Origin of the sequence: Haloarcula halobia, from assembly GCF_029338255.1 — an archaeon.
Taxonomy (GTDB): Archaea; Halobacteriota; Halobacteria; order Halobacteriales; family Haloarculaceae; genus Haloarcula; species Haloarcula halobia.
On record NZ_CP119787.1, the window covers coordinates 2,255,284 to 2,311,191 of the forward strand.

Genomic DNA, 55,908 nt, shown 5'->3' on the forward strand with positions numbered 1-55,908 from the left:
TAGAGGGCGTCGTCCTGGAGTTCGAACCGCCAGATGCGGTGGGCGGCGACGGCGTGGACAGTCCCCAGGACGACGAGGACGAACCAGCCGGTGGCGACCAGCGTGGGCGGGACGGTGGCGAAAAACCGGTCGACGGCGAGAGCGATTCCGGCCAGCACCGTCGCCTGTATCACCCGCCGGCCCACCCAGAGAAACCTGACGCGGGGATGTAACGACTCCATACAACTCCCGTGTACCGAGAGCCGGATTAATTGTTTGGACCGCGGACGCCGATTTCGTCGGTCCCCGGGTGCTCAGTCCGTGGTCGCAGCCGTCTCGCCGGACCGGTCGTCGTCTATCTCGGCCAGGACGCGGCGGTGGAACTCCGCGAGGACCGCCGACTCGTCGTCGGCGAGCACGACGTCGCTGGCCATCAGCGTCGCGAGGCCGAAGGCCCTGGGCGACGGCGACTCGACGCGGGTCGAGACCACCTCGAGCGCGCCGCGGTCGATGTCCGTGACGACGGCCTCGATGCCGTCGACGTGGAGCTTGTCCTCCAGTATCTCCCGGTAGGTCTCCTCGACGACGGCGAACTCGCCGAGGTCCTGGGCGAACCCGAGCAGCATCTCCGAGGAGACCTGCTGTTCGCTGGCGGACTTCTCGTAGCCCTTGTAGCGCTTGAGTATCATCAGCGACCGGGTGGCGTTGATCCGGAAGTACCGCTGGAGCAGGTCCGTCCCCTCGAGGCTGGCTCTGAGGTCTTCGCGCACGTCGGCCGGGTCGATGGTCTCGACGAGCCCCGCGACGTCGACTTTCCGGTTCAGCGGCATCGAGAGGGTAAAGCCGTGGTCCGCGACCGCCACCTGCACGTTGGCGGTGGCGCGCTGGGCGACGTAGTAGGCCACCAGCCGCGAGAACCCGTCGTTGAACCGGCGGCCGTACGTCGAGTGGACGTAGTAGTGGCGCTCGTACTCGTCGTGGTCCAGTGCCTCCTCGACGACAAGGCGGTCCGGCGTCGAGACGCTCTGCGGACCGGCGTAGGCCACCTGTTCGCGGAACATCCGGGCGATGGCGCGCACCGTGTTCTCGTCGACGGGGAAGGTCCGGAGCCAGTTGCGCACCTCGGACATCCCGCCCGCCTCCAGCTTCTCGAGCAGCGTCGCCTGGAAGCCGAGCATCTGGCGACCCATGTCGTAGGACAGCGGGAGGCGCTCGGAGAACCACGAGGGCACCGTCGGCCGGGCACTGGTCGGGTCGACGTGCACCTTCGACCCGCGGCGGTAGCGGTACTCGAAGCGGTCCCCACCCAGGACGAACACGTCGCCCTGCTCCAGCGTGTCGAGGTACTGTTCGTCGAGCTGGCCCACCCAGCGGCTGTCGCTGCGCGTGTAGACGTCACAGGTAAAGGAGTCCGGAATCGTGCCCACGTTGGTCATGTAGATGACCCGGGCGAGGCGCCCCCGCTTCCCGACCAGCGGTTCGCCGACGGCGTACTCGTCGTAGTGGTACTCGCCGTCCGGCGAGTCGTTGGTGTCCCGCCAGATCTTCGCGTAGACGTTCTTGTCCTCCAGGCCGGCGTAGTCGGCCGTGAGATAGCGACACAGCTGTTCCCAGTCCGCGTCGGTGTAGTTCCGGTACGGGTAGGCCCGCTCGAGGATGGCCCGGACCTCCCGCTCGGGGCGGACCTTGTTGATGGCCATGCCGTAGACCTGCTGGGCGGCGACGTCCTGTGCGTTCTCCGGGACGAACACCCGGTCGACGAACCCCGACTCGGCCTTCTGGAGCATGACAGCACACTCGATTAGTTCGTCCCGGTCGAGCGCGACGACCCGGCCCTCGACCGTCTCGCCCAGCTGGTGGCCTGCCCGGCCGATGCGCTGGAGGAGCGCAGCGACGGACTTCGGGGACCCGACCTGGACGACCAGGTCGATGTGGGGCATGTCGATGCCGAGTTCCAGACTCGTCGAGGTGGTCACCACGTCGAGGTCGCCGGCCTTCAGCGCCGCCTCGACCTCGTGGCGCTTGTCCTTCGAGAGCGACCCGTGGTGACACCCCGAGTTCGTCTCGTCGTAGTCGTCGAACTGCTCGCGGAGGTTCTGGAGGACGCGTTCGGCCCCCGAGCGCGTGTTGGTGAACACGAGCGTGTTCGTGTGGGACTGGATCTGGTCGTGCAGCTGCTGATAGAACCGGCCCGTGACGACGTCTCGGGATGTGTCGATGAGGTCGTCGGTCGGACAGGTCAGCTCGACGTCGAAGTCCCGGGTGAACCGCGTGTCGACGAGCTCGTAGTCGCGGGGCGGCCCGCCCGGCTCCGTGCGACCGACGAGGAACTCCGCGACGTCTTCGAGCGGTTCGACCGTCGCCGAGCAGCCGATTCGCGTCGGCGAAGTCTCGGCCATCGCCTCCAGACGTTCGAGCGACACCGAGAGGTGGGTCCCGCGCTTGTTCTCGGCGAGGCTGTGTATCTCGTCGACGATGACGTACTCCACCGTCTCGAGTTTCCGCTTGAACTTCGGGGAGTTGAGCAGTATCGCCAGCGTCTCGGGGGTCGTGTTGAGGATGTGGGGCGTCGTCTCGAGCATGGCCTGGCGCTCGCTGTCGCTGGTGTCGCCGTGGCGGATGGCGTGGCGGATGTCGACGTCCTCGCCCCGCTCGGCCAGGCGGTCGGTGATGTCGCCAAGCGGCACCTCCAGGTTCCGGTGGATGTCGTTGGCCAGGGACTTCAGCGGCGAGACATAGAGGCAGTAGACGGAGTTCTCCAGGGCGTCCTCGCGGGCCTTCGCGAACAGCTCGTTGATGATGCCGGTAAAGGACGCGAGCGTCTTGCCCGACCCCGTCGGCGCACAGATGAGCGCGTTCTCCCCCTCGTGGATGAGCGGGATGGCGTCCTTCTGTGGCGGGGTAAAGAAGCCGCCGTTGCCGGGGACGAACTCACCGAACTGCTCGATCCACCACTCCTGGACGACGGGCGCCAGCAGGTCGAGCACCGGCTCGTCGTCGATATCGACGGTAGCGGGGTCGAACGCCAGGTCCAGCTCCGCCAGGTGGGCTCGTCCTCCCATCTCGCACTCTGGTGCGGACGTGGGGCCGTGCAGGGAAGTGGGTTGCGACCGTGGAGTGACTTCTCCCACGACTAAAGTCGTGGGCTTCCCTCACTGAGGGTTAGGCCCACGCCGTCTGGGGAGTTCGCAGGTTCCATCTCACCGTTGGTTCCCTTGAGTACGACCTGCGTTTCGGGCTGAGCCACAACAGCCCCCACCGTCGATAGCGGACTCTGAATGTTCTTACCGACGGCTCGTTTGCCGATGTTCGTCGCGCCATTCTTGTCGCCGTTGTCGTCCAGCCCACAGTCGTGGCACTCGACACGCCCCTGCACTTTCCGCGATGTGTTCTGCGACCCACACCGCCAGCATGTCACAGACGTGTCGTACTCGTTTACAGGGAGGCACTCTCTCCCGTCAAGATGGGCTTTGTACGTGAGGATGTTCGCCATCTTCGCGTATGGCATCTTGTGGGTCTTGTCGTTCACGTACCGACCCTTGTCGTTGTCGAAGCGCAACCCGGTCATATCACCGAACACGATGACGGCGTTGCGCTCCCGAGCGCGAGCGACGAGTTCGTTCGCCACTTGGTGCAGTTCGTGTTCGACCGTTCTGGATTCCTTGTCTCCGAGGCGTTCGATGACCTGCGCTCCCGAACGCACCTTCGCCTTCCCGATGCTCTTGCGGAGTTGCTTGTAGTGTTCGCGGACGCGCCGGACTTCTGCGCCGTGGAACTGCGTGTCGCGGTCTGAGAGGAACGTGCTGACGGCTATCCACTTCGCACCCATATCGACGGCGAGAACGTCATCGTATTCGTCTGCGACGGCCACAGACCGCTTGCAGACGAGGTGGACGTACCACTCGCCGTCCCGGTGGACGAGTTCCGAATCGCGGATGTACTCGTCTTCGAGGAGGTTCGTGTCCTTCTCGGGGACGCGGACGGGAACCCAGATGCTATCCCCGCGTTCCTTCTCAGGGTTGTAGACGGGGAGTTTGAACCACCACGACGAGAGAACCGTGTCCTCGTCGTGTTCGATGGTGATACAGTCGTTGCGGAGGACGACAGGCTGTTCGGTGTCCTCTCGCGGGTTCTTCTTCGAGCGGACTTTGCCCGCCTGTTGCTTAGTGGCGGAGTAGAGGTTCGCGTTGCCGTCACCGTGAACGGCATCTTGGAACGCGCCGTACTCGCGTTCGATGAGTCGGGCTTTCCACTCGGTGAGCGAGTGGAGTTTAACCCGTACCGTAGTGGTGACTTCTCGATGCATCGTTATCGTCCGGTCTGTGCTTCGATGTACTCCTCGATGGTCTGACTCGACACCTCTCCTGCTGAGGAGACGAAGTACGAACGCGTCCACAGCGATGGGAGGCCGAAGTCGAACTCCTCGCGGAGGTTCCGTGAGGTGTAGCCCTTGACCTGTTGAATGATTTTGTTCGGGGCGAGTTTCGGGTTGCCCGTAATGAACAGGTGAACGTGGTCGGGCTGGATTGCCAGTCGGAGGATGTCGAGGTCGAGTTCGTCGACTTTCTCCGTGATGAGTTGTTCGAGGCGGTCGGCAACCTCGTCCGTCAGCACCGGTTTGCGGTACTTCGGACACCACACGAAGTGGTAGTGGAGGTTGTGAACCGACGTTCGTTCTTGACTATACCCCCGTGGCATACCGTTAGATGGACACCAATCTATATTAGGTATTTTGATTTCATCAACCCTTGGCCGGCTATCGTGGATGGTTTGTGTCGTGTGTAGTCGGATTCATCCCACGACTGAAGTCGTGGGCTTTCTCCTCGATTCTGTGTAAACGTGGGCCCCCCGGGAACCGTGAAATTTCCATCGCAGTCTCCACGAGATATATACCGCTGGGGGTCACTGATTCCGATATGTCCCTGCTACCCTCGCGCGGTCCCGAGGCGAGCACCTCCCAGGACGGCGAACTGGAGATCGTCGGCGTCGACGAGGACGTCTCCGCCGTCATCGAAGCGCTCTCCTCCGAGACGGCCCGCGAGATACTCAACGCGGTATACGACGACCCGGGAACGCCCTCCGAACTGGCCGACCGGCTCGGGATGTCAATCCAGAAGGTCTCCTACCACCTCGAGAAACTCGAAGAGGAGGAGCTCATCGCCGTCGCCGGCACCCGCTACTCCGAGAAGGGCCAGGAGATGAAGGTGTACCAGCCGCCCGACGACCCGCTCGTGCTGTTCGTCGGGACCCGTGATCGAAAGCGGTCGCTCCGCGCGCTCGCGAAGCGACTCGTGCCCGTCGTCGGCCTCCTCACGGCCGCCAGTGTCGCCGTCCAGGTCATCACCGAGGGTGTCCCCTTCGTCGGGCAGTCCGCGAGCGGCGACGGCGGTGAGGCCCCAAGTGGGGGCGGCGACGCCGGCGCAGACCCCGCGCTCTCGACGACTGCCGAGACCACAGCCGAACCCACGGCGACGGCGACGCCCAGCGGCGACGACGGCGGGGTCAGCATCGCCGAGGCGACGGAGACGCCGACGCCCACGGAGGCCCCGACCGAGACCCCAGTGCCCGAACCGACGACGACGCCCACGGACGTCGCCACCGAACTCGCGGAGGTGTCCGGCGCCGCCGGCGGGTTCGACGTCCCGCCGGGCCTCGTCTTCTTCCTCGGCGGCCTGCTGGTCGTCGCCGTCGTCGCCGCCGTCTGGGTGTACGACGTCTGACGGTCGCTCAAACGCCGATTTTACCGTAAGGTGGCCTTTTGATACTCCCCTCCCTACGTCTATCTGCGCCGTCGACGGGGTCGGGAACCGCCGCCCTGGTTCCCCGCTCCCCGACGATGGCCGCACCTGCCCGAGCCATCGCCGTTCTCTCCGGAACGGCCCCTTTCCCCCCACTCCGCTGGCGCCCCCACGCTGGTCCCTGGCATCCCAGTGTCACCCTCCACCGACACAAACGCCTATTCCCGTCCGGTCGTTCTCTCCCGCTATGCGACTCACGTTCCTCGGGACCGGCAGTGCTATGCCGACCGGGACGCGCGCACAGACCGGCTACCTCGTCGAATCCGGCGAGCGATCGCTCCTCGTCGACTGCGGGAGCGGCGTCCTCTCGGCGCTGGCCCGGACCGACGTCGGCTACGAGGGTGTCGACACGGTCCTGCTGAGCCACCACCATCTCGACCACGTCTCGGACCTGGACGTCCTGTTGAAGGCCCGCTGGCTGGCCGGCGAGACCGACCTCACCGTCGTCGGCCCGCCGGGCACCGGGCAGCTGGTCCGTGACCTCCTCTCGGTCCACGAGTACATGCAGGGGCGACTCGACCTGACGCTGCGCGACGTGGACGCCGGCGCGTTCGACCTCCCCGGGTTCGCCCTCGAGGCCACCGAGACGCGCCACTCGATGGAGTGTTTCGCCTACCGCGTCGAACCGGCCGGCGGCGGGCCGACCGTGACACTCAGCGGCGACTCCGAGGCCGTCACCGACCTCGTCGAGTTCGCGGACGGGTCGGCCGTCCTCGTCCACGACTGTTCGTTCCCCGACGACGTCGACGTCTCGAACCACCCGACGCCGGCCGTGCTCGGCGAGACGCTCGAGGCCGCCGACGCCGACCTCGGGCGCGTCTATCTGACACACCTCTATCCACACACCGAGGGGCGACACGACGAGATGCTGGCGTCGCTCGGGCGCCACTACGACGGCGACGTCCGCTTCGCCGAGGACGGCCTGACGATATCGCTTTCCGACGCCGACTGAGCGCTCACACCCGGTCGAGCGTGACATCGAAGGCCGCGCCGCCGGCCTCGCTGTCGCCGACGCTGACGGTCCCGCCGTAGGACTCCGTCAGCGCCCGGACGAACCCGAGGCCGAACCCGCTGCCCGAGCTGTCGGGGCCCTTGCGCCCCATCTGGAAGAGCTCGTCCCGGACGGCCTCGTCAACGCCAGACCCGTCGTCGGCGACGGTGACGACCACCTCGTCCTGGGTGCTCTCGACGTGCAGCTCGACGGTCACCTCGCCCTCGTTGTGGACGGCGGCGTTCGAGACGACGTTCCGGAACACCGAGTCCAGCAGGTCGCCACCGTACACCCGGTAGTCGGCCGCTCCGGGGTCGAACTCGACGGTGAGCGACGGGTAGGACGCCTCGACGTCGGCCACGACCGCCGACAGAATCGCCTGCAGGTCACGCGGTTGGGGTTCGTCCTGGGACTCGAGCGACGAGACGAGGTCGCCCACGCGCTCGATGAGGTCGGCGGCGTTCTCGGCGGCCCGCTGTATCTTCTCGGCGTGGTCGGCCGTCTGGCCGTCGCTGTCGGTGGCGACGGCGTCGGCGAACCCGGCGATGACCTGGAGGTCGTTGCCGAGGTCGTGGCGGAGCAGGCGGTCGTACATCTCGATGAGTTCCTTCCGGGTCTCGAGGTCCCGCCGGGCCCGTTCCAGTCGCTCGCGCGAGCGGATGTTGCTGATGGCCGTCGCCGCGTGGGAGGCGAGGATGGTCATCGGCCGGCGGTGCTCGTCCCCGAACGACTCGGCGGACGTCGAGCGCGTCTCGAGGATCGCGGTCACGTCGTCGCCCATCTGGGCCGGGACGGCAAGCGCCGCGGTCACGTCCGAGTCGTCGCTGACGCCGGCCCCGGCCCCCGTCTCGGTGGCGACGCTCCCCGTCTCGAAGGCTCGCATCGCGATGTCGGAGGGTGGGTCGCCCGGGGCCAGGTTGGGGTTCGTGCTGTGGACGACGCGCGGGTCGCCGCCCCGGACCTCGACGAACGTCGAGTCCGAGAACTTGAACAGCACGGACATCGCCTCCAGCGTCAGCGAGACGACCTCCTCGACAGTCGAACACTGGTTGAGTGCCTGGCCGTACTTGTTGAGGTCAGCGACCTGGCTCGCGAAATCACGCTGGTCTTCGAATGACATTGTGTGCAACCCCCGGCCCGCACCGTGGTTGTCCGAACTTGGGACCGCCGGTAATTACCGGTTTGGATAGTTCCCGGCGAGCGAGAACGCGCCGCGGGCGACCGGAGACGCACGTTCAGTCGAGTCGATACCGGAGGAGCGCCGCGATGCCGCCCAGGTTGGACAGTTGCTGGCCCGGGGCGAACTCGGCGGAGAAGACGGTCACCGACCCCCCCTTCTGTTCGGTCGTCTCGATGATGCGGTCGACGTCGACGTCCCAGTCACCCTCGCCGGCCCGCTCCAGCCGGAGTCGCTCGTCGAGGACGAGCAGCGTCTCGATGGCGCCGAAGTCGGCGGCCCTGGCGACGTCCGCTGGGCCGTAGGCGGCCTCGCTCCCCTGTGCGATTCGGGCCATCAGCTCGTCGATGAGATCCGCCTCCTCGGCGATTCGGGTCCGCTGCTGGACGTCTTCGACGGCTCCCCGCTTGAGTACCTCGTGGACGCCGCGGTCGCCGACGCTGGCGGTGTCGACCACCGTCATCTGCTCGGCGATGTCGGGAATCTCCTCCCGGAAGTAGTCCAGCGCGTCCTGCTTGGTGAACCCGGGGCCGGCGAGGATGTAGGCGTCGACGTCCTGGCGGCGGACGACCTCCGCGAGCTCGGCGAACAGTTCCGTCCGGGGACGGGCGTACTCGCCTTTGCCGGTCGTCGACGTGATGCTCGCGCGTTCCTCGGTGCCGTACTGGGCGACAGTGTGGACGTGTGCCTCGCCCTCCTCGACGGTCACGATGGCGACGTCCGGGTTCTCGGCGGCTTCCTCGGCCTCCGCCAGGCGGTCGTTCTGGTCGGGCTTCCAGCGTTTCTCGATTTCCAGTTCGGTGTGCTCCTCGACGTTGAGCGTGTGGTGAAAGCCCAGCTGGTCCTCCCGGGAGCAATCGACGATCTCGCCGCCGACGCGCAGGCGGTTGGCGAACTTCGCGAACTCGACGTCGGTGACCTCGATCTTCAGCCACATGTGCTCGCGCTCGCCGCCCGTGTCCCGGAGGGTGTCGTCCTCGCGCTGGATGCGCCGGGTCGTGTCGCCCGCAACCAGGTCGCCCGGCTCGACGATGTACGAGAGATGCCAGAGGTCGTCGAGCGTCTCGGGCACCACCTCGACGCGTTCGCGCCCCTCGGTGGTCGCCACCCGATGCTTGACTTGCATACGACCCTCTCGACTGCGGTGACGGAAGTGCCCTGCTATTCAGACCGCCGGTTGGCCGGCCGCAGTATCGTCGAGCGGCTCGCCGGGGAGGTCCGTCTCCCGGATCCCCCGGCCGATGGCGTAGGCGGCGGCCACGTTGCCGTAGAACCCCACGAACGGAACAAGTATGAGGCCGATGACGGTCAGAGCGATGGCGCCGCCGACGATCTGTGCGACCAGCGCGATGACGAGCGCGACGACCCACGCGGTGGCGTACGTGTCCGTCGTCCCCACCGCCCTGAGCACCGCGGGGGAGAACGCCGCCCGGACCGAGCCGGTGCGGGCGTAGACGGCGATGGCAGCGGGGAACAGGTAGAACGCGGCGACGAGTGCGAGCAGGGCGACGACACCGGTGGCGACCGCCAGGAGGACGCCGACGACGGCGAGCGAGTTCCCGCCCGACCCGCCGATACCGGTGCCGACGCTGACCGGAACGATCCACGCCACGGCGGCCACAGTGATGACGAGCGCCGGCACGAGGAAGTACACAAGCGAGATGGCGAAGGCGACGACGCCGTCGACGAGCAGGTCGGCCCACTCGTCGAAGGTCGGCGGTTTCGCGTCGTCGCCGGCCGCCACCTGCCGGACGACCCTGACGAGGTAGCCATAGACGAGGAGTGTCGGCACGAAAAAGACCCCCAGGAGGCTCAGGACCCCGCCGACGAGGATGGTCTCTACGTTCTGTTCGCCGGTCCACGGATATCGTATCGCGTCGTCTAGCATTGGGAATCGACCACCGCTGTCGGCCGGGTCGGTCCGAGCGCGGGACAGCAGTACACCAACGATCGCCCGGCATCGTCATCAAGTTTATCCAACAACTTCGGACACGGCACGTTCGAATCGTTGAGCGGGCAGCGTCCGGGTACACCTACGGCTCGTCGACCACGGAAGAATGAGAGAACCGTCCGGACCGAGGCGTCGACCTGGCCCGTCTCAGACCGCGGCCTGGCCGGCGGTCGAGTCGGAGCCGTCCTCGAAGGCGGGCATCTCGCGGATGGCCTCGCCGATGGCGTGGCTCCCGGCGAGGTTCGCGTAGAACGACACGAACGGGGCCAGGATGACGCCGATGACGACGGCGTTGAGCACGCTGATGACCACGCCGCTCAGGATGGCGATACCGAACGCCACCAGCCAGCCGGTCGCGTAGGTGCGGCTGAACAGCATCGGGCGCAGTTCGCCGTACGAGAACGCCGCGCCGATGCTGTCGTTACGGGCGAAGGCAACGACGGCGGCCGGCAGCACGTACGCGAGCGCCAGCGAGACGACGAACAGGACCAGCGACGCCACGAGGAAGATGAGCCCCGCGGCGAGGCCGCCGACCGCGCTGTCGCCGCCGAGGCCGAGAGAGGCGCCACTCGCTATCACCGCCACGAGGGCGATGATAGCGGGGACGAGCGCGTAGACGAACCCGATGACGAACACCTTCAGCCCGTCGGTGAGCAACTCGCCCCACTCGTCGAACTCCGGCGGTTCATCCTCGCCGTCCATGACCATCCGGAGCGCCCGGACGATGTAGCCCATGACGAAGAACGTCGGGACGAGCAAGAAGCTAAAGAGCAGCAAGAGACCGCCGATAGCGATGTTCTTGATCGCGCTGTCACCGTTTCGTGGATAGTTGAGTGCTTCTTGGAACATTGTGATCCTCCAGTGGGTTCGGGATGCCAGGGTACCGGGAACTCGTCGCTCCGCAGCTACCTCGTGGTACCTTCATTCTTCTAGTACGACCAACAAGTATATAACGGTACGTATCAGGTGAGTGTCAGTATCACGCTACAGCATGGCGGCCGTCGCGGGGGTCCGATCAGTCGTCGACCATCCGACTCCCGCCGGGCGGGAGGAACTCCTGGATCCGGTCGGGGCTGGCGACCTTCCGGACGAACGTCTCGTCGGCAAAGCGGGACTTGAACTCCCGGTAGAGTCGCTTGGCGATGTCGTTCTGGGCGTACTGGCCCGGTTCGACGGTGATGCTCGTCGCCGCCTGCGGACGGATGGCGGTCGGCGGGCCGCCGACGACCCGCGTCTCGTCCTCGCAGGTGATGCCGACGGCGACGCCGACTTCGGTGTCCTCGAAGTAGGTCCGGTCGCCCCGGATGGCGAACCCGCCTTTCTCCAGGTACTCGCCGCTCTCGGGGGTCTTCGAGACCTGGTCTTTCTCGACCATGTAGACGTCGCCGGCGAACGTCCCGTCCTTCCAGACCGAGGAGTACGAGACGGCGAACTGTGCGGCCTCCCGGAGCGACGAGTCGGGGAAGTCGACGTCCTTCGAGGGTTCGCTCGGACCCGTGGCCTTCAGCACGGTCACCGGGCCGCCGTGGGCCTGCGCGTGAAAGAACTTGTCACCGCGTTCGAGGTACTTCTTGACGAGTTGCTCGTTCTCGTCGGCGTCCCGGCCGCCGATGACCAGGAAGCCATCGGAGGTGTGGAACCAGCGGAACTGTTCGTACCACTGCTCGGTCTGGCGGACCGGTATCGAGGGTTCCGCGAGCCAGTCGGTCGGTTCGTCGTCGTCGGCCGCCTCGTCCGGTTCCGCCTCCCCGTCGTCTGCCTCCCAGGCGTCACGACGGTCCTTGACGTCGGCGAGGTCCTCACGCGTGTCCTCGATGGCGGCCATCGCGCCTTCCTTCTTCGACTCGATGCGCTTTGCCTCCTGGTAGAGGCGGTCGGCGTTCTTCTCGACGCCCGTCGACGCGTCGACGGTCACCTGGGTGCCGCCGATCTCCAGCGTGACCGTCCCCTCGCTGCCGTCGACGTCGACGACGGCCTCTGCGGCGGCGATACTACGGTCGGCCCCCTCCCGGAACGTCTGTCGAATCTCGTCCCAGGACACGTCGTCGGCCCTGGCGGCCTGGACGGTCGAGAGCACCTCGTCGACCAGGTCGTAGCGGGCATAGAGCAGCTCGGCCTTCTCGCGTTCGGCCTCGGCGTCGGCCTCGAAGTCCTCGATGGCCTGCTCCTGCTGGCGGATGATGTGCTCGTGCTTCTGTATCTCGGACTCGAAGTCCGGCCGTTTCGCCTCGCCGCCCTCGACCTCGCTCTCGCGCTGGACGTGGAAGAAGTAGTCGTCCAGCGCCGCGTTGAACGCGTCGTAGGGTTCGCTGTGGAGATGTTCGTACTCGACTAGCGGGACCGGCGTGACGTCTACCCGACGGCGCGACTCCTCGTCCTCTCCGGTCGACTCGTAGTAGACGCGCGGGTCGAGGTTCCCCTCCCGCAACTGTGTCGAGAGGTCGGTGACGACCTCGTAGAGCCGTTCGAGCTGCTCGTCGGTGACCTCGTCGACGGCGACGTTGTACTCGATGTCGGCCCGCGAACAGAGCTCCTCGCCGTAGAGGCCGCCGAAGTTCAGCTGGGTCGCCAGCGTCCGCACCAGGTCGGCGTCGGAGTCGCGGATGCGTGCGACGAACCCCTCGTAGTCGACTGTCAGCGGGTTGAACCGCGCCGAGGGGAACTCGTAGGCCGCGCCGGGCGCGACGGTCCGGGACTTCAGGCGGACCGTCTCCAGCGAGTCGACGACGTCGCCGTACTCGTCTACCACTGCGACGTTCCCGTCGCCGAACAGCTCCGCGACGATGGTCGTCGACCCGTCCGCCCGGTCGAACTCCAGTTCGATGATGCGGTCGAACTCGAACTGCTCGACGCGGACGAGGTCGGCCCCCGAGAGCCGGTTTCGCAGCATCATCGCGAAGTCGGGCGGGCGCCCCGGTGCGTCCGGCACGTGGTCTGGCGCGACCACGTGAGCGCGCTTGACCTCGCCGAGCTCGATGACGAACTCGACGCGCCCGCGGTCGAAGTCGCGCAGCTTCAGCCTGACGAGGTCGTCGTCGGCATAGAGGTACGCCTTGTCGAGTTTCGCGCCCTCGTAGGCCCCGAGTTCCGTCTCGAGCGCCGCGAGGTCGACGCTCGTCAGCTCCCGCTTGTGGTCCATGTCGGTGGCTGACGGCCCCGACCCAAAGGCGTTCCGTTCAGCGCCCGGCGATGTCCACAGCGACGTCGAGACCGCTACGGAGCGCCGCGTGGATGCGGCCCGCCCCGGCGACCCAGTCGCCCGCGAAGTACAGGTCGTGGTCTCGAGCGCCCGCGAGCGCGTCGTGGTCGACCTCCCCCTCCGGTTGCGAGTAGCGCCAGTGCTGGTAGTCCGTCCAGTCGGGGTCGGCCACCCGGTCGTCGCCCACCAGCGCGGCCGCCCGCTCGGCGATGGTCTCGACCAGCGCCTCGGGGTGTCGGTCGTAGTTCGCGACGGACCACGGTTCGTTCATCTGCACGACGAGGAGCGACTCGCCGTCCGGGACGTGCCCGCGCTTGCACTCCTCGCGCGAGACCCACCCGACGTCGTGGGCCTTGTCGCGGTTGACCGCGCCGTACCACGGGACGTCGAGTTCGAAGTCGAAGTGCAGGACGCCGGCGACGACGGTCCGGTAGGGTACCGACGCGACGGTCTGTCTGAGCGCGCGGCAGTCGTCGTGGTCCCACGACGCCTGGCCCAGGAGATCGGCCGTCTGTGGCGCCGGCGGGGTAAGGAGGAGGGCGTCGTAGGCCCCGTGGTCGGTCCCCTCGCTGTCGAGGACCCGCCAGCCATCGGCCAGCCTGTCGATCACCTCGACGCGAACGCCGTTCTCGACCGTGGCGTCCGTCGCACCGAACAGCCGCTTGGCAAGTTGCGTGATGCCGGCCTCGTAGGTCCACTTGTGTTCGTCCGCGTCGCGGCCGGGGACGATGTCGCCGTCGGCCTCGAAGGTGTAGACCGGTTCCGCGATGTCCACGAGGCCGTCGGTCGACAGGTCCTCGGTGACGAGTTCGGTCACCCGGTCGTCGCCCGGCTTGAGGTAGTTGGCGCCGTACTCGTAGACGCAGTCGTCCGTCCTGCGGGTCGCCGCCCGCCCACAGACGCCCCGGCTCTTCTCGAAGACGGTCACATCGATGGGGTCGTCCCGGAGGGCGTACGTCGCCGCGGCACCTGCTGCGCCGGCGCCGACGACCGCCAGTCGCTCGGTCATGGAAGCTGCCAGACGCGCTGCGAGTAAAAATCCACCCCCAAACGAGCGGAGTCAGTGCTCGCTCGCCAGTGCCTCGAGAGCCTCGAACCCACCGACAGAGAGCGGGTCGCCGTGGCCCATGGCAGCCACCTCAAAAGGCGGGATCCGCGCGGCCAGCTCGACGACGCTGGCCCGAAGTTCGACCATGTCGTAGGAGTCGAACCGAATCGGCGTCGTCAGGCCCCCGTCGTCTTCCCAGACCAGGTCGCCCAGGAACGCCGCTTCGACGTCCGGGTGGTAGTAGACGACGTGTCCGGGGTTGTGCCCCGGGGTGGTGTAGGCCGTGAAGCGACCGATTTCGTCCCCGTCGTGGACGGGGTAGCGGTCGAGGTCCGGCAGGGGGAACAGGTGTCGCGTGACCCGGTGGAACAGGCCCTTGTGGTGGAGCCAGGCCGGGTTGGCGTCCCCGTTGAGCAGGTCCAAATCCGCCGTCCCGACGTACACCGGCCCGTCGAACTCGGGGACCAGCCGGTTCAGCCCCCCGACGTGGTCCAGATCGTAGTGGGTGATCAGCACTCTGTCGAGGTCCGCGGGCGCGTAGCCGGCAGCCGCCAGCTCGTCGACGATGGTCGGTTCGTTCCACCACAGCCCCGCGTCGACGAGGGTGAGGTCGCCGTCCCCGTCGCCCACGGCCGTCTCGTCGACCAGGTAGGCGTTCGACGCGAGTGGGGGAATCAGGCCGAGCTCGAGCAGCCAGATGCCGTCGCGAAGCCGACGCACCATACCGGGGAGAGGGGACTGAGCGGGAAAACCCTGCGGGTCTGCCGCCGAACGGCCCGCAGTGTCGCCACAAGATTCTTTCCACGTCGCTGAGAGTTCCGGTGCGTGTCCCCCGCAGATACCCCTCCACCCCAGCCCGGCCCTTCCTCGGCCGATCCAGTACCGCCGGAGTCGAGCGGTCGCGACACGTCGCGCCGCAGGTTCCTCGCGACGGCCGGTGTGGCGGCCGCCACGGCAGCACTGTCCGGGTGCAGCGCCCTCGCCCCTGACTCAGGAACGGCGCCGTTCCACGACGGCGACTGGCACTCCTTCGCCAACGGCCCGACGAACCCGAGCCGGGTCCCCGGCGGCGCGCCGGAAGCCGGCGAGACAGACGTTCTCGCCGGCGCGAGCTGGCCCTACGCGCCCCCGGCCGTCCACGACGGGATCGCGTACTTCGCGAGCGAGCGCGACGTCGTCGCCGTCACCGTCGACGGAGACGAGCTGTGGTCCCAGTCCCTGCAGAGCGAGCTGTCCGGCACCCTCGCGGTCGACCCGGAACGCGCCCGACTCTACGTCCCGACGCGGGTCGCCCCCACGGCGAGCGGTCCGGACCCCACACCGGCGCTCGTCGCCGTCCTCTCGCTCGCCGACGGGAGCGCCCGGGACCGGTACCGCGTCGGCACGCGCCGGACGTACGGTGTCACCGTCGCCGACGGCGCCGTCTACGTCCGGAGCGCGACGGCCTGTGTGAAGCTGGCCCCCGACGGCACCGAACGCTGGCGGCGCCCGCTCGACCCGCTCGTCTACGACGCGTACAACCTCGGCGACGACACCGCTACGCAGGTCGCCCCCGCAGTGACCGGCAACGGCGTCTACGTCCCCGACCGTGACGCGCTGGTGAAACTGGATCCGGCGTCGGGCCGGGAGCGCTGGCGCGTCGGCGTCGACACGGCGTACGCGGCACCGGTCGTCACCGACGACGGCGGGGTGGTCCAGACCGGCCACGAAGAGACCGTCGCCGTCGACCCCGGCGGCGAGGAGCGCTGGCGCCGCTCGCTCGGGACCCGCGCCGCGGCCGCGGCGGCCGACGACGTCGTCTACGTCGTTCCCGGTGACATCCACGAGCTCGACCTGGCGACCGGCGAGACGAACTGGCGAGCACACGTCCCCAGCGAGGGGACTGCCGCGCCCGTCGTGACCGACGAGTCGGTGCTCGTCGTGTCGGGCGACGTCCGCGCGTTCCGCCGGGAGGTCGGCGGCCTGTTCGAACCGGACCGCCTGCGTTGGCAGACCAGCTCGGTCCACGCCCACGAATACGTCTCGCCGGTGGTCGCAGCAGGGCGAGCGCTCGTCGTAGGGCCGATGGGGCTCCAGGTCCTCCGCCCGGGCTCGGCGGAACCCTGAGTCGGCGCGGCGCTCGAAACGCAGTTGTCCCGAACGACCCAAGACCGGATCGTGAGCCGACTCGACCTCGTGGCGGGACTGCTCTGTCTGGGCGGCGTCGCGGTGGCTGGAGCGCTGGCCGGGCCCGGCACGCTCGCGGCGACTCCCGGGCGAGCGGTCTTCGCTGGCGGCCTGGGGCTCGCCGGGTGCCTCTTTCTGGTCGCGTCGACGGAGCGGGCCGTCCGGGTGGGGAGCCGACGGGTAGAACGCTACGCGGTGAGCGCGCTCGGCGACGCGGCCGTCGGCGTCGCGATACTCGGCGGGCTGGCGAGGGTTCCACCAGGCGCGTCCGGCCTGGCCTACACGCTGCTGGTCGTCCTGGGCGGGGCCAGCGCCGTGCTCTTCGGCGTCGTGGGGCTGGCCGAGAAGTCGGGCCGCCTGTAGTCGGCCGGTCGTCGGACAGTCAGTCCAACCGCTTCGAGACGTACGGTCCGTCCGTGCTCCACCTTTTTCATCTTCGGGTCGCTCGCCGCGCTCGCGACCCTCATCGAAAAATCTGGACCAAAAACACGGCTCTCACTCCGTTCGAGCCGGTCTCAACCTAGCTGCTTCGACACGTACGGCCCGTCCTGCTGGTAGTCGAGTTTCTCCCGGTAGTACTCGCGGACGCCGATGCCCGAGATGACCGCGAGTTTCGAGAAGCCGGCGTCGCGGGCGATCTCCTCTGCCTTCGCGAGGAGACGCCGCCCGTAGCCTCTGTGCTGGTGGTCCCCCTCACCGCCCTGCTGGCCGATACCCACGGCATTCCCGTAGACGTGGAGTTCCCGGACGAGCGCGGCGTCTTGGAGTTCCGCCCGGACGGGGTCCGCTGCCGCGGACGGTGACGAGAGACCGTCCGCGTGGGACGGGAACCGCAGGCGACAGAAGCCCACGAGCACGTCGTTCTCGAAGTCCTCGAAGGAGATGAAGTGCTCCGTGCCGCCACAGGCCTCGTAGGTCATGACGTCGAGGTCGACGGTCTCGGCGTCTTCGTCGCTGTGGCCCGCCTCGCGACAGCGGATGCAGTCGCAGGTCCAGCCGTGTTTCTCCATCTCCTGCCAGGCGAGTTGCCGGAGGTTGGACTTCCAGACGCCGCCCTCGATGAAGTCGGCGGGGATATCGCGCTGGACGCGCTGGAGGCGGGTGTACCGGGGAATCATGTCCTTGATCTCGGCGACGAGTTCGGCGGCCTCCTGGTTGCCCAGCGGTTCGAACTCGTCTTTCTGCCACCAGTCGTAGGTGACCGTGCCGGGGACGACGAGCGTCGGGTATATCTTCAGGTAGTCGGGCCGCCACGCCGACTCCTCGAAGATGCGCCGGAAGTCCTCCAGGCACATCTCCTTCGACATGCCGGGCTGGCCGGGCATCATGTGGAAGCCGACCTTGAACGCCGAGTCCCGCAGTCGGCGGTTGGCGTCGATGGAGGCCTGGACACCGTGACCGCGGTGCATCTCCCGGTTGATGCGCTCGAACGTGGTCTGGACGCCCACCTCGACTTTCGTCCCACCCAGGTCGAGCATCCGGTCGATCTGCTCGGGGTCACACCAGTCGGGCTTGGTCTCGAACGTCGTGGCGACGTTGCGCACGTCGGCCGTCTCGTTCTCGGCGACGACGTCCTCGAGGTACTTCCACTCGTACTCGTCGTCGGACTCCGCAAACGAGACGCCTTCGGCGGGACTGGGCTCGGCGTCGACGTCGAAGTCGTTCATCGCCTCTAGGGCCCGCTTGACGAACCACTCCTGGTAGTCGTGGCTCCGGGCGGTCATCGTCCCGCCCATGACGATGAGTTCGGCCTTGTCGACCGGGTGGCCGATCTCACGCAACTGGTTGAGCCGGAGGGTGACCTGCCCGTACGGGTCGTAGTCGTTCTGCTCGCCGCGGGCGGCGGCCGGTTCGTGACCCGTGTAGGACTGTGCGGAGGAGAACTCCGAGTCGGGGCCGCCGGGACAGTAGAGACACTTCCCGTGGGGACAGCGCTCGGGCGAGGTCATGATGGCGATAGGGGAGACCCCCGACGCCGTCCGGACGGGCTTTCGCTGCAAGACCTCCTCCAGGACCTCGCGATGTTCCTGGGGGGCGTAGTCGAGCAGTTCGGAGTTCTGGGGGACCTTCGGCGCCGAGTACTCCCGGCAGACGTCGATCTTGGCCGACTCCACCTCGTCGCGTTCGACCTCGCCGGCGAGGATGCGGTCGACCAGCTCCGCACAGACCTGCTGGAAGGCCTCGGTCTCCTCGGGGTCCGGCGTCTCCGTGCTCATCGGTTGTGGGATTTCGTCGTCTCGCGCGAATAAGCGTGTCGCTCGGGGGCGAGCGGGGTCACTCCGGGCGACTGGACGCTGTTGCGAGACGACGACCGGCCGGCCGTACAGCCACACAATGTTCATCCCGCCGTCGGACCAGATACGAGTCAGTGCTACCGCTCGAACACGTCATCGTCGCCGTCCTGCCGGTGTTCGCGTACGTCGTCGTCCGGGACCGGGACCTCCCGACGCTCGGCTTGCTCGCCGTCGTGTTCGTCGGCAGTCAGTTCCCGGACCTCGTCGACAAGCCGCTGGCCAACCAGTTCGCCCTCATCCCTTCGGGGCGGGTGTTCATGCACTCGCTCCCGTTCGCGGTGCCCATCGCGCTTGCTGTCGCCGTCTACGGCTGGAATACCGGCCGGCTCAGAGCGGGGACGGCGTTCGGGTTCGCCTACCTCTCGCACCTGCTGGCGGACAACTATCGGGCGCTGCTCGCACCCGACCCCAGCGTCCCCCCGGACCTCCTGTGGCCCTTCCTGCCGGCGGTCACGAGGTCGGCCGTCCCCCACTGGGCCGGACCGGACGGCATCAACGTCACCCTCTGGACGCTCTTCTCGGCGGTGGTGCTAGCGTCGCTGGCCTACGCGCTGGTGGCCGACCTTCGGGAACAGGTCGACGCCTGAGACAGGCGGTCGTCCCGCGACAGGTTATTCAGGCCAGTAGTCCACCTCGGCGTCCAGATCGAGCAGTTTCGAGAAGTCCCGCTCGCTCGCCTCGCCACCCGGCGGCGTGCCCGCGAAGACGTTGAGGGCGTTGCGCGTTGGCATGTACGTGACATCGGGGTCGTTCATCTCCGAGACGACGAGCAGACGGAGGCCGTCCTCACCGGCCTCCACTTCGTGCGTGTACCCCGTCCCGGTCGGCAACGCGACGTAGTCGCCGGGTTCGAGTGCGTGCTCGTCGCCGTCCTCTCCGAGAAAGAGCGTGCCGCCACCGTCGAGGACGAAGATGGCCTCCTCGTTGGCGAAGTGACTGTGTGGCGGCCAGGTGCGCTTGCCGGCGGGAATCTGGTAGAGACTCGCACCGAGGTCCTCGCCGCCGGCGGCCGCGCCGAGTTGCTTGCGCCGGAACTGCCGGTCGCCGTGGTCGTAGTCGATCCACTCGACGTCCGCGACGTTGACGGGGCCGTCGCTCATGGCACGGACGACGACGCCGGCCGCAAAAAAGGCTCGCCGCGTTACAGGCGGTCCGAGAGGACCTTCAGCGTCGCGTCGAGGACGGCACCGCGCTCGCCGGCGAGGTAGCGGACCGACCCCTCACGGACACTCCGGGTGGCCACGCCGCCTTCGGGAGCTTCCGCGGCGACCGCCTCCGCCAGGTCGTGCAGGTCGACGTCGGCGTCGGTGCGGACGTACAGCGTGTCAGTCGAGATGCCGACCAGCGCGTCGGCCTCTCCGCGGACGTCGCGGTGGAGTTCGTCGAGCAGGAGCGTCTCGGGCGGGAACTCGTACTGGTGGGAGAACGCGTCCGTATCGAGGACGGCGATGCGCGCGTCGCCGACCGTCTGGTAGTCGAGGTTCGCGCGGGCCGTCGCCACCTCGGTGTCGACCTTCTCGCGGAACTGCTCTGCGATGTGGCCCGCCAGGTCGCCGATGTCCTCGTCATCGTCGCCGAACACGAGGTCGGTGATGAGCTCGCGTTTGTCCTCGTAGGACTGGTAGAACGCCTCCAGGGCGACGGCCTCGCGCAGTTGCGAGACGGACTCGGCGTCGTAGCCCGCCTCGGCAGCGAGGGCGACGTAGGCGTCGGGGGCGTCCTCCCAGAAACTCACTGCCGGGAGGTGGCGCAGGTCCTCGCGGACCGTCTCGTTGACGTGTGCGGCGAGGTTCGCCGCCAGCGAGGTCGCCGTGGTAGTCGCCGCACCGGAGGCGGACGGCGAGACGACGGCGTCGACGGCCGCCGCGACCTCGTCGTCGACGGCGATGTCGTCGACGACAAGGGTGGGGGCGCCGTAGACCTCGAGCAGGTCGAACCCGTCGAGGCTCTCGCGCGTGCCGCCGGCGGCGACGAACACGAACAGCGGAAGCTTCTCGTCGTGGCGCTCGCGGTTGTCCAGCATGGTCGTCACGTCCTTCGTGGCGTCGTCCATGTCGTAGACGCCGCCCTCGAGCGGTCGCCGGTCGAAGTAGTGGTACTGCGCGTCGACCCGGCGGTGCTCGTCGGTGACGAGCGGGAGCGTCGCGCGTTCGAGCGCGCTCCCCGCCAGGTAGCCGTCGGCGGTGTTGGCGTGGCGGACGATGACCGGGCGGTCGGTGAGAACGGCGCGACGGATGAGCGTCGCGGCCTCGACGAGTTCCGCGCCCAGGCGATCGACGACCTCGTCTTCGGCCAGCGGGTCGACGGCCTCGGGTCGGGCCTGCTCGTCTAAGGCGTCGGCGAGGCGCTGTTCGACCTCGTCGCGCGCCTCGGCTTCGAGCACCGTCAGGTCCGACGTCTCGACCTGGATCTCGCCGCGACGCCGGCGGACCTCGCCTTCGAGCGTAACCAGGTCGGCCTCGACGACGTCCGGGTACGCCCGGACGCCGGGCTCCACGAACGCGGCGCAGTCGACGGTGCCGGTCGTGTCCTGGAGCTCGAAGACGGTCGGCCCGGAGGTCTGTCGGATGCCGACGACCTCGCCCTCGAGCCGGACGTCCTCGCCGACGTGGGCCTCCAGGTCGCCGATGTCGGCGGCGACCGGTTCGGCTGCCGTCTCGGACTCCGACTCGGACTGCTCGACGACGGCGGCTCCGCCGCCGGTCGACGGCGTGCTCTCGCTCTCCTCGCTCGTCCCGACAGTCCCGCCAGCACCCTCGATCCGGTCGGCGTCGCCGGTCTGGCTCACTTCGCCGGCGGAGTGGTCGGGCGTCGGTTCATCGTCGTCTCCCGACGCGTCGTCGTCGGCTTGCGAGTCGTCAGCCTGCGCTTCGTCGGTCTGCGCTTCGTCGGCCTGCGATTCGTCACTTGAGGGTCGGTCGTCGGTCTGTGCCTCCTCAGCATCTGTGTCGTCCGTCTCCCCGTCGACTTCCTCGAGCTCGACCGCGTGGCCGATCTCGGGGTCGTCGACGAGGACGCCGCGGAACTCGCGCTCGGACTGGCGGATGGACCAGCCGAGGTCGATGTTCCCGTTGTCCCGGACGTTCTTGACCTGGACGTAGACGGTGTCGCCCGGCTCCCAGTCGAGGGAGTCGAGCCGTCGGTCCAGTTCACTCCGGTGGAGGAGGCCGGTGACGCTGTCGCCGATGTTGACGAAGACGCCGAACTCGGCGAAGCCGTCCACGTTGCCACGGTAGTACCGGCCGACCGTCAGCTGGTCGGGGCGGTGGCCGCGGAACTCGAACAGCGCGTCCTCTTCGTGGATGTTACAGATGCTTCCGTCGACAGATTTGCCGCAGATGATACACGAACCCATTGAGAGGAGTGAATAGTTCGGCCCTAAAACTGTTGTCGAATTTCCTGCGAGCACCTCGTCCGAGCTGACCGGGCACTCACTCGGGCTGGTCGCTCCCGTATTCGAGCAGTTCCAGGCCGTCAGCGACCGCCTGGGCCTGTTCCGGGAACAGCGCAACCTCCACGACGCTGCCCTGGTCGTCCTCGAAGGCGAGTTTCACGCGTTCGTCGCCGAACTCCCGAACGTCCACGCCCTCGACGTCGTAGAGCTTGACCGTCGCCCGCTTGTTCGACGCGCCGATGTTCTTGAACGCGCCGTCCTTCAGTTCGAGCATGAAGTCGTCGATGTCGAGACTCAGCATAGCCGAAGGCGGGCGCCCCTCGCATAAAAACCCCGTCGTCAGATCAGCACCGAGAGCGCGAGGAAGCCACGGAACCCGTAGCCGAAGACGATGGCGGCGGGGATCGCGCCGACGAGGACGGCCTTCCCGATGCCGACGTCGTGGACCACCGTCGTCCCCACCAGGTACAGCGCCGCGGCCCACGCGGTCACAAACACTCTGACCTCCGGATACGGGAGGCCGGCGAGGACGCACGGCGCCATCGCGTAGCACAGCACCTGGACCGTCTCGCTGACCCCGCCGCGGTTCTCGGCGACGGGGGCCAGCAGAAGCGTCTGGAGCGCCGCGGTCAGGTGCACCGTCGCGGGCATCACGAAGACGACGACGGCCAGCATCGCCAGGAGGGCCACGCCGGGCGCGAACTCGCCGATGGCCGGGTACGCGAACGGACCGGTCGAGACGACGCCCCGCGCTGCCAGTCTCGCCACCGCGAACCGGCTGGCCTCCTCGAGCAAGACGACGCCCGCGGCGAACACGAGACCGGGCGCCTGGTCGCCGGGCGCGACGCCCACCTCGAAGAACCGGCGCGGGCGGACGAGAATCTCCGCCCACGCGCGCAGGACTGCGGCCGGACCGCGGTCGCGCCCACCGGTCGGGTTCTCGACCCACTGAGTCACGTCCGGCAGTTAGGGGCGGGTGGCTTTGACGGTTTCCCTCTCTGCCCGCATGGCCGGCGTTCGACGGCGATGTTGGCGTTCAGCGTGCGACAGGGGAGCCTGCGGCTCAGACGCACAGCGATCCTCCCGGCTACTTTTCCGCGCCTGCGGGGCGCAAAACCACGGGTCTGGAACGCAACGCGGCCCTCCCGGCTACTTTTCCGCGCCTGCGGGGCGCAAAACCACGGGTCTGGAACGCAACGCGGCCCTCCCGGCTACTTTTCCGCCCCGACGTTCTCCGTGCTCTCGAAGCTCGGCGGGTCCGGTTCGATGTTCGCGAACTGGACGGCCTCCTCGCCGAGTTTGACCACGCGGTCCTCGATGCCGTCGTCGGCGATCTGGCCGTCCTCGACGACGTCTCTGGCGCGCGGAATGGCCGCCTGGTGGGGGATGACCCAGCAGTCGAGGGCCCGGCAGACCGACCGGAGGTGTTCGAGGGCGGTGATTGGGAAGCCGCCGCCGGCCACCGCCAGCAGGCCGACCGTCTTGTGCTCGAACTCGTCGAACCCGCAGTAGTCGAGCGCGTTCTTCAGCGGCGCCGAGAACGACCCGTGGTAGACCGGCGTCCCCAGGAGTATCGAGTCGGCGTCGCGCACCCGGCGCGCGAACGCGCCGGCGTCGCCGGCCGTCCGGTCGTCCGCGTCGAAGACGGGCAGGTCGAACGTCCGGAGGTCGAGCAGTTCCGTCGTCGCGCCCGTCGCCTGAGCGGCCGCGAGTGCCCGTTCGATGCCGACGCGCGTGTAACTCTCGTCTCTGAGGCTTCCGACGATACCGACGACGTGTGGGGCAGACATACCCGGGTGAACGCGTGCCAGGGATAAACGACCAGCGGTGGCGGCGACCCGCCGCAGTGCGTTTTCGACGCCTGCACCATAGCGTACAATACTGTCAGTCACGTACGAGTTCGTATGGAAGACCGACCCTCCGACACCGACCGACGGCGGTTACTCGCCCTGCTCGGAGGCGGGCTCGCAACCGGGCTCGCCGGGTGTGGTGGCGACGGCGGGCCCACCCCCACCGAGACGGCCACGCCGACCGAGAGCGAGGGCGTCCCGGCAGCCTACGAGACGGCGACCAGCCTGGGCGGCAGCCAGCGCGACCCCTCGTCGCTCGTCTCGAAGTCGGCCGTCAGTTACCAGGAGGAACCGAGCGACGGACAGCAGTGCTCGAACTGCCAGCTCTACATCCCCGACAAGAACGGTGACGGCCTGGGCGCGTGTGCCGTCGTCGAGGGGACCATCGCCCCCGAGGCCTGGTGTACGAGTTACGCCGCCCACGAGTCGACGACCACCGGGACCGAGACCGGGACGGCCGCGGCGTCGCTCGACGGACCGGTCACGGTCCCGGCCGAGGCGTCCTGCCCGGTCTGTCAGATGGTCCCCGCGGACTATCCCGACTGGAACGCGCAGGTGGTCCACGAGGACGGCGAGCGGGCCTTCTTCGACACGAGCGGTTGTCTGGTCGCCTACTACGCGGTGCCCGACCGGTTCGCCGCCACCGACGCGCCGGTCGATGGCGTCTGGGTCACCGACTTCGAGACCCGCGAGACCATCGACGGCCTGACCGCCCACTACGCGCTGGAGACCGACCCCGACCGGGTTGACGACCCGATGATGCGCAACCCGGCGCCATTCGCCGACCGGGCGGACGCCGAGGCGTACGTCGACGCCGTGGACTACCTGACGACCGACGACGTGGTCGCCATCGAGGCCTTCGACCGCGAACTGGCCGAACAGTACCGCAGCCGGTTCTTCGATGAGGAGTGACCGGGTGATGCGGCGTGCGGGGGCGGTGTCGCGAGGCGGCCCGCTGGTCGAACGGCCACCGCGAGGATTTTCACCCGCCCCGAGAGTAGACAGGACACACTGATGTGGCTCGAGGACACGACCGTCGAGGACATGGCCGTCGCCACCGCCGTGGTGGTCGTCGTGAGCGTCGCCGTCGGGTCGTTCGCGGTGGACGTGAGCGCGGCCACGCCGGACCCGGTGCCGTTCGAGGACACCGTCGAACTCGGCGCGTCGATGGAGACCGAACAGGCGGCGGCCCACCGCGACCTCTCGATTCCGAAGGCCGAGATATTCTACTCGCAGTACCGCTTCGTCGTCGGGTACGCCGGCGTGGGACAGGCGGTGGCCGCGCTGAACGAACCAGGCCGCGAGCAGCAGTTCGGCTACCCGCTCGCCGTCTACGTCTCCGACTACAGCGAGGTGACGCCGACGTGTCGGGACGACGGGTCCCTGACGGCCTCACGCGAACCCGACTGGGTGACGGCCCAGGACGCGACGTTCGTCGTCGGGAGCGACGCGCGCGTCCCGTCCGGGCCCGTGGTCGTGCCGTTCGCGTCGCCCGACAGCGCTGCCGCGTTCGCCGACCGGTGTGGCGGCGAGACGGTCGACTGGGCGACCCTCCGCGAGCGGGACTTCGAACTGCTCCGGGCGACCGACGTGCGCGAACAGGTCGACGACCGGCGTGCCCAGGCAGACCGGCGCGTCGAGGCGCTCGCACCCACGCTCGACCGCCCAGTGTCCGTCGTCGTGGGCCGTGACGCCCCGACGATACAGGCAGCCATCGACTCGGCGCCCCCGAACACGACCGTCCTCGTCCCCGCGGGGACCTACCGCGAGGGGGTGCGGATAGCCAAGCCGGTCACCGTCCGGGGGCAGAACGCGAGCATCGTCGGGTCCGGGAACGGGACCGTCGTCCGGGTGACGGCCGACCGGGTTGCCCTGACCGGCCTCTCTATCTCCGGCGTCGGGAACGCCACGCTGAACCGCTCGACCCGCACCGAGGGCACCGACGGCACGGGTGGCTGGGACACCAAGATTCTGCACAGTTACGGCGGCGGTGACGCCGGCGTCGCCGCGGTGAACGCATCCTCGCTGCTCGTTGCGGACGTGACCGTCGAGACGCCCGCCAACGGCATCCTGTTGCGCCGGAGCGAGGGGACCGTCGTTCGGGACGTCACCGTCGACGGGACCGCCGAGTGGCGCGACGGGTTCATGGGCGTCATCGCGATGAACGCGCCGGTGGTCGTCCAGGACTCGACGTTCCGGGGCGGCCGCGACGGCGTCTACCTCCACCGCGCCCACGGTACCGTCGTCAGGAACAACACCTTCCTGAGCGGACGGTTCGGGACACATCTGATGTACACGTCTGACGCGCTGATCTCGGACAACCGGGCCCGCGAGCAGCTGTACTCCGGCATCGTCGTCATGACCGAACCGACCGGGAACGCCGTCGTCGGCAACGACGTGCGCCACGCGGGCAGCGGCATCGCCACCGCCGGGTCCCGGAGTTACGTCGCCGAGAACGTCGTCGTCGACACCCGGCGGGGCATCACGACCAACGCCATCCAGTCACTGTACGAGCACAACGTGCTCTACGACAACGACGTCGGCGTCGTCGCCGAGAACGTCATCCCCTCGAACCGCGTCGTCGCGAACGACTTCGTCGCGAACGACCGCCACGCCACCGCCGGCACCGGGCCGCTGCGCATCTACACTCACGACGGCCAGGGCAACTACTGGTCGGGCGCGTACGACATGGCCGGGACGGGTGCCACGCTCGACCGGGGCTACTCGCCCACGGACGCCGTCGACAGGCAGCTCCACCGGACCGACGCGGCCGTGACGCTGAGCGCCGCACCGAGCGTCCGCGGCGTCCGGGCGCTCCGGGGGACGACGCCGGGCTTCCGCAAGGCGAGCATCGTCGACCTGGCCCCGCTCCGTGACCCGGCGAACCCGAGGTTGCTGGCGTCGGCGCGAAACGAGACCGAGACGGGAGGTGCGCCGGCGTGACCGACCCGTCGCTGACGGCGGAGGGCGTGACACGGCGCTTCGGCGATGTCACCGCCCTCTCGGACGTGACTGCCGAGGTGCCCGCCGACGCCATCACGGCGCTCGTCGGCCCGAACGGGTCCGGGAAGACCACGCTGTTGCGCTTGCTCGTCGGCCTCGATTCGCCGACGTCGGGCACCATCGCCTACGAAGGGCCGTCGGCGACGCGCCGGATCGGGTACCTGCCACAGCGCCCGACCTTCCGGCCGGGCTTTACCGCCCGCGAGACGCTGGCCTTCTACGCCGACCTGGTCGACGACGACCCCGACCGACTGCTCGAACGCGTCGGCCTGGGCGCCGTGGCCGACCGGCGCGTCGAGGCGCTCTCGGGGGGGATGACCAGGTTGCTCGGCATCGGGCAGGCGCTGACCGGCGACCCGCCGGTGGTCGCGCTCGACGAGCCGGCCAGCGGCCTCGACCCGGAGATGAGCCGACACGTCTTCGACGTGGTCGACTCCATCGCGGCGGACGGCCGGGCCGTCGTGCTCTGCTCGCACGAGCTACCGCTGGTCGAGGCGACGGCCGACCGCGTGGTCGTCCTGGACCAGGGGGCCGTCGTCGCGACGGACACGCCGACGGCGCTCCGCGAGCGAACCGGCGGCCCGCTCCACGAGACGTTCGCGGCGCTCCTCGACCGCGACGCCGAACCCGTCCGGGCACAGGTGGAGGGGGGCGAATGACGGGAACGCGAGCCCGGTTGTGGACGGTCGTCCGGCGCGAACTGAGCGGGGCTGTCCGGACGCGGACGTATCTCTTCCTGGCCCTTGCGTTGACCGGCGTGGCCTTCGGCGTGGCCCGTGCGGGCGGCGGCCCGTCCGGGGGCTACGTCCCGACCGTCGTCGACGTCCTGCTCGTCGTGGAGGTGCTCGTCCCAACCGTCGCCTTTGCCGTCGGCTACCGCGCCATCGTGGACGAAGCGGTCCGGGGCGAACTCGACGTCCTCAGGACGTACCCGCTGCCGACGTGGGTTTACGTCACCGGCGTCTACGTCGGCCGGGCGGTCGCACTGCTCGCGGTCACGGTGGTCCCGCTGGCCCTGCTTGGCGTCCACGTCGCGACGACGTCGGGCCCGGAGGTGACCGTCTTCGCGAGCCACCGGGGCATCGACTCCCCGTTCCTCTACGTGCGCTTTCTGACGCTGACGGCGCTGCTGGCGCTGGTGTCGCTGGCCATCGCGCTGGCGCTGTCGGCCGTGGCGGGGTCGGGCCGGAGCGCCATCCTGCTGGCCGTCGCGGGCCTGCTGCTGGTCGTCGTCGGGACGGACGTCGCCCTCTTCGGGGCCCTCGACGCGGGGCTGGCGAGCGGAGGCGGGTTGGGCGCCGCGCTGGCACTCTCGCCGACCAGCGCCTATCGCGGCCTCGTCTTCGAGACGGTGCTGTACGTCGCCTTCGAGGGACGGTCGGGGTTCGTCGCCCCGATACTCGCGTGGGTCAGCCTCGTCGGCTGGGTGGTCCTCTCGCTCGCCGGGGCCACGGCCGCCGTCGAGTACCGCTGAGAGGGCGGTTTCCCGTCGGAACGTCGACTGCCGCACTCGTTCAGAGACTCTCGAGGAGTTCGCGCGAGATGGACTCCGCGGGGATGCGCTCCCCGCCGTAGGACTCGATGAACGCGTCGGCGGCGTCGGGGTCGCTGAAGGGGACCAGCGCGGGCCCCATCGCCCCGACGACGTCGGACCCGACGACCACCTCAAGCTCGTCGCTGGGCGCGAAGACCTCGGCACCCAGGTGCGCGGAGATGAACTGCGACCCGCCCTCGGTCTGGACGGAGTAGTCGACGGTCGCGTAGTCGCTGAGGTACGTGATCTGGACCTGCCACCCCCGGTCGCTCGCGGCGAAGCGGTGCCGGTAGGTGCAGATGGTGCTGCAGAACCTGGCCGGCGGGTCGTGTCCCGCCGGCGAGTTCTCGCGGTAGTACGTCTGTCCCGACGGGCCGGGGTGCTGGTCGACGACCATCCCGCACTGGTCGCAGTGCTGGCCGCCGTCGAGCGCGATTGGTTCCGGACTGTCGCCGCCGCGCAGACAGCCGGCGACGGCGACGAGGCCGGCCCCGGCCACCAGGACGCTGCGACGGGACACGCCGGTGGGCGCGTGATCGCTCATGTGTGATTCTACGCGACACCGGCACAAAGCACTCGTGGTGCAGCCGTCGAAACTGTCGTGGCCGGCTACGGAACGCTATCGACGCGTCAGGACCGGAGTCGGGCGACGTGCCGTCCGTCCCGGCGGTCCAGTTCGACCAGGCCGTCGGCAGCCAGGTCGCTGCACAGGTCGCGCAACCACGCTCGTCCGTGCTCGCCGTCGGGGGCGTAGTCCACCCGGACTCGCGGCCCGAGGTCGTCCAGGGGCAGTTCGTCGTACTCCTTTAGCACCGAGACGACGCGGCCCCGCATCTGCCGGCGACTCCCCTCGAACGCCGGCTGGGTGGGCACGTCGGGCGCGGTGAAGTCGCCAGACTGGTACGCCCCGCACCACTCTCGCCACGGGCAGGCCTGCTGGTCACACCGCGGCGTCTTCCCACAGGCCACGCCGCCAAGTTCCATGATGGCGTTGTTCCAGGTGCGTGACTCGCCCTCGGGCATGAGGTGGGCCGCCCCGGTCTCGAAGGCCGACTCGTCGTCGGGGACGCCGAACGCGCGGTAGAGCACCCGTTTGACGTTGGTGTCGACGACCGCACCCCCGTTGTTGAACGCGAACGAGGCGACGGCGTTTGCCGTGTAGGGACCGACTCCCATCAGGTCCGCGAGGCCGTCGGGGTCGCGGGGCCACTCCCCGTCGTACTCCATCGTGACCTGTCGCGCGGCCTCGTGGAGGTACTTCGCCCGGTTGTTGTAGCCCAGCGAGTGGTCCGTCCAGAACCCGACGACGTCGGCCCGGTCGGCGGCGGCCAGGTCCTCGACCGACGGCCACTTCTCGAGGAAGTCCGTCCAGGCCTCGACCACCCGGTCGAGCTGGGTCTGCTGGCTCATCACCTCCGAGACGAGAACCGGGTAGGGGTCGTCGGTCCGGCGCCACGGGTAGTCCCGGTGGTCGTCCTCGTACCACTCGACGAGCGCCCGCTGGACGGCCGAGGGGTCGGCCGGCAGGTCGCCGGGCAGGTCGGTCGCTGTCGACTGGTCGGTCATCCAGCGATTGTTGAGCGGGTCCCGGTATGGACCTGGCGGTCCGGGACGGGAGCGAGTCACCGCTCGCCCGATCCGCCCCACTCGAACCGCTCGTCGGCGGTGTCCTCGCCGTCGGTCACGTCCGCGAAGACGAACATCGCCCCGCCCGCGTAGGTGGTATCCACGTACAGGCGCCAGCCGTGAGCCTGCGCGATGGTCTCGGCGATAGAGAGCCCCAGGCCCGTCCCCGCCTCGCTGGTCGTGTACCCGTAGTCGAAGACGTCTCCGGCCGCGTCTTCGTCGATGCCGGGGCCGTCGTCGGCGACGTAGAACCCGTCGTCGCGGTCGCCGACTTCGACCGAGACGTCCGGGCCGCCGTGCTCGACGGCGTTCCGGAAGAGGTTCTCGAGCGCGCGGAGCAACCGCGAGCGGTCGGCCTCGACGGTCCGGTCGGCCGTGACGGTGAGCGTCGCCGCCTCGCTGTCGACGGTCGCCCAGGCGTCCTCGGCGGCCTCGCGAAGCGAGACGGGCGACGGGTCCCGGACGGTCGCCCCCTCGCGGGCCAGTGTCAGCACGTCCTCGATTATCGCTTCCATCCGGTCGTGGGCGCGTTCGAGCGACTCGGTGTGCTCCCGGAGCGCCTCCCGGTCGGCCGCCTCGAGGGACGCCAGTTCCGCCTCGAGGAGTTCGACCTGTCCGCGGGCGACCGTCAGCGGGTTGCGGAGATCGTGCGAGAGCGTCGAGGCGAACTGTTCCAGTCGCTCGTTCTGCCGTTCCAGCTTCTGGTTCGACCGCTCGGCCGCCCGCCGGGCCCGCTCTGCCTCGCGGATCTGCTCGCGGAGGGCGTCGCGCATGCTGGAAAGCGACGTGAACAGGCGCCCGACCTCGTCGTCGCGGTCGGTCTCGAGGTCGACGTCTAGGTTCCCCTGCTCCATCTCGCGGGTCCGTCGCCGGAGTTCGATCAGTGGCGTGACCGTCAGTCTGCCGATGACGACGCCGACGAGCGCGAGCGAGGCCACGGCCGTCCCGACGAGCAGCACCACTGCGCTCCGGACGGTCCGGGCGGTGTCATAGAGGGTCGACGCCTCGGCGGCGGTGACGGCCACCCAGCGCGTGTTGCCCACCGGAGCGTAGGCCAGCACCGTGTCGCCGCGGTGGTCGGTCGTCGCGATCCCGCGTCGCGCCCGTTCGACTTTCTCGTCGGCGACCGGGATGTCCACGGTCGCCCCGTCGGCCCCGAACACCGGGACGCCCGACCCGTTCAGCACCATCGACGGCAGCTCGTCGTCCCCCGTCCGGAGGAGACGGCGCTGTTCCGCGGCGCTGGCGACCAGCACGAGCACGCCGGAGTCGTTCCTGACGGGGCTCGCGACCGACAGTACGAGCGACCCGTCGCGTTCGTATGCGGTGCCCGAAACGCCGACCGTCGTGGTGGCCGAGGCGTTTGTCGCTACCCGCTCGACCAGGGCGTGCCAGTCAGCGTGCCGTGGCGCGCCCGTCTCGCCCGCGGCCGATTCCGTGCTGGCCACGACGCGGTGCTCGGGCCCGGAGGTGTCCACGTAGTGAAGCGCGAGGACCGGCCCGTCCGCCGTCGCGTGGGCTTCGTGCAGGTAGCGGGTCGTCGCCTCCGGGCCGCTCCCGTACACGTCGGCGACGGAGTAATCACGGACCTGCTCTTCGAGCGTCGCGCGCCACTCGCCGACCGACGCCGCCCGCCGTTCCGTGGTCGCCTCCAGGTTCTCCGTCGCCTCCGCCGAGACGTCGTCGTAGGTCTGGACGTAACTCACTGCCCCGGCCGTGGAGACAAACAGCACGACGAGCAGGAGTGCGAGCGCGAGCTTCGCCACGTAGCGGTTCGCGAACGCGTCCAGGCGAGTGCCGGCCGAATCGAGAGGGCCGTCACTCCCCGACCCACTCACACCTGCCCCGCTGTCGGACGACCCATGCTCCCCGTCGTTCCCCATGGTCGAATCTCACCGAGAACCGGTCGGCGAGTCAGATGCCGGCACTTACGCCGATTTTATATTAAACGTTGTCATATCTGGGCGCCGGCACGACCGACAGCGACCGGACGCGAGTCGCAAGGCGTTTGTCCGGCCGCCTGCTGATTCGTCTCATGTCACTCGATGACCTGCAGGACGACGTCACGGACGCCTACGCCGACTTCGGTTCGGAACTCGCCGTTGGCCTGGACCGGGAGACCAAGAACGAACTGGCGATGCTGTCGGTGGCACTCGACCCCGCAGACACCGACGAACTGGTCCGGCGGGCCGTCCACGTGCTGTTCCAGTCGGCCGTCGAGCGCGGGACGCTCGACTTCCACCTCCGGTCGGGGTACGACTGTACCTACGACGAGTACCTCTCGGGGATGACCTACGACGAGATGACCGGGGGCCCGACGCCCCAGCAGGACGACGACGACAGGCGCTACCAGTTCTGAGCGACGACTCGCCGGTCAGACGAGCAACACGACGGCCGACAGCCCGGCCACCGCGAGGACGGCCACACTCCAGAGAGCGACCCGTCGGGCCAGTCGTCGATCGGGCCCGGTCGCCGTGAGCGCGGCCTTGACGAGGACGCTCGCGGCCGTCGCGGCCAGTATCGAGACCATCGCAGTCTGCTTGCCGATTTCGCCGGCCCGGTAGAGCAGGACCGCCGAGGTGGTCGCGCCCGCGCTCGAGACCAGGCCGGTGACGGCCGAGGTCACCGCCAGTCCCGCCGACCCGAACCGCGTGCTGGCCACGCCGCCGACGACGACGACCACGAGGAAGATCCCGCCGAACACGAGTGCGTTCCGGAGCGAGAAGGGACTCTCGAGGTGCATCTCGACCGTCTCCGACCAGTCGGCCGTATAGGTCGCGACGGCCACCGTCCCGACGACGATGGCCACCAGCGGGACGAGGGCGGCGAGGAGCATCCTCCCCTGGAGGGTGAAGACAAGCGCGATGAGGAGGTTCCGGAACGCCATCGCCGCGTCGGCCAGCAGGATGGCCGCGAGCGCGTACGTGGCCGCGGCCGGATGCTGGTCGACGTGGTCGAGCATCGTGCCGACCACGGCCGTCGAGGAGGCGAAGCCGCCGAAGAATCCGGTGACGACGATGCCCCGCCCGCCGTACGACTGGACGATGGCGTAGTTGACGATGCCGATGCCGGCGACGAACACAACCATCAGCCAGATGACGCGGAGCTCGAGGGTGACCTCGGAGAGTGGTCCCGGCAGAGTCACCGGTTCGTGGGGCAGGAGGGGGAAGACCACGAACGCCAGGATGGCGAACTCGGTCGCCGAGCGCAGCTCGGTCCGACTCAGCCCCCAGGCGAACCCGTGCAGTTCCCGCTTGAGCACGAGCAACAGCGAGGAGAACACGGTGACGACGACGCCCTCCAGGATGTAGTCGTTGGCGACGAGGACGCCGATGCCGTAGGAGACCAGAAGCGAGACGGACGTCGTCAGCGCCAGGCTCTCCTCCTCGCCGGTCACCAGTCCCTCGACGGCCAGCAGGACACCGTGGACGATGACGAGCACGCCGCCCAGGGCCAGCAGCGTCTCGTTCCCGACGATAGTGAAGACCACGCCCAGCAGGCTGAAGAGGGCGAAGGTCCGGATGCCGGCGGACTTGTGCGACCACTCGCGTTCGAGCCCCAGGAACATCCCGAGCGCCGCCGCGAGCGAGATCCGCAGCACCGCCGTGTCGAGGGGAATCGCCCCGAGCTGGAGTCCCATCAGCGAAGGTCCTCACTGAACAGGTATAATATCACCCGGTCGTCGGCACGGATAGGGGAGACTCCCGTGGGCCAGGTCTGTCACCGCGGCACAGTTTTTTGCCCACCCGTGTGGTACGGGCGAGCATGGTTTCGTCCGACCTCGACATCGACTGGCCCCGTGCCTTCTGGATCGGGTTCGGGGTGATCCTCGCGGCCGTCCTCCTGTTTGTCCTCTATTCGTTCATCGGCACGTTCGTCTTCGGGGTGTTCCTCTACTACGCGACCCGCCCCATCTACCGGCGCGTCCACAGACGGGTCCGCCAGCGGACCCTCGCGGCCGCCCTCTCGCTGTCGCTGTTCGCGCTCCCGCTCATCGTCCTGCTGTACTACACGCTCGCCATCGCGGTCCAGGAGTTCAGCCGCTTCGCGGAGTCGGCGAACTTCGGGCCGTTCGAGGAGATCATCTCCCCGTACGTCAACGTCTCCGAGGTCGTCCAGAACCCGCAGGCGCTCGTCGCGGACGCCGGGGGGACGGGCGTGTTCGTCGACTCGGCGACCCAGTTGCTCGGCTTCATCGGCATCATCGGGACGGGACTCGTCCACGGGTTCGTGATGCTGGCCTTCGCGTTCTACATGCTCCGGGACGGCGGTCGGCTCGCGGAGTGGGGCAAGAACTACCTGGACCACCGTGGCAACCTCGACCGGTACTTCGCCGAGGTGGACCGCAGTTTCGACCGGGTGTTCTACGGGAACATCCTCAACGCCATCGTGACCGGGGCCATCGGCGCCATCGCGTTCAGCCTCGTCGACGCAGTGGCGCCGGCCGGCCTCTCGGTTCCATATCCCGCGCTGACGGGCCTGCTGGCCGGTGCTGCCAGTCTCATCCCCATCATCGGGATGAAGATCGTCTACGTCCCGATGGCCGGCTACCTCGCGCTCGGGGCGGGCATGCAGGGCGACGGGTGGTGGTTCGTCGGCCTGTTCGTCGCCGTCGCACTCGTCGTGGTCGATACGATACCGGACCTCATCATCCGGCCCTACGTCTCGGGCGGCGGGTCGCTGTCCATCGGGCCTTTCGGAACGAAGACGGGCCAGTTCGAGGACCAGCCGGGCCTGCATACGGGGACGCTGATGTTCGCGTACATCCTGGGGCCGTTCCTGTTTGGCTGGTACGGCATCTTCCTGGCGCCGATGATTCTCGTCCTCGTCGTCCACTTCGCCCGGTTCGTGCTCCCGGAACTGCTCGAGGGCCGGCCCATCGAACCCAAGGTGATCGACCCGACGAACTTCGCGGGTTCGGATACGAACACGACGGCCCCGGACGCGGGGACAGAAGACGCCGACCAGTCGGGAGGGACGGCCGGCAGGCAGGGTGGGCCGGCGCCATCCACCGACCCGGCCAGCGAGTGAGTTTCGGTCAGAGGTCGACGTACTGGTCTTCCCAGTCCCGCCGGGCGTCGATCTCGCGGCGGCCGCGACGGGTCAACGTATAGAAGTTCGTCCGCCGGTCGCGCTGTCCCTTCTCTACGAGGCCCTTGTCGACGAGGGTATCGAGGTTCGGGTACAGTCGACCGTGGTGTATCTCCTTCTCGTAGTACGCTTCCAGTTCTTCCTTTATCGCGAGGCCGTGTGGCTCTTCTCGCCCGGAGATGACGTAGAGGAGGTCTCGCTGGAATCCCGTGAGGTCGTGCATCGGTACGTTCTAGTAATCTGTTAGTGTCTGAAACGGTTAACTATTTCGAGTCCGATATATTACGGCTCGTCGGACGTTCAGGAAATCGGAGTTATCGGGACGCAGGTGGCCGTATTCGGGCGTTCGGACCTGTCGACCATTCGAGTCAACAGGATATCATACCCGTCGAACGGTGACCCGACGGGATTATTAAGTTGGCTGACAAACATCGGGTATGCCCGAAGAAGTGCTGTTCGAGACCGAACGTGTCATGGACCGAAGCGCCGTCGCCGACTACCTCCGCTCGCTCGCGGACAACTTAGACTCGGGGTCGGACGTCACACTCCGCGCTGGCGACCAGTCGGTGACGCTCGACCCGCCGGGTCGCGTCGAGTTCGAGGTCAAAGCGGAACGCGAGGGGCCCGTCGACGGCGACGGCGAACTGAGCATCGAGGTCGAACTCGAGTGGCCCGAGAACCCGAGCGACGACGGTGAACTGAGTATCGAGTGAGAACGCTGTGGCTACCGGATTTCGAGCGAAGTAAGTGGAAAGCGGCCGCCGAAAATGCGGCCGCTTGCCGCCCTGAATTGGTCCCCGCTGACGCTTCGGCCCTCCAAGCGAAGCGTCACATGGAAGGAAGTGGGAGAATAACTTAAAAGTACCGGACCGCCGGCGACCTGCCAGTCGGGAGAGACGATTCCGGGACCGAAGTTCAGATGTGCTCTTCCTCCAGGACCCACCCCAGCGCCCGCTTGTAGTGTGTAAACATCATCCTGACGCGTTCGTGTCGCATCTCCTCGCTGTCCAGTTGCTCGGCCAGGAACTCGTACTGGTCCCTGATCTCGGCCTCTGAGCGCATACCCCTGCTACGATGCGAGCGCGGAACAATCTTGAGGCCCGACCGCCGAGAAGGAGATATGAAAGTACGCGGCGAACGGGAGTGTCAGGACTGCGGGACGCGCTGGTCGTACTACGAGACCGGGAGCATCGCCTGCCCCGAGTGCGAGAGCGTCCACAGCGTCGGCGTCGACGAACCGACCCGACACACGGACGCACCGGTGACGTTGGATCTGACACCGGTCCGCGCCCGCATCGACGCCGATTCGACCCGTGACGTCGCGACGGCTGCGGCAGAGCGGTGCCGGGAGTACACGCGCCAGCGGGGATTCATCGACGCCGGGGCCCTGGAGACGCTCGACGAGACGTTCGTCGCCGCGACCGTCCTCCAGTACGTCGGTGCCCACGTGGGTCGGGAGATGCGGGTCACCGAGGACGATGAACTGTACTTCCTGGACCTGCTGGGTGGCGCCGACCAGGGCGACAGACCAGGCGTCGACGCGGTCCCGCCGTCGCTGCGGGTCCCCTTCGGACTGGCGATGGCCCACGCCGTGGAGGCCTACCAGCGCGACGTCCGGACCGTCCTCAACGACGACGAGGACGAGACGGCCAGGCGCCTCTCCGGGCGCATCCGCGACCACCGGAAGCGAATCGAGGCCCTCGACGGCGACGTCGACCCGGCCGACGCGAACCGCCTGCTCCACGCCACGCGTGACCTCGGTCGGTTCGTCGCGGGCGAGGAGAGCGCGTACGTCACCGCGGACAACTGGCTCACCGGTATCGAGGGCGGCGTGCTGTGACTCCGGCCCGCTGTGCGGTCTCCTCGACGGGCTGGACGACGACGGCACCCCGGACCCCTCGAAGCCCATCTGGCAGGTCCCACCGGAGGACTGGCCGACCGCGTGGCTCGGGGTCCCGTCTCAGGGCAGGTCGACGTCGACGTCGTGCTGGAGGCTGGCCGCCTTGACCGTGTTGTACAGCAGCATCGCGCGGGTCATCGGCCCGACGCCGCCGGGGACGGGGGTGATGGCACCGGCCTTCGCTTTCGCGCTCTCGAAGTCGACGTCGCCGACCAGTTCGTAGCCCTTCTCGGTGTCGGCCTCGACGCGGTTGATGCCGACGTCGATGACCGTCGCGCCCTCGGCGAGCATGGCGCCGTCTATCATCTCGGGGACGCCGGCCGCGGCGACGACGATGTCCGCCTCGCGGGTCTTCGCCGCCAGGTCCCGGGTTCGGGAGTGACACACCGTCGTGGTCGCGTTCCCGCCGGGGGCCTTCTGGATGAGGAGGTTCGCCATCGGCTTGCCCACGATGTCCGAGCGCCCGACGACCACGGCGTCCGTGCCCTCGGTGTCGACGCCGGCCGACGCGATGAGCTTCTGGATGCCGTGGGGCGTGCAGGGCTTGTACCGGGCGTTGCCGGCGACGAGGCGGCCCACGTTCTCGGGGTGGAACCCGTCGACGTCCTTCAGCGGGTCGATGGCCCTGAGCACCCGCCGGTCGTCGACGTGGTCGGGGACCGGCATCTGGACGAGGATGCCGTCGACGTTGTCGTCGGCGTTGAGGTCGTCGATGGTGTCGTACAGTTCGGACCCGTCGGCCGCCGGGTCGATGTCGATGTCGATGGCCTCGATGCCGACCTCCTCGCAGTCGCTTTGCTTCATCGAGACGTACGTCTCGCTCGCAGGGTCGTCGGACATCAGGACGGTAGCCAGCGATGGGCGGACGCCGGCGTCGTCGAGCTGGTCGATGCTCTCGGCGAGCCCGTCCCGGACGGACTGGGCCAGCGCGTCGCCGTCGATAATCTCTGTCATTGTCTAGTGTGGCGTCACCGGGGGTTTTCTAAGGTGCGGATTCGCCCGGCGTATGCCTCGCCGTAGCACGCACGGGGCGCTGTCGACGGGGTTATCCCGACGGTGAATAAAGATAGCGTCGACTACCCGACAGTGAATACGTATTGTCGTCACAGTCATACCCGACTCCGTTCTACGAGGGCCAACGACCCATGAGCGAGCGTCCGTTCACAGCAGCGACCGGCGACTGGCGGGAGGGAGACCGATGACCGACGGCGAGGAACGCGCCCCCGAACTCGCGTACGGCGAGTTCCTGTGTGCCGGCGAGCGCGTGGTCCGCATCGAGGACGTCGACCGCGAGGACGCCTGGATACGGTCGACGGTGTTCGTGCCAGTCCGGCCCTAGGGACAGGGCCCCTCGGCCATCGACCGGGGCTCGGGCCCCTGGTCGACGGCCCGCGTCGCACCGCTCTCGACGGCGACCAGCATCGCCCGCCCGCCGTAACCGTGGGTCTGATCGTGGCCCCTGACGACGACACAGTCGCGGCCGCGGGGACGGTGATGGCCTCCGACCGGGTGAACGGGGCCGTCGAGTGGGCGTGGAGCAGTTTCCGCCGGCCGAGGCGCTCGCCGTCGAGCGTCTCGACCTGCCACCAGTTCGCGTAGCCGTCCTCGCCGTCGTCGTCGTGATAGATGGTCACGTCGAAGCGGACCTCGCCGTCTCCGGTCGCCTCGACGGCGACGTCGGTGACGTTCGCCTCACGGAGGTCCAGGGCCTCGCTCGGTCGCTCGTCGGTCGGTGAGGGAGACGGGACGACAGTCGATTCCGTCGGCGACGGTGTCACGGTTTCGGACGGTCGCACCGCGGGTGTGGAACCGTCACGACACCCCGCCAGCGTCGCCAGGACCGTGGCCCCCGCCATGAGGACAGCGCGTCGGGTCCCATTGTGGTCGGTCACACCGGCTCAACGCGGCGAGCAATGAAAAATCGGCGGGGAGCCCGGTCGGCGACTGCTTTCACTGTCAGGGACGCCAGTCATAGTGTGAGGGGACCATTCTCTCTCATGGTTGTAGGACGACTCCTGCACTGGCTCGTCAGGGACACGATGCGCGAGACGGGGCGGGACGTGAGCAGAGTGAAGCGAAACGCGGTCGACATCGTCACCCACCCCGTACGGACGCTTTTGAACATCGCGTTCATGACCGTGCTGGTCGGCGTGCTCTACACCATCGTGTACGACAGCGGGGCCGTCGCCGCCGTCGACACCGCCGAGGGAGACAGCCTGGCGATGGTGCTGGCCATCCTGCCACCGCTCCCCGTACTGGCGCTCATCGGGGGTGCCATGGTCGTGCTGGTCCCGCTCACGATGCTGTTTAGAGGTGTCAGCCACGGCCGGTACTACCACTGACACGGGACAACGCCGAAGGCGAGACGCGCGTTTCAGTCGTACAGCGGGAACTCGTCGGTCAGTTCGTCGACGCGCTGGCTTACTTCGGCGACGACGTCGTCGTCATGGGGGGCGTCGACGACCCGGTAGATGAGGTCGGCGACCTCGCGGCAAGTCTCCTCGTCGAAGCCACGGGTTGTGAGCGCGGGCGTACCCGCGCGGATGCCCGAGGGGTTGAACGCCGAGCGCGTCTCTCCGGGGACGGTGTTTGCGTTCAGGACGATGCCGGCCTCCTCCAGCGCTGCCTCCACGTCCTTGCCCGTCGTGTCCGGGTGCGAGGGGCGGAGGTCGACGAGGACGAGGTGGTTGTCGGTCCCGTCCGAGACGAGGTCGAGGCCGTGTTCCTGCAGGCGCTCGCCGAGGGCGCGCGCGTTGTCGACGGTCTGCCGGGCGTAGGTCTCGAATTCGGACTCGAGGGCCTCGCCGAAGCCGACGGCCTTGCCGGCGACGTTGTGCATCAGGGGGCCGCCCTGGGAGCCGGGGAAGACGGCCGAGTCGACGTCGTCGGCGTATTCCTCGTCGCACATGATGATGCCGCCGCGGCCGGCCCGAATCGTCTTGTGGGTCGACCCGGTGACGAAGTCGGCGACGCCGACCGGCGACTCGTGGACGCCGGCGGCGACCAGGCCGGTGATGTGCGCGATGTCCGCCAGGTGGTAGGCGTCGACGGCGTCGGCGGCCGTCTGGATGCGCGCGAAGTCGACCTCGCGCGGGTACGCGGAGTACCCCGAGACGATGATGTCAGGGTCGAACGCCTCGGCCTGTTCCCGCAGGCCGTCGTAGTCGATGTAGCCCGTCTCCTCGTCGACCTCGTACTGCTCTACCTCGTAGACCTGGCCGGCGAAGTTCGCGGGATGCCCGTGCGAGAGGTGGCCGCCGTGGGTCAGGTCGAGTGAGAGAATCTTGTCGCCGGGTTCGAGGACGGCCAGGTAGACGCCCATGTTTGCCTGTGAGCCCGAATGGGGTTGGACGTTGACGTGGTTGGCGCCCCACAGCTCCTTCGCGCGGTCGATGGCGAGCTGTTCGACCTCGTCGGCGTACTCACAGCCGCCGTAGTACCGCGAACCCGGGTAGCCCTCGGCGTACTTGTTGGTCAGCTCAGAACTCTGGGCCTCCAGGACGGCCTCACTGACGTGGTTCTCGCTCGCGATCATCGCCAGCGTGTCGTTCTGTCGGGACCGTTCGCCCGCCAGTGCGTCTGCGACAGCCGGGTCCGTCTCGCGGACTGTGTCGTAGGTCATATCGGATTCTCTGGACCCGCCCGACAATAAGCTACCCTTTGGAGGACCGTGTGATAGCCCGTGACGGACCGGGTTTCCGACCTGTCAGGTCCGGCCGTCGTGGTTTCTTCCATCCACGAGAACGGTGTTCAGAACCGCGATTCGGGGCGGTACATAATGAGCCGAAATATTGCGGAACGGCAACACGAATCAGTACGTATTTAGTGGAGACTCGCAGAGTTGCTACCGTAGTCACCTGGGGGTGACAGCGTTCGTGGGACTGAACGACGATTACGCCGACGGGTGGACCGGCGAGCCATCGGAGGCAGTCGCAACCGTACTGCGACAGCTCGACGACCGGACCGACGACGTGGTCCGCCCGATCCGGCGCGCGACGGACGAACAGTACGCGGGGGAAGCCACCGAGTTCGTGGTGCCGGGGAGCACACCGACCGTCGAGACCCTGGACGTCGGCGGGGTGGTGCGGCCGACGTCGGCGGTGACGCTGCCGTCGGGCACGTACCTGCTGACCGTGACACTCGAACCGGACGGCGAGGGCCGGGGCTCGACGAGATTGCTGGTCCAGTTCGAGGGGCCGGCCTCGCTCCGCCCGGTCGCCGAGGGCACGCGCGTCCTGCTGCGAGGCGCCTCGACCGTGACGGTCGGGTGCCGGACCGACGACGAGTCGGGGCCGGCCCGGATACGAGTCCCGGAGACGGTGTCGGGCGTCGCGGCGGGCCTGTCGTACCTGAGCGTGGCCCACGAGACGACGGGGCCGGCACGGTCACACCCGGGCCGCCGTCGACACCCGCCACTGGTGACCGTCGACGACACGCTCTCGGTCCCTCAGTCGGTCCGCGACCGGCGGGCAGCGACCGGCATCGAACTGCGGGTCCCGTCCTCCGTCGCCGACCTGTTCGTCGCCGCACCCCTCGCGTACTACCTCGGGGCCGACCTGTGTGTCGGCGACCGGGACAGGGCTGTCCTGACCGCGGCGGACACGGACGTCAGGCGGACGTTCGACCGACTGCCGCAGTTCCAGGCGGACGTCGCGAGTGTCCTCCGGCGCGTGTTCTACCTCGACTGCCTGGTGCGGCGACTCGACCCCGACACGGCCGCCGAGGGCCTGCTGGACCGACTGGACCTCGATCCGGGGACGGTCCGGTCGCTCTCGCCGGCCGGTCGCCTCGAGCGGTACCTCGAGGTGCCGACGGCCCCGCTGCGGGAGGAACTGCCCGACTGGCACCTCTCGACACACGTTCGCCCGTCGCTGTCGCGGACCCGGTGTCTCCCCTACCTGCTCGACAAGCTCAGCCTGGTGTACATCGCCGAGGGGGCGGAGATGGAACCGGAGGACCTCCTCGACCGGACGCTGACCGACGCGTTCCCCACCCGCGGCGCCGAGTCGCCGCCCGAGTCGGTGCTGGCGCCGAAACTCGGTGCCGGTCGCTCACAGGCATGGATGGCGCCGGGGACGCCCATCGACGCGTTCAAGGCGACGCCGGCGGCCTTCGAGAACCGCTTTCGCTACCGGGACCGCGAGACGGGCGAGATGCAGGTCACCGTCGTCCGCAACGACGACGCGATGGGGGACGAACACGACGCCGTCGCCGAGATCTACCGCGGTGCGGACCTCCCGATGGACGTCGCGGTCTGCGAACGACTGACGACGGGCGAACTGGCGTCGGTCCTCGAGGACGAGAACGACTTCGTCCACTTCATCGGCCACTGCGACGCCGATGGGTTGCGCTGCCCGGACGGCAACCTCGCGACGAGCTCGCTGTGTGACGTCCGGACGCGGACCTTCTTCCTCAACGCGTGTGGCTCCTACGACGAGGGACTCGCACTCGTCGATGGGGGTGCCGTCGCCGGCGCGGTGACGTTCACCGACGTGTTGAACAGCCACGCGGCGATGGTCGGGACGGCGTTCGCCCACCTGCTGAGCAACGGCTTTTGCCTCCAGCGGGCCATCGAACTGGCCCGGCGTCGTATCATGATGGGGAAGGACTACGCCGTCGTCGGCGACGGCACGTACGCGCTCGTCGCCCAGCACACGCAACCGACCGTCGTGTGGCTCTCGGAGTGTGACGACGGTTTCGAACTGGCCTGTGAAGTCGTCACGCCGCGGTCGGCGGGCGGGAATTACCGGGTCCCCTTTGCCGACGAACAGACGCTCAACGGGACGGACCGTCGGTTCACCGTCGACGAAGCCACCCTCCGCTCCGGACTGCGCGAGGCGTCGTTTCCGGTCATATTCGACGACGAGTTCTACTGGTCGGACGAGCTGGCAGACGCCCTCGAGACGCGGGTGTGAGCGCCCCATCCATCCTCGCTGTCGCCAGGCAAGCGGCGTCGTAGCGCGATTCCGGGCGGCGGAGGGGCGCTACCGCCGACGCTGCCCGACGCGGTTCGTCGGTGTGATACCGACGCTGCCCCGATCGGTTCGAGCAGTCGACCGGCGAGAGTGCGGTTCTCGCGGATGAATTCAACGGAATTTGGCCAATAAAATTAAATATGGTACTGGACTATATATCTAGCAACAACAATGAGTACAAATCTTGTGCAGGACGACATCGGAACCATTCTCACATCGGTGTTCGACACCGGTGAGACCCTGTACGTCGTCAATCCCTCCGGAGAGACGGTCTCGGAGGTTATCACGACGCTGGACGAACACCCCGACCACCCCGAGGTCCGGATGCTGGCCGCGGAGAGCGTCCTCAAGGACGTCATGGACGACTTCATCGTCGCGAGCACTGCCGCCGATCTCATCGAATCCGGGTCGCTCTCGCTCCGACTGCTCGAGGCGGGTCCGAACCACTCCATCGCGGTGACGAGCGACGAGGTGTACGCGCTGGTCACCGTCGGCGACACCGTCGCGGGCCTGGGCACCGACGACGACGAGTTCGTCGGCGACGCCTACGGGTTCTACGCCGACGTCTGGGAGGACGCAGCGACGTTCACGCTCCGGACGCCACCGCTCTCGCGCGTCCGGGAGACGCTCGAGGCGGACATCGGCCCGGAGACGGCCGCCGACTTCGACGCCGTCCTCGGGTCGCTCGCCACGGCGCGTGGCGACGGTAACGGCCTCGACGAGGTGACCATCGCGCTGCTCGTCGCCGCGAAGAACGGCCAACTGCTCTACGACATCAGCAAGTGGGGCGAGGACATCGGCCTCGCGAGCAAGGCGACGTTCTCCCGGACGAAGACCAAACTCGAGGACATGGGCCTCATCGACACCGAGAAGGTCCCCATCGACGTGGGTCGACCGCGACTCCGCCTCATGCTCGGCGACGAGCGACTGAAGGAGGCAGACAGCGACGACCTGGCGAGCATCACCCAGAGCATCCTGGCCGCCTGACCGCCCCGGTTGGTGTAGGTTTTTCTGTCCCCTCCGTGTCTCACCGTGCATGACCACCATCGACGTCGCGGGGACGGGTCCGGCCGCCGAGGCGCTCCTCGCGGCGCTTTCCGACACGGAGACGGAGGTACGACACGAAGACGAACTCGACTTCGAGGGCACCGACCTGGCCGTCCTCGTCGAGCGAGTCGCCAGCGACCGCTTCGCGCGGGCGAACGACCGCGCGAGAGCGACGGGGACGCCCTGGGTTGCCGTGGAGCTGGGCGGCATCGGCGGCGTTCCGGTCGTCGACGCCGCGGTCAGCGGGTTCGCCCCCGAGACCGGGTGTTTCGACTGTCTCGCCGCACGTGTCGCCGCGAACGTTGACGAGCACGAATCGCCCGCGCAAGCCCCGTCGCCCGGCGTCCAGCGGTTCGCCGGCGCAATGGCGGGCCACCGAATCGAGCGGTTCCTCGCGGGCGAGGCGCCCCTGCCCGGGACCACGACGGAGATCCCCCAGGCCCAGCGCCAGTTCCTGCCCGTTCCAGGCTGTGACTGCGCCGGAGCCCCCGACAGGACGCTCCGACGTGACCACGACGCGCCCGACGATCCGGCGCTCGCACGCGCCCAAAAGGGACTCGACGAGCGCGTCGGCGTGGTCCACGAGGTCGGTGAAGTCGAGTCCTTCCCGGCCCCCTACTACCTCGCGACGCTCTCTGATACGTCGGGGTTCAGCGACGCGACGGCGCCGCGCCAGGCGGCCGGCGTCGCCGACGACTGGAACGCGGCGTTCATGAAGGGACTGGGCGAGAGTTACGAGCGCTACGCCGCCGCCGTCTACCGGAGTGCGGCGCTCCCGACCGGGCCGCCCGAGCGCGTCGAGAACTCGATTCGCCCCACGTCGTTCGTCCGCCCCGACGAGTGGGGCTGGGACGGCGAGTCCATCGAGTGGTACCCGGCCGAACGGCTCGACTCCGGCGAGGCGGTCCACCTCCCAGCCGAGACGGTGCTCTATCCGCCGCCCTCTCGCCGGGTCCGCCCGCCGGTCACCACCGGCCTGGGCCTGGGCAACACGGGCACGGAGGCGCTGCTGTCGGGCCTCTACGAGGTCGTCGAGCGCGACGCGGCGATGCTCTCGTGGTACTCGACGTACGACCCGCTCGGCGTCGCCGTCGAGGGCCACGACACGTTCGAGACGCTGCGCCGGCGGGCACGCTCCGAGGACCTCGACGTGACGACGCTGTTGCTCACTCAGGACGTCGACGTCCCCGTCGTCGCCGTCGCGCTCAGCGGCGACGAGTGGCCGGCACTGGCCATCGGTTCGGCGGCAGCGCTGGATCCCGGCGACGCGGCCACGGGCGCACTGGCGGAGGCGCTGCAGAACTGGATGGAACTCGACGGGATGGGCCCCGAGGACGCGCAGGACTCTGACGGCGCCATCGGCCACTTCGCGCAGCGACCGGACGCCGCGGCGTCGTTCCTGGAGACGGAGACGACCGTCCCGATAGATAGCGTCGGACCCGACACCGTCCCCGAGGGAGAGGCGGAACTGGCCGCGCTCGTCGATCGAGTGACCGCCGCCGGCCTCGACCCGTACGGCGCCCGCATCACGACCCGGGACGTCGAGGCCCTCGGGTTCGAGGCGGTGCGGGTCGTCTGTCCGACGGCCCAGCCGCTCTTCTTCGAGGATGCCTTCTTCGGCGAACGCGCCGAGCGCGTGCCCGAGGCGATGGGCTTCGAGGCGCGACTGGACTGGGAGCACCACCCGTTCCCGTAGGTCGGCAACGCGGGAGGCAAGAAGCAGTTCAGATGCCGAACGTCGCGCGCAGCATGTCACGGGTCCCGGGACCGAGTCCGACGGCCGTGACAGCGACGAGCAAGAGCAGTGCGTAGCGCGGGCTCTCGTCCAGGAACTCCTCGTCGAACAGCCACACGACGGCGGACGCGACGACCAGTTTCACGACGAGGAAGGGCCAGGAGGTGCCCACGAGCGCAGTGACGTTCGCGGGCTGGAGCGCCTCCGTCGTCGCGATGATGAAGGCGTTGGCCGGGTGCTTCGGGTAGTACGTCAGTGGCACGTTCAGTGCGTCCAACCAGTCGGCGAGGACGACGTTCGCCACGCCGTCGATAGCGTGCCCCCAGATGACGAGCAGGCCGATGTGGCCGGTCCCCGAGTTGATCTCCGGCTTGTAAGCGTCGAAGGCGCGATAGAGGCCATACGAGAGGACGGTGGCGATGCCGACGGTGACCAGCAACACCGACGGGTACGCCGTCGAGTACTCCGTCGTCGCGGCGACCCAAGAGAGGTACGCCAGGGTGGCGACCACCAGCACCGACCCGGTGACGGCCGTCGCACGCGAGTAGTTCTCGATGTGGCCCTCCTTCTCAGCCCAGACGGCGGCCACGAGCGTCGCGAGCGTCAGCAGGAAGACGGTGCCGTAGATGACCGGGCTGATGATCAGCGAGCTGAGGGGATACTCGACGATGGGGGAGAACCCCGACTCGAGCGCGCGGTCGGTGGCGTCCTCGACGGTCCGTAGCGCCCCACCCAGCAGCATGAACGGGACGAACGCGAAGTAGAGTGTGGGGTCGTCGGCGATCTCCAGGTTCTCGAGCAGGAGGTAGACGCCGATCAGCATGAAGAGGAGTATGAACATGTACCCCAGCTCGGAGACGATGGTGTATCCAGGTTCGGCGACGATGCGACCCTCCCGGATGGCGTCGGCACAGCCACTCGTGAGCGCTTCGGGTCCGGAGGGGGTCATCACGGCGCAGCTGGCCGCTTTCGCGTCGGCGTAGACGGGCCCCCAGAAGTAATGCCACAGGAATCGGTCCCAGACGACTCGCGGCACAGCGAGGGCTGCACCGGTGCCCACGACGAGGATGGCGACGAACGAGGCGATCCAGAGCCGTTCCGGACCGTACTCGTCGACGACTCGTCCGAAGGTGTTCATGGGTCAGAGACCGGTATGGGGAGATTTCAGGCTTCCGGTCGCGTGCGCCGGCCCTTCGAGAACGACAGCCGGGTCGGGGGTCAGTCGAGCGCGTCCGCAGCCGCGTCGAGCAGTTCGTCGTGGGCCCGGCCGTTGGAGGCGACGAGCCCGTCGCTGTCGTAGTCCCACGGGTCGCCCGTCAGGTCGGTCACCGTCCCGCCGGCCTCGCGGACCAGGTGGACGCCGGCGACGGTGTCCCAGAGGTACGTCGGGGTGGTACAGATCGTCCCCTCCAGGCCGCCGTCGGCGACCGCCGCCAGCGTCGCCTGGAAGCTGCCAAGCCGACGCATGTCGCCGAACCGCTCGACGACGGCGGTACAGAGGTCGCCGAACTCAGTGCGGTCGTCCCGGTCCCACCAGCCGGCCGGCGCGACGGCGAACGTCTCGGGGTCCGTGCGTTCGCTGACCGACACCGTCCGCCCGTCGCGGGTGACACTCTCGGGACCGCCCGCGTACAGGTCGCCCGTCGCCGGGAGGTACGTCGCCGACCCGACCGTCACCCCGCCGACGGTCGCCGCCACGCTGGTCGTCCACGTGTGCAACCCGCGGACGAAGTTGGCCGTCCCGTCGATGGGGTCGACAATCCACGCGGCACCGCTGTCGGGCACCGCCTCGAGCGCCGTCGGTTCGTCCTCGCCGGACTCGGGGCCGACCAGCTGGGTGAGGTCTTCCTCACAGACGAACCCGTCGCCGGGAAACTCCTCGCGGATGGTCGCGACGACCTGCCGTTGAGCGTCCCTGTCTGCCTCGGTCACGTAGTCGTTCTTGTTCGCTTTCGTCTCCACGGCCACCTCGCCGCGGAACGACTCGCGTGCTACGACGCCTCCCGACCGTGCGGCGCGTTCCGCGACCGCCGCCCGGTGGTGTTCATCGGCCATGTCGGCGTGTTCGGGGCCACCCCATTAACACCCCCGGTATCCCGTCCGTGACCGTCACGCACGGCTGCCGAGCAGCTCTGTACGACGTCGATACACACCTACGGCCGCCCTCAGCGCGTCTCGTCTACGTCCCTCGCGGCCTCGAGAATCTCGTGAGCGATCGCCTCGGCTTCTTCGGGCGTGTAGCGCAGCTGGTTGCCCAGCGACTGCTCGATCCGGACGTACCCCTCCTCGGTATCCTCGACGGTGATAACCGCGGCGTTGGTGAACGGATGGCCCTCGAGGCCGGGCGTCTCGGATTGGTCCGTAGCCATGCGTGTCAATCACACACCAAGAAGTATAAAGGTAGCCATGTCTGCGACGGCGGCCAAGCGAGCGCCACGACGTTCGAACCGGCTCGCCGACGGTCACAGCAGCCCCTGGCGCGAGCAGTCGGTACACGCGGCGCTCTCGAATCGGGTCTACAGGAGTTTGCGAGGGAAGACCGCTCCGTGCGAGTCTTCCAGCACTGTTTGCGAGGGACCGCGGTGGGCCCAACAGTGCGAGGGAAGGGATTTGAACCACGGAGAGACGGTCGCGACGTCGTCGCGCTGCGACTCTCCTGATTCAAACCCTTCCGGGTGCATCTTCCTCGGCGCGATAGTGCGCCTCGTGCGATGCGAGGGAAGGGATTTGAACCCTTGGACCCCTACGGGAGCGGATCTTGAGTCCGCCGCCGTTTCCTGGCTTGGCTACCCTCGCACGCGTCTGTCAGCCAACCACCGTCCAGGGTCGGGCACCGTGATTGGTCCGGTAGAGACTCGCGCCGACTCGTATAAAGGTGCCACGGAAACGCGTTACCTGCCGATCGGTGTGACGCTCCCGGCGCTCGACGCAGTTCACTCCAGATAGGGCGTCTCGATGTCGGTCTCGGCGGGGATGAACGCGTTCATCCGGCGGGTGACGCCGTCGAACAGGGTGATGAGCGGGGAGAGCCCCATCTCGACGTACCGAACGGGACCGGCGACGGTCAGCGACCAGTTTTTCGCGTTGGCGAGGCCGAACGCCTTGGGTACGATCTCGCCGAACAGCAGGATGAGAACGCTGGTGAGGGCGGTGGTCGCGACGACTGCCGGGCCGGGGGGCAGATACCCCGCCACGAGGACCGTCACGATGCTCGAGATCGCGATGTTGACGATGTTGTTGCCGACAAGAAGCGTCACGAGAAGGCGATGTGGGTCCTCGAGCAGTTCCTCTAGCACCATCGCACGGCCCTCGCCAGTCGCCGCTTGCGCATCGATCCACTCGCGGGGCAGCGAGAACACCGCAATCTCCGAGCTCGAGAAGAACGCACTCAACGAGAGCAACGCCACGACGGCGGCGGCCCCTCCAGCCAGGACGAGAACACTGGTCATGGCCTGGCATCGCAGAGCCATGTCAATAAGCCGTCGCTATCCAGGAGGCGGGTCCACCGGAGGATTCACCCGGCCCGCGGGCGTACAGGCGGTATGGACGACCACACGCGGGACCCGACCGTCGCGCCCCCCAGCGGAAACCCGGCCGGGTGGCGGGGCGACGGCCAGTGGGAGCACGCGACCCTCCGGCAGGCCGTGGTCCACGGGGTCCGGTTGTACAACTCGGGGGAGTTCCACGAGTCACACGACTGTTTCGAGGACGAGTGGTACAACTACGGGCGCGGGAGTACTGAGAGCAAGTTCCTCCACGGGATGGTCCAGGTGGCCGCGGGCGCGTACAAGCACTTCGACTTCGAGGACGACGACGGGATGCGCTCGCTCTTTCGGACCTCGCTGCAGTACTTCCGCGGCGTGCCCACCGACTACTACGGCGTCGATCTGCTGGACGTCCGGACGACCGTGACCAACGCGCTCTCGGACCCCACGGTGCTCGAGGGGTGGCAGATCCGGTTCGACGGCGGCTACCCCACCGCCAGGGACGTCGACTTCGAGTACGCCGAGACACTCGACTGATCCCGCGGCCGACACGGCCAATCCACACGACTCTAATGGCTGGCCCTGCAACCCTCGGTTAGATGCGAGTCGAGCAGCTGGGTGAGGGCGAGCCGGACGTCGCGATAGTCGGGAGCATCCACGGCGACGAGCCGTGCGGTCGCAACGGCATCGAGGCAGTGCTCGCCGACCCACCGACAGTGAACCGTCCGGTGAAGTTCATCGTGGTCAACGAGGAGGCGCTGGCGGCGAACCGCCGCTACGTGGAGGTCGACCTGAACCGGATCTTTCCCGGCGACCCGGACAGCGACGTGCGCGAGGTCCGTCTCGCGGCCGAGCTGGCGGCAGAGATTCGTGGCTGCACGGTGCTTTCCCTGCACTCCACGCAGTCCTACGACGACATGTTCGCGCTCGTCGACGAGGTGACCCCGCTGGCGCGGGAGGTCATCCCACAGCTGTCCGTCGACGCCGTCGTCCGGACCAAGGGGAAAAACGAGGGGCGGCTCTTCTCGGTGGCTCCCCAGGCCATCGAGGTCGAGTGCGGCTACCAGGGCTCTGCCCAGGCGTCGGCCAACGCCGAACAGGTCATCCGCGAGTTCCTCGCGGCCGTCGGCGTGACGGAGGACTACGAGACGACGCGAAACGAGTTACTCCCCGTCTTCCAACTGGGCGACCCGATTCCGAAGTCGGCCGCGGACCGCTACGAGGTGTACGTCCGGAACTTCGAGCGGGTGACCGCCGGCGAGGAGTTCGCGTCCATAGACGGCAAACCGGTGGTCGCAGACGAGTCGTTTTACCCCGTCCTGCTCTCGCCCGAGGGCTACGAGGACGTCTTCGGGTACCGGGGCACGGAGGTCGGAGTGCTGGGATCGGACGCGGCCGAGTGACCCGACGCCGGGACCGGCACTCGACGTCGCCCGGACCCTGCGGGACGGTCACCGTGACGTGCCAGTCTCGACGACGTCGACGCCGGTGACGTCGAACCTGGCCCCGCCGCCATCGCTCTCGGAGACGCGAATCTCCCAGTCGTGGGCCTCGACGATGTCCGTGACGATTGAGAGGCCGAAACCGGTCCCGTCCTCGTCGGTCGTGTAGCCGGTCTCGAACACGCGCTCGCGCTCGCCCTCGGGGACGCCCGACCCGTCGTCGGCGACGAAAAAGCCGTCCGCGAGGCCGCCGACCCGAACGGTGACGTCGTCACCGCCGTGTTCCACCGCGTTCCGGAGCAGGTTCTCGAGCAACTGTTTCAGCCGGCGTTCGTCGGCGCGGACGACAGGTAACGACGCCACCTCGAGTCGCGCGTCAGCCGCGTCGACGGACTCCCAGGAATCCGCGACGAGCGCCGCGAGGTCAACGTCGCTCTGCTCACCCACCTCGTCACCGTGGCGCGCGAGCGCCAGGAGGTCGTCGACGAGCGCCTGACTCCGGTCGAGCGCGTCGCGGACGGACGCGAGGTGGCCTTCGGCCCCGCACTCGCACTCGTCTTGGGCCAGTTCGAGGTGTCCCGTCGCGACTGTCAGCGGGTTCCGGAGGTCGTGTGAGACGACGCTAGCGAACTTCTCGAGCCGGTCGTTCTTCCGTTCGAGCTCGCGGCGGTACTCGTTGCGCTCGGTGACGTCGTAGTAGATGCCGTAGGAGTGGGCCCCGCTCTGGTCGGGCTTGAGCGGGACCGAGTGGAGCACGAAGTCGCGGACGCCGTCCGCCGTCTGGCGCTGGACCTCCGCAGTGAACTGCTCACCCGTCAGGACCCGCTCGTTGATATCCGCGGCGGCGGCCCGCCTGTCGTCGGGGACCAGTAGGTCGTCGAGGTTTCGGCCCCTCGCCGCGTCGGCGTCGTATCCGAAGACCCGCTCGAACGACGCGTTGACGTCCTGGACCACCGGCGCGCCGTCGGCGAACTCGGTGTAGACCATCGGGACGGAGGCGTTCTCGAACAGGGCCTCGAAGTGGCGCTCGCGCCGCTTCCGTTCGGTCACGTCCCTCGAGAAGCCGATTACCTTGCTGTCCCCACCGCCGGCGTCGATCGCGGTCAGGCGGAGCGCGATGGCGATGGTTCCGTCGGGCGTCTCGGGCCCGAGCTCGACGCGGACGTCCTCTGTCTCGCCCGCCGCGATGGCCGCGATGCCCTCCTCGACGGTCCGGAACTCCCGCTCGGTGAAGACGTCGTGGTCCCGGAAGACCGAGACGTGTTCGCCCACGATCGAGTCCCTGTCGACGCCCGAGACCGCGGCGACGCGCCGGTTGACGAACTCGACGGTTCCGTCGGCGTCGAAGAGGTAGACGCCGTCCTCGGTGTTCTCGACGATGGCCTCGTACCGGGCGAGTTCGCGGCGGCGGTCCTCCCGGGTCGTGACGTCGCGGTAGAGCCAGATGTTCGCCTCGCCGCCGGGGAGCTCGTAGGGGACGTAGTCGCGCTCGAAGGTCCGACCGTCGGCGAGCTCGAGGCGCCCGCTGCTGACCGGTTCGCGCTCCGCCAGCGTCCGCTCGATGCCCGCGAGGAACGCCGCCGGGTCGGCAAAGTGGTCCTGCAGTTCCTCGGCGGCCTCCTGACAGTCACGACCCACCAGGTCGGCGCCGCTGGCGTCCAGGTCAAAGAGGTCACAGAGCGCGTCGTTGGCCATGCGGATGTCGCGGTCGGCTCCCTCGACGATGACGCCCATCGGCAGCCCCCCGACGAAGGTCTCGAGGAGCGTGTCCATGGCATCGAGCTCGCGCTCGCGCTCCCGACGGTCGCTGACGTCCCGGACGAGGGCGAGCACGCGGTCCTTGCCGCCGATGCGCGTGTGCTTCAGTCTGACCTCGACCGGCAGGCGCTCACCGGTCCCCGTCTCGGTGACCCACTCGAAGACCTGGGGCTCGCCGTCGACGGCCTTGCCGATGCGGCGCACCGCCTCGCTGTTCGTGTACGGCGGTTCGTCAACCGAGAAGTCCCCGACGTGCATGCCCAGCACCTCCTCGCGGGAGTACGCGTGGAGCTCGCAGAACCGCCGGTTCGCGTCGACGACCTTGCCCGTCTCCGGGTCGTGGATGAGGATGCCGTCGGTGGCCTTCTCGAATATCTCGCGGTAGTCGAGTTGCGCCCGGCGCCGGGAGACGGTCTGCTCGATGCGGTTTGCCAGCAAGGAGTACTGCTCGGGGGCCGCCTTCTTCTGGAGGTAGTCGGTGACGCCGGCGGATATCGCGTCGCTGGCGACGGCCTCGCTCCCGTGGCCGGTATAGAGGATGAACGGCAGGTCGGGGTCGCGCTCGCGCACGGCCTCGAGGAACTCGATGCCGTCCCGTCCCGGCATGTCGTAGTCCGAGACGACGCAGTCGAAGTCGGTAGACTCGAGGCGGTCGAGCCCTGCGTCAGCGCTGGTGGCCGTTTCGACGTCGAACTGGCCGTTCTCCCGTTCGAGGAACGTCGCCACCATCTCTGCGAAGTCGGGCTCGTCGTCGACGTGCAGCACCCGTATTGCTCCAGTCGAGGCAGCCATTACCCGCTCATCGAGAATGGAGATAATAATAGTTTGGTAGCATTTATCACGGCTGCGAACGGTGTCGAGTACGGAAGAGAACTGTCGAGAGCAGGCGAGCGGCCGCGTGCGCCGCGATGGCGCGTCGCGGCGCCCTTACTCCTCAGGGGCCTCGAACTCCACCATCGTGAGGTCTCGATCTAACATGCAGTAGTCGTGAGGCGGGTCACCCACGACGGTCTCGATGCGGTACTCGTCGTCGAAGTCGGCACCCGCGGGCTCACAGAAGGGGTGGCTCGGGCACTCGGTGTGCGGACAGGGACCGGCCAGCGAGGCCTTGCTGCCGGCGAAGGCGCCTTTTGTCGGGACGTTTGCACGTATCGGGGCGGGTTCGACCTCGACGGCGCGAACGCCACCCTCGTGGACCGCACAGTCTAACGTCTGGCCGTTCTTGCGGACGTCGACGATGCGATAGCGCCGGCCGGGCGTGAGGTTGAGGCACTGTGTCCGGTACGGACAGCCGCTACAGCCGCTTGCCTCACCGTGGTAGACGAACTCCTCGCCGACTTCGGCGAGCCGGGTTCCGACGAGCGTGACGGTCGACATAGCGATACGTACTCCGTGGCGGTAGTTAAGCGTCAGGAACGGCCGGTGCGCTCGTCGAGTTCCGCGAGGTAGTCGTCGCGGGGGACCTGATAGAGCGCCCGGTAGTCGACGTCCCCGGCGGCGAACCGGTTCGCGAGGTCGACCGCCCCCGCGATGGCACGCTCGCGGTCCCCGTACCGATCGGTCCCCGCGTCGACCTCCGGTTCGAGGTAGAGCGTGACGAACCAGTCGTCGCCGCTCCGGCCGGCGCCCGGCCGCCGGGTCCGCCTGCCGCGGGTGAGATAGAGCGTCGGCAGACAGGGCGCGGGGAACCCGTCGCCGTCGAATACGTCCGGCCGGTAGGCGAGGACGACCTTCTCTGTGCTCTCCGTCCAGACCGTCCAGTCCTCGGCCAGCGCGTCGAGTCCCATACCACTCCTCTTTGCCCCGGCGACCAAGAAGCCCGCGATGGCGGGGGGTGTTTATAAACCAGACAGCACTGCCGTGGGTTGCGTTACCATACCATCGCCGCGCTGTAGCCGTATTTCAACTCCAGACGACCCTGTAAAAAGACGGAATATAACCGTGGCGGGGAAAAGGCTCTTATTGTTGAAGCCCTCATACAATAAATAGTATCGGAAACAGTCGCGCACTGTCCCCGCTACCTCCCCGGGCGAACGTCCTGCTCTGCCCGGGCGTCAGACATGGCAAGGATTCGTACAACCGCCGCCCCGATGCTACGGGTCGGTCGTCGGCCGTCGGCACGCACGCCCAGAGCGGTCGATGAACCGGCGGCCAGACTGCGACCGACACAAGCAGGCAGACGCCGTCTGCGACGGCCCGTGGTCTCAGACCACTGCGTGCTGTTTCGAGAAGCACCTACCACCATAGCATGAGCAAGAACAAAGAGACACTCGAGGCGTTGAGCAAGGAGTACCGTGATTCGATACCAGCGGACCTCCGGACGACACACACGTTCGACTGGTATCTCGAACAGTGCTACGAGGAACCGCGCATCGCCCGGAACGCCCACCAGCGCGTCGCGGACATGTTCGACTTCTACGGGACGACCTACGACGAGGAGGCCGGAGTCGTCGAGTACGAACTCGCGAGCGAGGACCCGCTGAACGACGGCGAGAACACGTTCTACGGACGGGTCATCCACGAGGCCATCCACGAGTTCGTCAACAAGGTCAAGTCCGGTGCCCGCGGTCTGGGCCCGGAGAAACGCATCAAACTCCTGCTGGGACCGGTCGGGTCGGGCAAGTCCGACTTCGACCGCCAGCTGCGCCGCTACTTCGAGAACTACACCCGCCGCGACGACGGGCGGATGTACACCTTCCGCTGGACGAACCTCTGTGACGTCGTCCACGACCAGGACCCGGCCGACGACGTCGTCCGGTCACCGATGAACCAGGACCCGCTCGTCCTCCTCCCCCAGGAACAGCGCGACAGGGTCATCGAAGACATCAACGAGGAACTGGACGCCCCCTACACCATCCGGAACGAGCAGGCGCTCGACCCGGCCTCGGAGTTCTACATGGACAGCCTGCTTGCCCACTACGACGACGACCTCCAGCAGGTCCTCGAGAACCACGTCGAGATCGTGCGCTTCGTCGCCGACGAGAACCAGCGCCAGGGCATCGAGACGTTCGAACCGAAGGACAAGAAGAACCAGGACGAGACCGAACTGACCGGCGACGTCAACTACTCGAAGATCGCCATCTACGGCGAGTCCGACCCGCGGGCGTTCGACTACTCCGGGGCGTTCTGTAACGCCAACCGCGGCCTGTTCTCCGGCGAGGAGCTGCTGAAGCTCCAGCGGGAGTTCCTCTATGACTTCCTGCACGCCAGCCAGGAACAGACGATCAAGCCCAAGAACAACCCCCGCATCGACATCGACCAGGTCATCGTCGGCCGGACGAACATGCCCGAGTACCGGGACAAGAAGGGCGACGAGAAGATGGAGGCGTTCAACGACCGGACCAAGCGCATCGACTTCCCGTACGTCCTCCAGTACGAGGAGGAGGCCCGCATCTACCGGAAGATGCTGCGCAACGCCGACCTACCGGACATCAAGGTGGAACCACACACCCTCGAGATGGCCGG

53 protein-coding genes, 1 tRNA gene and 1 pseudogene (2 of these 55 cut by a window edge) are annotated in these 55,908 nt (G+C 68.1%); 21 read left to right on the forward strand and 34 right to left on the reverse strand.

What is annotated here, in order from left to right; all coding sequences use genetic code 11:
* The 4 genes from P1K88_RS11970 to tnpA all read right to left on the reverse strand — a co-directional run.
* Positions 1–221, reverse strand: partial view of a PH domain-containing protein gene (locus tag P1K88_RS11970; protein WP_276410406.1) — the 5' portion only. 241 nt of this gene lie to the left of the window's left edge; the window shows 221 of its 462 coding nt (coding positions 1–221); it begins with the start codon at positions 219–221; its stop codon lies beyond the left edge, outside the window.
* A 72-nt stretch (positions 222–293) separates the two neighbouring features.
* Positions 294–3,041 (reverse strand): ATP-dependent helicase, encoded by a 2,748-nt coding sequence (locus P1K88_RS11975; RefSeq protein ID WP_276410407.1) that lies wholly within the window; start codon positions 3,039–3,041, stop codon positions 294–296.
* 71 nt (positions 3,042–3,112) lie between these two features.
* The gene (locus tag P1K88_RS11980; protein WP_276410408.1) at positions 3,113–4,285 is read right to left on the reverse strand and encodes an RNA-guided endonuclease InsQ/TnpB family protein; all 1,173 of its coding nucleotides are present in this window, start codon (positions 4,283–4,285) and stop codon (positions 3,113–3,115) included.
* Positions 4,286–4,287: 2 nt separating this feature from the next.
* On the reverse strand, positions 4,288–4,677 hold the full coding sequence (gene tnpA / locus P1K88_RS11985) for an IS200/IS605 family transposase (RefSeq protein ID WP_276410409.1): 390 nt from the start codon (positions 4,675–4,677) through the stop codon (positions 4,288–4,290).
* A 218-nt stretch (positions 4,678–4,895) separates the two neighbouring features.
* On the opposite strand from tnpA, the gene P1K88_RS11990 reads away from it, so the two are divergent.
* Both P1K88_RS11990 and P1K88_RS11995 read left to right on the forward strand, forming a co-directional pair.
* Positions 4,896–5,699 carry an ArsR/SmtB family transcription factor gene (locus tag P1K88_RS11990; RefSeq protein WP_276410410.1) on the forward strand — a complete coding sequence of 268 codons (804 nt, stop codon included), beginning with the start codon at positions 4,896–4,898 and terminating at the stop codon, positions 5,697–5,699.
* A gap of 265 nt (positions 5,700–5,964) precedes the next feature.
* Complete coding sequence (locus tag P1K88_RS11995) at positions 5,965–6,729, forward strand: MBL fold metallo-hydrolase (RefSeq protein ID WP_276410411.1); 765 nt, start codon at positions 5,965–5,967, stop codon at positions 6,727–6,729.
* Positions 6,730–6,733: 4 nt separating this feature from the next.
* Here the strand turns inward: P1K88_RS11995 and P1K88_RS12000 are convergent, their stop codons facing one another.
* From P1K88_RS12000 to P1K88_RS12030, 7 genes are all read right to left on the reverse strand, one after another.
* Complete coding sequence (locus P1K88_RS12000; protein WP_276410412.1) at positions 6,734–7,888, reverse strand: sensor histidine kinase; 1,155 nt, start codon at positions 7,886–7,888, stop codon at positions 6,734–6,736.
* Between the two features lie 115 nt (positions 7,889–8,003).
* Entirely contained in the window at positions 8,004–9,071 is a 1,068-nt protein-coding gene (locus P1K88_RS12005; RefSeq protein ID WP_276410413.1) for an mRNA surveillance protein pelota, read from the reverse strand.
* Between the two features lie 39 nt (positions 9,072–9,110).
* Complete coding sequence (locus P1K88_RS12010) at positions 9,111–9,833, reverse strand: DUF4013 domain-containing protein (protein WP_276410414.1); 723 nt, start codon at positions 9,831–9,833, stop codon at positions 9,111–9,113.
* Between the two features lie 210 nt (positions 9,834–10,043).
* Positions 10,044–10,745 (reverse strand): DUF4013 domain-containing protein, encoded by a 702-nt coding sequence (locus P1K88_RS12015; RefSeq protein WP_276410415.1) that lies wholly within the window; start codon positions 10,743–10,745, stop codon positions 10,044–10,046.
* Between the two features lie 166 nt (positions 10,746–10,911).
* Entirely contained in the window at positions 10,912–13,035 is a 2,124-nt protein-coding gene (gene rqcH / locus P1K88_RS12020) for a ribosome rescue protein RqcH (protein ID WP_276410416.1), read from the reverse strand.
* Between the two features lie 37 nt (positions 13,036–13,072).
* Positions 13,073–14,104 carry an NAD(P)/FAD-dependent oxidoreductase gene (locus P1K88_RS12025; RefSeq protein WP_276410417.1) on the reverse strand — a complete coding sequence of 344 codons (1,032 nt, stop codon included), beginning with the start codon at positions 14,102–14,104 and terminating at the stop codon, positions 13,073–13,075.
* A 51-nt stretch (positions 14,105–14,155) separates the two neighbouring features.
* Positions 14,156–14,866, reverse strand: coding sequence for an MBL fold metallo-hydrolase (locus P1K88_RS12030; protein ID WP_276410418.1), 711 nt, complete (start codon positions 14,864–14,866; stop codon positions 14,156–14,158).
* 216 nt (positions 14,867–15,082) lie between these two features.
* On the opposite strand from P1K88_RS12030, the gene P1K88_RS12035 reads away from it, so the two are divergent.
* Together P1K88_RS12035 and P1K88_RS12040 are read left to right on the forward strand one after the other, a co-directional pair.
* Positions 15,083–16,249, forward strand: a complete 1,167-nt coding sequence (locus P1K88_RS12035; protein ID WP_276410419.1) for an outer membrane protein assembly factor BamB family protein — start codon at positions 15,083–15,085, stop codon at positions 16,247–16,249.
* 51 nt (positions 16,250–16,300) lie between these two features.
* A complete protein-coding gene (locus P1K88_RS12040; protein ID WP_276410420.1) occupies positions 16,301–16,672 on the forward strand; it encodes a DUF7994 family protein in 372 nt (123 codons plus the stop codon).
* A 152-nt stretch (positions 16,673–16,824) separates the two neighbouring features.
* Here the strand turns inward: P1K88_RS12040 and P1K88_RS12045 are convergent, their stop codons facing one another.
* The gene (locus tag P1K88_RS12045) at positions 16,825–18,525 is read right to left on the reverse strand and encodes a tRNA uridine(34) 5-carboxymethylaminomethyl modification radical SAM/GNAT enzyme Elp3 (RefSeq protein WP_276410421.1); all 1,701 of its coding nucleotides are present in this window, start codon (positions 18,523–18,525) and stop codon (positions 16,825–16,827) included.
* A 152-nt stretch (positions 18,526–18,677) separates the two neighbouring features.
* On the opposite strand from P1K88_RS12045, the gene P1K88_RS12050 reads away from it, so the two are divergent.
* Entirely contained in the window at positions 18,678–19,190 is a 513-nt protein-coding gene (locus tag P1K88_RS12050) for a metal-dependent hydrolase (RefSeq protein WP_379786794.1), read from the forward strand.
* 24 nt (positions 19,191–19,214) lie between these two features.
* On the opposite strand, the gene P1K88_RS12055 is transcribed toward P1K88_RS12050, so the two are convergent.
* The 5 genes from P1K88_RS12055 to P1K88_RS12075 form a co-directional block, all read right to left on the reverse strand.
* Entirely contained in the window at positions 19,215–19,703 is a 489-nt protein-coding gene (locus P1K88_RS12055; protein WP_276410422.1) for a cupin domain-containing protein, read from the reverse strand.
* 41 nt (positions 19,704–19,744) lie between these two features.
* Positions 19,745–21,958, reverse strand: a complete 2,214-nt coding sequence (locus P1K88_RS12060; RefSeq protein ID WP_276410423.1) for an OB-fold nucleic acid binding domain-containing protein — start codon at positions 21,956–21,958, stop codon at positions 19,745–19,747.
* Positions 21,959–22,034: 76 nt separating this feature from the next.
* Positions 22,035–22,298 (reverse strand): hypothetical protein, encoded by a 264-nt coding sequence (locus tag P1K88_RS12065; RefSeq protein WP_276410424.1) that lies wholly within the window; start codon positions 22,296–22,298, stop codon positions 22,035–22,037.
* A gap of 38 nt (positions 22,299–22,336) precedes the next feature.
* A complete protein-coding gene (locus tag P1K88_RS12070; protein WP_276410425.1) occupies positions 22,337–22,954 on the reverse strand; it encodes a YIP1 family protein in 618 nt (205 codons plus the stop codon).
* Positions 22,955–23,208: 254 nt separating this feature from the next.
* Positions 23,209–23,787 (reverse strand): NADPH-dependent FMN reductase, encoded by a 579-nt coding sequence (locus P1K88_RS12075; protein WP_276410426.1) that lies wholly within the window; start codon positions 23,785–23,787, stop codon positions 23,209–23,211.
* A 114-nt stretch (positions 23,788–23,901) separates the two neighbouring features.
* Here P1K88_RS12075 and P1K88_RS12080 point away from each other — a divergent pair, with 114 nt between their 5' ends.
* From P1K88_RS12080 to P1K88_RS12095, 4 genes are all read left to right on the forward strand, one after another.
* Complete coding sequence (locus P1K88_RS12080) at positions 23,902–24,759, forward strand: nitrous oxide reductase accessory protein NosL (RefSeq protein WP_276410427.1); 858 nt, start codon at positions 23,902–23,904, stop codon at positions 24,757–24,759.
* A gap of 102 nt (positions 24,760–24,861) precedes the next feature.
* Positions 24,862–26,790: a right-handed parallel beta-helix repeat-containing protein gene (locus P1K88_RS12085; RefSeq protein ID WP_276410428.1), complete on the forward strand. Its 1,929-nt coding sequence runs from the start codon at positions 24,862–24,864 to the stop codon at positions 26,788–26,790.
* On the forward strand, positions 26,787–27,509 hold the full coding sequence (locus tag P1K88_RS12090; protein ID WP_276410429.1) for an ABC transporter ATP-binding protein: 723 nt from the start codon (positions 26,787–26,789) through the stop codon (positions 27,507–27,509). The genes P1K88_RS12085 and P1K88_RS12090 overlap by 4 nt, the downstream gene beginning before the upstream one ends.
* Positions 27,506–28,324, forward strand: coding sequence for an ABC transporter permease (locus P1K88_RS12095; RefSeq protein WP_276410431.1), 819 nt, complete (start codon positions 27,506–27,508; stop codon positions 28,322–28,324). Before P1K88_RS12090 ends, P1K88_RS12095 begins: the two co-directional genes overlap by 4 nt.
* Positions 28,325–28,364: 40 nt before the next feature.
* On the opposite strand, the gene P1K88_RS12100 is transcribed toward P1K88_RS12095, so the two are convergent.
* The 3 genes from P1K88_RS12100 to P1K88_RS12110 all read right to left on the reverse strand — a co-directional run bounded on the left by P1K88_RS12100 (position 28,365) and on the right by P1K88_RS12110 (position 31,893).
* A complete protein-coding gene (locus P1K88_RS12100; protein WP_276410433.1) occupies positions 28,365–28,928 on the reverse strand; it encodes a nitrous oxide reductase accessory protein NosL in 564 nt (187 codons plus the stop codon).
* Between the two features lie 86 nt (positions 28,929–29,014).
* Complete coding sequence (locus P1K88_RS12105) at positions 29,015–29,950, reverse strand: HhH-GPD family protein (protein ID WP_276410434.1); 936 nt, start codon at positions 29,948–29,950, stop codon at positions 29,015–29,017.
* Between the two features lie 56 nt (positions 29,951–30,006).
* Positions 30,007–31,893, reverse strand: coding sequence for a sensor histidine kinase (locus tag P1K88_RS12110; protein WP_276410435.1), 1,887 nt, complete (start codon positions 31,891–31,893; stop codon positions 30,007–30,009).
* Positions 31,894–32,045: 152 nt separating this feature from the next.
* On the opposite strand from P1K88_RS12110, the gene P1K88_RS12115 reads away from it, so the two are divergent.
* Positions 32,046–32,369 (forward strand): ribbon-helix-helix protein, encoded by a 324-nt coding sequence (locus P1K88_RS12115; protein WP_276410436.1) that lies wholly within the window; start codon positions 32,046–32,048, stop codon positions 32,367–32,369.
* A gap of 15 nt (positions 32,370–32,384) precedes the next feature.
* On the opposite strand, the gene P1K88_RS12120 is transcribed toward P1K88_RS12115, so the two are convergent.
* Complete coding sequence (locus P1K88_RS12120) at positions 32,385–33,650, reverse strand: MgtC/SapB family protein (RefSeq protein ID WP_276410437.1); 1,266 nt, start codon at positions 33,648–33,650, stop codon at positions 32,385–32,387.
* Positions 33,651–33,775: 125 nt separating this feature from the next.
* Between P1K88_RS12120 and P1K88_RS12125 the strand changes: the two genes are divergently transcribed.
* Positions 33,776–35,041: an AI-2E family transporter gene (locus P1K88_RS12125; RefSeq protein WP_276410438.1), complete on the forward strand. Its 1,266-nt coding sequence runs from the start codon at positions 33,776–33,778 to the stop codon at positions 35,039–35,041.
* A 7-nt stretch (positions 35,042–35,048) separates the two neighbouring features.
* Here P1K88_RS12125 and P1K88_RS12130 read toward each other — a convergent pair whose 3' ends face one another.
* Positions 35,049–35,324 carry a PadR family transcriptional regulator gene (locus P1K88_RS12130; RefSeq protein ID WP_276277642.1) on the reverse strand — a complete coding sequence of 92 codons (276 nt, stop codon included), beginning with the start codon at positions 35,322–35,324 and terminating at the stop codon, positions 35,049–35,051.
* A 214-nt stretch (positions 35,325–35,538) separates the two neighbouring features.
* Here P1K88_RS12130 and P1K88_RS12135 point away from each other — a divergent pair, with 214 nt between their 5' ends.
* Positions 35,539–35,814 (forward strand): amphi-Trp domain-containing protein, encoded by a 276-nt coding sequence (locus P1K88_RS12135; protein WP_276410439.1) that lies wholly within the window; start codon positions 35,539–35,541, stop codon positions 35,812–35,814.
* A gap of 202 nt (positions 35,815–36,016) precedes the next feature.
* Here the strand turns inward: P1K88_RS12135 and P1K88_RS12140 are convergent, their stop codons facing one another.
* A complete protein-coding gene (locus P1K88_RS12140; RefSeq protein WP_276410440.1) occupies positions 36,017–36,163 on the reverse strand; it encodes a hypothetical protein in 147 nt (48 codons plus the stop codon).
* A gap of 58 nt (positions 36,164–36,221) precedes the next feature.
* Here P1K88_RS12140 and P1K88_RS12145 point away from each other — a divergent pair, with 58 nt between their 5' ends.
* The gene (locus P1K88_RS12145; protein WP_276410441.1) at positions 36,222–36,941 is read left to right on the forward strand and encodes a DUF7117 family protein; all 720 of its coding nucleotides are present in this window, start codon (positions 36,222–36,224) and stop codon (positions 36,939–36,941) included.
* Between the two features lie 120 nt (positions 36,942–37,061).
* Here P1K88_RS12145 and P1K88_RS12150 read toward each other — a convergent pair whose 3' ends face one another.
* Positions 37,062–37,955, reverse strand: coding sequence for a bifunctional methylenetetrahydrofolate dehydrogenase/methenyltetrahydrofolate cyclohydrolase (locus P1K88_RS12150; protein WP_276410442.1), 894 nt, complete (start codon positions 37,953–37,955; stop codon positions 37,062–37,064).
* Between the two features lie 244 nt (positions 37,956–38,199).
* Here P1K88_RS12150 and P1K88_RS12155 point away from each other — a divergent pair, with 244 nt between their 5' ends.
* The gene (locus tag P1K88_RS12155) at positions 38,200–38,340 is read left to right on the forward strand and encodes a hypothetical protein (RefSeq protein WP_276410443.1); all 141 of its coding nucleotides are present in this window, start codon (positions 38,200–38,202) and stop codon (positions 38,338–38,340) included.
* Here the strand turns inward: P1K88_RS12155 and P1K88_RS12160 are convergent.
* A pseudogene (locus P1K88_RS12160) lies at positions 38,337–38,857 on the reverse strand (hypothetical protein). The gene P1K88_RS12155 and the pseudogene P1K88_RS12160 sit on opposite strands and share 4 nt — an antisense overlap.
* A 141-nt stretch (positions 38,858–38,998) precedes the next feature.
* On the opposite strand from P1K88_RS12160, the gene P1K88_RS12165 reads away from it, so the two are divergent.
* Positions 38,999–39,343: a hypothetical protein gene (locus tag P1K88_RS12165; RefSeq protein ID WP_276410444.1), complete on the forward strand. Its 345-nt coding sequence runs from the start codon at positions 38,999–39,001 to the stop codon at positions 39,341–39,343.
* Positions 39,344–39,375: 32 nt separating this feature from the next.
* Here P1K88_RS12165 and glyA read toward each other — a convergent pair whose 3' ends face one another.
* Positions 39,376–40,623 carry a serine hydroxymethyltransferase gene (gene glyA, locus P1K88_RS12170; protein ID WP_276410445.1) on the reverse strand — a complete coding sequence of 416 codons (1,248 nt, stop codon included), beginning with the start codon at positions 40,621–40,623 and terminating at the stop codon, positions 39,376–39,378.
* A gap of 253 nt (positions 40,624–40,876) precedes the next feature.
* On the opposite strand from glyA, the gene P1K88_RS12175 reads away from it, so the two are divergent.
* The 3 genes from P1K88_RS12175 (at position 40,877) to P1K88_RS12185 (ending at position 45,719) form a co-directional block, all read left to right on the forward strand.
* Complete coding sequence (locus tag P1K88_RS12175) at positions 40,877–42,916, forward strand: hypothetical protein (protein ID WP_276410446.1); 2,040 nt, start codon at positions 40,877–40,879, stop codon at positions 42,914–42,916.
* A gap of 231 nt (positions 42,917–43,147) precedes the next feature.
* Positions 43,148–43,963: a transcriptional regulator TbsP gene (gene tbsP / locus P1K88_RS12180; protein WP_276410447.1), complete on the forward strand. Its 816-nt coding sequence runs from the start codon at positions 43,148–43,150 to the stop codon at positions 43,961–43,963.
* 49 nt (positions 43,964–44,012) lie between these two features.
* Positions 44,013–45,719, forward strand: a complete 1,707-nt coding sequence (locus P1K88_RS12185) for a YcaO-like family protein (protein WP_276410448.1) — start codon at positions 44,013–44,015, stop codon at positions 45,717–45,719.
* Positions 45,720–45,747: 28 nt separating this feature from the next.
* Here the strand turns inward: P1K88_RS12185 and P1K88_RS12190 are convergent, their stop codons facing one another.
* The 5 genes from P1K88_RS12190 to P1K88_RS12210 all read right to left on the reverse strand — a co-directional run bounded on the left by P1K88_RS12190 (position 45,748) and on the right by P1K88_RS12210 (position 49,207).
* On the reverse strand, positions 45,748–46,896 hold the full coding sequence (locus P1K88_RS12190; RefSeq protein WP_276410449.1) for a DUF63 family protein: 1,149 nt from the start codon (positions 46,894–46,896) through the stop codon (positions 45,748–45,750).
* 80 nt (positions 46,897–46,976) lie between these two features.
* Positions 46,977–47,813 (reverse strand): inositol monophosphatase family protein, encoded by an 837-nt coding sequence (locus P1K88_RS12195; protein WP_276410450.1) that lies wholly within the window; start codon positions 47,811–47,813, stop codon positions 46,977–46,979.
* 110 nt (positions 47,814–47,923) lie between these two features.
* Complete coding sequence (locus tag P1K88_RS12200; protein WP_276410451.1) at positions 47,924–48,127, reverse strand: hypothetical protein; 204 nt, start codon at positions 48,125–48,127, stop codon at positions 47,924–47,926.
* A 343-nt stretch (positions 48,128–48,470) separates the two neighbouring features.
* Positions 48,471–48,554: transfer RNA gene (locus P1K88_RS12205), tRNA-Leu, on the reverse strand.
* A 137-nt stretch (positions 48,555–48,691) separates the two neighbouring features.
* Positions 48,692–49,207: a DUF21 domain-containing protein gene (locus tag P1K88_RS12210; protein ID WP_276410452.1), complete on the reverse strand. Its 516-nt coding sequence runs from the start codon at positions 49,205–49,207 to the stop codon at positions 48,692–48,694.
* 93 nt (positions 49,208–49,300) lie between these two features.
* Between P1K88_RS12210 and P1K88_RS12215 the strand changes: the two genes are divergently transcribed.
* On the forward strand, positions 49,301–49,780 hold the full coding sequence (locus P1K88_RS12215; RefSeq protein WP_276410453.1) for a DUF309 domain-containing protein: 480 nt from the start codon (positions 49,301–49,303) through the stop codon (positions 49,778–49,780).
* Positions 49,781–49,842: 62 nt separating this feature from the next.
* A complete protein-coding gene (locus P1K88_RS12220) occupies positions 49,843–50,646 on the forward strand; it encodes a M14 family metallopeptidase (RefSeq protein ID WP_276410454.1) in 804 nt (267 codons plus the stop codon).
* A gap of 48 nt (positions 50,647–50,694) precedes the next feature.
* Here P1K88_RS12220 and P1K88_RS12225 read toward each other — a convergent pair whose 3' ends face one another.
* From P1K88_RS12225 to P1K88_RS12235, 3 genes are all read right to left on the reverse strand, one after another.
* Complete coding sequence (locus tag P1K88_RS12225) at positions 50,695–53,235, reverse strand: PAS domain S-box protein (protein WP_276410455.1); 2,541 nt, start codon at positions 53,233–53,235, stop codon at positions 50,695–50,697.
* 135 nt (positions 53,236–53,370) lie between these two features.
* Positions 53,371–53,820, reverse strand: coding sequence for a UPF0179 family protein (locus P1K88_RS12230; RefSeq protein WP_276410456.1), 450 nt, complete (start codon positions 53,818–53,820; stop codon positions 53,371–53,373).
* Between the two features lie 32 nt (positions 53,821–53,852).
* A complete protein-coding gene (locus tag P1K88_RS12235; RefSeq protein WP_276410457.1) occupies positions 53,853–54,230 on the reverse strand; it encodes a DUF5820 family protein in 378 nt (125 codons plus the stop codon).
* Between the two features lie 461 nt (positions 54,231–54,691).
* Here P1K88_RS12235 and P1K88_RS12240 point away from each other — a divergent pair, with 461 nt between their 5' ends.
* Positions 54,692–55,908, forward strand: the 5' portion of a protein-coding gene (locus P1K88_RS12240; RefSeq protein WP_276410458.1) for a PrkA family serine protein kinase. 856 nt of this gene lie beyond the right edge of the window; only the first 1,217 of its 2,073 coding nucleotides appear in the window; its start codon is at positions 54,692–54,694; the stop codon falls past the right edge of the window.

Bases quoted from the DNA above. Each gene is read 5' to 3' on its own strand.
- tnpA (WP_276410409.1), bottom strand. From the start codon at position 4,677: ATGCCACGGGGGTATAGTCAAGAACGAACGTCGGTTCACAACCTCCAC.
- P1K88_RS12110 (WP_276410435.1), bottom strand. From the start codon at position 31,893: ATGGGGAACGACGGGGAGCATGGGTCGTCCGACAGCGGGGCAGGTGTG.
- P1K88_RS12130 (WP_276277642.1), bottom strand. From the start codon at position 35,324: ATGCACGACCTCACGGGATTCCAGCGAGACCTCCTCTACGTCATCTCC.
- P1K88_RS12025 (WP_276410417.1), bottom strand. From the start codon at position 14,104: ATGACCGAGCGACTGGCGGTCGTCGGCGCCGGCGCAGCAGGTGCCGCG.
- P1K88_RS12005 (WP_276410413.1), bottom strand. From the start codon at position 9,071: ATGCAAGTCAAGCATCGGGTGGCGACCACCGAGGGGCGCGAACGCGTC.
- P1K88_RS12220 (WP_276410454.1), top strand. From the start codon at position 49,843: ATGCGAGTCGAGCAGCTGGGTGAGGGCGAGCCGGACGTCGCGATAGTC.
- P1K88_RS12125 (WP_276410438.1), top strand. From the start codon at position 33,776: ATGGTTTCGTCCGACCTCGACATCGACTGGCCCCGTGCCTTCTGGATC.
- P1K88_RS12055 (WP_276410422.1), bottom strand. From the start codon at position 19,703: ATGAGCGACGGCCCCGTCAACGTCGCGGACGTCGAGTGGATCGACTAC.
- P1K88_RS11995 (WP_276410411.1), top strand. From the start codon at position 5,965: ATGCGACTCACGTTCCTCGGGACCGGCAGTGCTATGCCGACCGGGACG.
- P1K88_RS12105 (WP_276410434.1), bottom strand. From the start codon at position 29,950: ATGACCGACCAGTCGACAGCGACCGACCTGCCCGGCGACCTGCCGGCC.
- P1K88_RS12150 (WP_276410442.1), bottom strand. From the start codon at position 37,955: ATGACAGAGATTATCGACGGCGACGCGCTGGCCCAGTCCGTCCGGGAC.
- P1K88_RS12075 (WP_276410426.1), bottom strand. From the start codon at position 23,787: ATGTCTGCCCCACACGTCGTCGGTATCGTCGGAAGCCTCAGAGACGAG.
- P1K88_RS12225 (WP_276410455.1), bottom strand. From the start codon at position 53,235: ATGGCTGCCTCGACTGGAGCAATACGGGTGCTGCACGTCGACGACGAG.
- P1K88_RS12230 (WP_276410456.1), bottom strand. From the start codon at position 53,820: ATGTCGACCGTCACGCTCGTCGGAACCCGGCTCGCCGAAGTCGGCGAG.
- P1K88_RS12100 (WP_276410433.1), bottom strand. From the start codon at position 28,928: ATGAGCGATCACGCGCCCACCGGCGTGTCCCGTCGCAGCGTCCTGGTG.
- P1K88_RS12015 (WP_276410415.1), bottom strand. From the start codon at position 10,745: ATGTTCCAAGAAGCACTCAACTATCCACGAAACGGTGACAGCGCGATC.
- P1K88_RS12085 (WP_276410428.1), top strand. From the start codon at position 24,862: ATGTGGCTCGAGGACACGACCGTCGAGGACATGGCCGTCGCCACCGCC.
- P1K88_RS12000 (WP_276410412.1), bottom strand. From the start codon at position 7,888: ATGTCATTCGAAGACCAGCGTGATTTCGCGAGCCAGGTCGCTGACCTC.
- P1K88_RS12190 (WP_276410449.1), bottom strand. From the start codon at position 46,896: ATGAACACCTTCGGACGAGTCGTCGACGAGTACGGTCCGGAACGGCTC.
- P1K88_RS12185 (WP_276410448.1), top strand. From the start codon at position 44,013: ATGACCACCATCGACGTCGCGGGGACGGGTCCGGCCGCCGAGGCGCTC.
- P1K88_RS12200 (WP_276410451.1), bottom strand. From the start codon at position 48,127: ATGGCTACGGACCAATCCGAGACGCCCGGCCTCGAGGGCCATCCGTTC.
- P1K88_RS12060 (WP_276410423.1), bottom strand. From the start codon at position 21,958: ATGGGTTCGTGTATCATCTGCGGCAAATCTGTCGACGGAAGCATCTGT.
- P1K88_RS12045 (WP_276410421.1), bottom strand. From the start codon at position 18,525: ATGAGCACGGAGACGCCGGACCCCGAGGAGACCGAGGCCTTCCAGCAG.
- rqcH (WP_276410416.1), bottom strand. From the start codon at position 13,035: ATGGACCACAAGCGGGAGCTGACGAGCGTCGACCTCGCGGCGCTCGAG.
- P1K88_RS12235 (WP_276410457.1), bottom strand. From the start codon at position 54,230: ATGGGACTCGACGCGCTGGCCGAGGACTGGACGGTCTGGACGGAGAGC.
- P1K88_RS12155 (WP_276410443.1), top strand. From the start codon at position 38,200: ATGACCGACGGCGAGGAACGCGCCCCCGAACTCGCGTACGGCGAGTTC.
- P1K88_RS12215 (WP_276410453.1), top strand. From the start codon at position 49,301: ATGGACGACCACACGCGGGACCCGACCGTCGCGCCCCCCAGCGGAAAC.
- P1K88_RS12145 (WP_276410441.1), top strand. From the start codon at position 36,222: ATGAAAGTACGCGGCGAACGGGAGTGTCAGGACTGCGGGACGCGCTGG.
- P1K88_RS12165 (WP_276410444.1), top strand. From the start codon at position 38,999: ATGGTTGTAGGACGACTCCTGCACTGGCTCGTCAGGGACACGATGCGC.
- P1K88_RS12210 (WP_276410452.1), bottom strand. From the start codon at position 49,207: ATGACCAGTGTTCTCGTCCTGGCTGGAGGGGCCGCCGCCGTCGTGGCG.
- P1K88_RS12030 (WP_276410418.1), bottom strand. From the start codon at position 14,866: ATGGTGCGTCGGCTTCGCGACGGCATCTGGCTGCTCGAGCTCGGCCTG.
- P1K88_RS11990 (WP_276410410.1), top strand. From the start codon at position 4,896: ATGTCCCTGCTACCCTCGCGCGGTCCCGAGGCGAGCACCTCCCAGGAC.
- P1K88_RS12135 (WP_276410439.1), top strand. From the start codon at position 35,539: ATGCCCGAAGAAGTGCTGTTCGAGACCGAACGTGTCATGGACCGAAGC.
- glyA (WP_276410445.1), bottom strand. From the start codon at position 40,623: ATGACCTACGACACAGTCCGCGAGACGGACCCGGCTGTCGCAGACGCA.
- P1K88_RS12080 (WP_276410427.1), top strand. From the start codon at position 23,902: ATGGAAGACCGACCCTCCGACACCGACCGACGGCGGTTACTCGCCCTG.
- P1K88_RS12120 (WP_276410437.1), bottom strand. From the start codon at position 33,650: ATGGGACTCCAGCTCGGGGCGATTCCCCTCGACACGGCGGTGCTGCGG.
- P1K88_RS11975 (WP_276410407.1), bottom strand. From the start codon at position 3,041: ATGGGAGGACGAGCCCACCTGGCGGAGCTGGACCTGGCGTTCGACCCC.
- P1K88_RS11980 (WP_276410408.1), bottom strand. From the start codon at position 4,285: ATGCATCGAGAAGTCACCACTACGGTACGGGTTAAACTCCACTCGCTC.
- P1K88_RS12095 (WP_276410431.1), top strand. From the start codon at position 27,506: ATGACGGGAACGCGAGCCCGGTTGTGGACGGTCGTCCGGCGCGAACTG.
- tbsP (WP_276410447.1), top strand. From the start codon at position 43,148: ATGAGTACAAATCTTGTGCAGGACGACATCGGAACCATTCTCACATCG.
- P1K88_RS12140 (WP_276410440.1), bottom strand. From the start codon at position 36,163: ATGCGCTCAGAGGCCGAGATCAGGGACCAGTACGAGTTCCTGGCCGAG.
- P1K88_RS12195 (WP_276410450.1), bottom strand. From the start codon at position 47,813: ATGGCCGATGAACACCACCGGGCGGCGGTCGCGGAACGCGCCGCACGG.
- P1K88_RS12010 (WP_276410414.1), bottom strand. From the start codon at position 9,833: ATGCTAGACGACGCGATACGATATCCGTGGACCGGCGAACAGAACGTA.
- P1K88_RS12115 (WP_276410436.1), top strand. From the start codon at position 32,046: ATGTCACTCGATGACCTGCAGGACGACGTCACGGACGCCTACGCCGAC.
- P1K88_RS12065 (WP_276410424.1), bottom strand. From the start codon at position 22,298: ATGCTGAGTCTCGACATCGACGACTTCATGCTCGAACTGAAGGACGGC.